Origin of the sequence: Pseudoalteromonas sp. PS1M3 (assembly GCF_016865405.1) — a bacterium.
GTDB classification, from domain to species: Bacteria; Pseudomonadota; Gammaproteobacteria; order Enterobacterales; family Alteromonadaceae; genus Pseudoalteromonas; species Pseudoalteromonas marina.
The window spans coordinates 1787814-1845484 of sequence record NZ_AP022624.1 but is presented as its reverse complement, the minus strand read 5'-3'; the positions used below and the strand labels follow the sequence as shown (position 1 = coordinate 1845484).

The window sequence follows — 57671 nt, the reverse complement described above, 5'->3', positions numbered from 1 at the left end:
TTATTTACAGCCATAGGTTTTTGCGCATGTAACCAATGACCAGCACCGTGAATGATTTTTGCTTTCGTATTCTTGAAACGCGTGACAATTGCAGTGCGGTACTCGGGTAAAATATAATCTGAATCGTTACCTTTGATAAAAAGAGTATCGCACAAACAAGAATTGTTTTCATTAACGTTTGAGAGTATATTTGAATATTTCTTATCTAGAACAGGTAAGTTGAATCGCCACGTTAATTTTCCTGCTTCATTTTTAGCTAGGCTTTTTAATAAAAACTGACGAACGCCAAGTTCGTCAATATAAGGCTGCATTAAATCGTCAGCATGCTTTCTGTCTTCTATATGCTCAGATGCAACTGCGTTGAGCGCCTGCAATATCTTAGTATGCCGCGGTGGGTAGGTAACGGGTGCTATATCAAGCACAATTAATTTTTCAATCAACTCGGGTTGAGTTAATGCAAGCTCCATAGCAACCTTGCCACCCATAGAATGACCAATTATATGTGCTTTTTTTATATTCAAGTGTCGAAGTAACTCAACAATGTCTTTTGCCATAGCAGGATAACTCATCTCATCACTGTGAGGGGAGAGGCCATGGTTTCGCAAATCTACATTGGTAACTGTAAAATGCTCACTTAACGGTTTAGCAATTACGTTCAGGTTTTCTAATGAACCAAATAGTCCATGTATTAAAATAACATCAGGACCTTGTCCCAGTTGCTTATAATTTAGCTGCATACATTGCTCCTAAAAATTTCGCCTTAGTTTGCCGAGCAATAATTAAAAAAGCAAAAAATAGTGTCTAATTAACCATTTTATTAAATGATATTCGAAAATTAGAGAAATTGATTGATTAAAAATTTACCTAACTAGTTATAGATTTTCGAAATGCCTGCGAGTGCTTGTTGTAACTCGCATTTATTATTGGATTGGGTATAATCAGGCGTGAGAAAAAAATGTGACCCGTAATGACAGGAAGACCATGAAACAAATCGACATAGACGACGAGTTATATCAATACATTGCCAGCAACACGCAAAGTATTGGTGAAAGTGCATCCACAATTTTGCGTCGTTTATTAAACATGAGCGGCGAAAAACAATTAACCGCTGACGTAGAAATAACACAAAATCAACAAACAACAACTACATCTGCGCCATCTACTGCGCCAGAATTAAAGCACGCTGTAGCAGAAGCTGAAGTTCCAAAAACTGTCACACCAGTGAAGCAAAAAAATGCTAACGTTTTTAATGTATTAAATAAAGAAGAACTAGCAATGCAAAAAGGCGTGGTGGGTCGCTTCTTATTTATTTTAAGTGCTTTTTATCGCACTCATAAATCTGATTTTTCTGCTGTGTTGGATATTAAAGGCCGTGACCGTGTTTATTTCGCAACGAGCAAAGAAGATTTAGTAAATAGTGGAAGTAGCATGAACCCTAAAAATATCACCGACAGTGAATATTGGGTAATGACTAACTCTAATACAACACGTAAAAAAATGATGCTTCATGAAGTAGCTCTTTGCCTAGGTTACAGTGCAGAGCAAGCTGAAAAAATTCGCGATTACCTGTAAGGAAATATAATGGCTATTCACTCAGGCGCAGGCAAAACTGCTCCACAATCAGCACTTGTTAATGTTCCTAAATTAGTTTCGGCTTATTATTTAAATGAGCCAGACTTAGAGCAAAACCCAGAGCATGGCGTTGCCTTTGGTACATCTGGACACCGCGGCTGCTCTTATGATGTAAAATTTAATGAATCCCATATTTTAGCAATTACACAAGCCATTTGTGATTACCGTAAACAAAACGATATTTTTGGACCATTATTTTTAGGTAAAGATACCCATGCGCTTAGTGAAGCTGCCTTTAACTCTGCAATTGAAGTGCTTGTCGCTAACGAAGTGCAAGTAATTACTCAGCAAGATGGCGACTTTACTCCAACTCCTGTTATTAGCCATGCAATTGTTTGTCACAATAAACGCAATCCTAATGAGCTTGCAGATGGCATTGTTGTTACGCCTTCACATAACCCTCCTGAAGATGGCGGCTTTAAATATAACCCACCTAACGGCGGGCCTGCTGATACAGACGTAACTAACTGGATTGAAGACAGGGCTAACAAGTTATTACTTGAAGATTTAGTCGAGGTTGAGCTTTTCCCGTTCGCTAAAGCTTCTCGCTCAGGGTTTATCCGCTACGAAGATTTAATGACTCCGTATATTAACGATTTAGAGAATATCGTTAACTTAAAAGCCATTAGTGATGCGGGCGTTAAAATAGGCATTGATCCATTAGGTGGTTCAGGTATAAATTTTTGGCCAGTCATTACGCAAAAATATAATTTAGATCTAACCGTAGTGAACGACAGCGTTGATCCGCGTTTTGCATTTATGCCACTTGATAAAGATGGCAAGATACGTATGGATTGTTCATCGCCTTACTCGATGGCTAATTTAATTAAATTAAAAGACGATTTTGATATAGCGATTGGTAACGACCCTGATTACGACCGTCATGGCATTGTTACACCCGATGGCCTGATGAATCCGAATCATTTTTTAGCTGTTGCTATTGATTACCTATTAAACCATCGCGAGTGGAATACTAACGTAGAGATTGGTAAAACGCTTGTTTCGAGTTCGATGATTGATCGTGTTGTAGCGCGCAATAAGCGAAAGGTAAAAGAAGTTCCGGTAGGCTTTAAATGGTTTGTTGAAGGGCTAAACAAAGGTAATCTTGCTTTTGGTGGCGAAGAAAGTGCAGGCGCTGCGTTTTTACGCTTTGATGGCAGCGTATGGTGTACTGACAAAGACGGCTTTATTATGGGTTTACTTGCAGCTGAAATACTAGCAGTAACGGGCAAAACACCATCAGCGCTTTATAAAGAGCTAGAACAAGAATTTGGATCGCCACTTTATAAGCGTCTAGATGCGCCAGCAAGTAGTGCACAAAAATCGCGTTTAAAAGCTTTAAGTGCTGACGATGTAAAAGCCGAAACGTTAGCTGGAGAGCCTATTTTACAAAAATTAACTCATGCTCCTGGTAACAATGCAGCGATTGGCGGCTTAAAAGTTGTTACAGAAAATGGCTGGTTTGCTGCTCGCCCATCAGGTACTGAAGATATTTATAAAATATACCTAGAATCATTTAAAGGGGAAGCACATTTAGCTCTTTTAGAAAAAGAAGCTAAACAATTAGTTGATTCAGTTATTAGCTAAACCTGCTTAAACTATTTAAAAACGGCTGAATTATTCAGCCGTTTTTTTGTATCTCTCACACTATAAAGGGCTTTTATTATGTCAGCCACACCCGATTATTTAAATTTATTGCAATCAACCGGTGATTTTCTAACCATTAGCCGAGATAATGAATGGCACCTAGCACCGAGCCAGTTTACGCTCAACAATGGAACCCAAGTTAATGTACACGATACTGGGGTTATTGAGTTTCAGCCAGCGGTTACTACCTCAAAAGATATTGTGTTATCAAGTGCTGTACACGGTAACGAAACGGCGCCTATTGAAATTTGTGATGAGCTAATAAAGCAAATTATTTCCCAAAACCTTGAGCTTAATCAGCGAGTCCTTTTTATATACGGAAACCCTAAATCAATTAATATTGGTTTGCGCTTTGTAGAAGAAAATCTTAATCGTTTATTTAATGGACACCACACGGTTGATGGTGTTGAAATGAATGACGAGCGCGTTCGAGCGGCAAAACTTGAACGCTACGTAACTGACTTTTTTGCCAGAGGGGAAAAGGGCAGTGAGCGCAGTCATTACGATTTGCACACGGCTATTCGAGGTTCAAAAAATGAAAAATTTGCTGTGTATCCATTTTTGCACGGTAAACCATGGAAAAAATCACAGCTACAATTTTTACTAAGTTGTGGAGTAAATACTGTATTAATGATGAAGTCGCCAGCGACAACGTTTAGTTATTACTCATCCTTTGTTCATGGTGCAGATTCGTTTACAGTTGAGCTTGGGCAAGTAAAACCATTTGGCCAAAACGATATGACACGTTTTGAAAAAACAAAACAAACGTTAACTGCATTAATTAGTCAAAAAGAAGTTGAGTACCCACAATTTAATGCAAGCGACTTTGAGCTGTTCGCTGTTCACCGTACAATTAATCGTACTCAAGAGGATTTTAGTTTTCCATTTTCTGATGATGCAGAGAACTTTACTGGCTTTGCAAAAGGAGAACTGCTCGCAACCGATGGTAATACTCCTTATTATGCGGACGTTGAAGGAGAATCAATCATATTCCCAAATGCAAAAGTAGCCTTAGGGCAACGTGCATTACTCACCGTTGTTCCAATGGCTATAGACAGTAACTTTGTATAATTCAACTCATTAGACCTCTTTGTCCTGCAAGTTAACTAACTGATTACTAATAATTTAAGTAGCTGTATTGTTAACTTGCCATTTATTTAACCAATATTTACTTTTGTTTCGTCACAGATTTGTTGAATAACACTTTACGTTAACGTAAAGTGTTGGCAGCTTTAATTAAATATAGTGCAGATATTGCAAAGTTTATTCAGCAATGATCACCCATAATAATAATGTAAAAGGGGCACTATGTTACTGACAACAACAGAAGGTAGGTTATGAGTAATCCAAATAACGTATCGCTGAATATTAACCATGCGCTAGAATTTATTGACGGCAATGCGCTTAATATTCCAACCCTTAGTATTTTAACTGAGGATGGCGACATTCACCCAAGTGCGACAGCACCCGCTATTTCAAAACATACCGCAATTAAACTTTATGAGACTATGCGTTTTATACGTTTATTAGATGAACGTATGCAAGGTGCTCAGCGCCAAGGCCGAGTAAGCTTTTACATGCAATGTTTAGGTGAAGAAGCTGCCGTTACGGCATCCGCTGCTGCGCTTGACCAAGAAGACATGATAATGGCGCAATACCGTGAGCAAGCTGCACTGCATTACCGTGGTTTTACGCTAGACCAATTTATGAACCAAATGTTTTCAAATGAATTAGATTTAGGCAAAGGTCGTCAAATGCCAATTCATTATGGTTCGAACGAATTAAACTATATGACTATTTCTTCTCCTCTTGGCACACAAATACCACAAGCTACAGGGTATGCATATGGACAAAAAGTAAAGCATATAGATGCGAAAACAGGCGAGCTTGCAAGCATTATTGATAACGTTACTATTTGTTACTTTGGCGAAGGCGCTGCATCTGAAGGTGACTTTCATGCAGGATTAAACATGGCTGCAGTGCATAAAGCACCCGTGATATTTTTTGCACGTAACAACGGCTATGCGATTTCGACCCCGGCAGATGAGCAATTTAAAGGAGATGGTATTGCTTCACGTGGTGTGGGTTATGGCATTAAAACAATTAGGGTCGATGGCACAGACGCACTTGCTGTGTTTGCGGCAACGCAAAAAGCACGTGAAATTGCCTCAACACAAGGCGAACCTGTTTTAATTGAATCAATAGCTTACCGCTTAGGCGCTCACTCTACGTCTGATGACCCAAGTGGTTACCGTTCAAAAGACGAAGAGGCTAATTACAAAACATGCCCAATAGAAAAATTTAAAAAGTGGCTAGTAAAACAGCAATGGCTCAACGAAGAAGACGATTTAAAAGCAAAAGAGTCTATACGTGAAGATATATTAGCGGCATTAAAGCGTGCAGAAGTAGTGCAAAAGCCTGCTTTAGAAGAGCTAGTATCAGATGTTTATGATACGCCAATCCCTTCACTTGTTCGTCAATACAATGAACTAAAAGAACATATACAAAAGCACCCAGATGCTTACCCAGTTACTGCAGGGAGAATTAAGTAATGGCTAAAATGAACATGCTACATGCAATTAATTCTGCTCTTGATATAACCATGAATGAACACCCGCAAGCGTGTATATTTGGCGAAGATGTTGGGTATTTTGGCGGTGTATTTAGAGCGACCTCAGGTTTACAAGAAAAATACGGAAAACACCGTGTATTTAATACGCCTTTAACTGAGCAAGGTATTTTAGGTTTTGCAAATGGTTTAGCAGCATTTGGTGCACCCGCGTTAGCTGAAATTCAATTTGCAGATTATATATTCCCGGCCTTTGACCAAATAGTAAATGAATCAGCAAAATTCAGATACCGTAGTGGTAATGAGTTTAATGTAGGTAACTTAACTGTACGTACACCATATGGTGGTGGTATTGCTGGTGGTTTATATCATTCGCAATCACCAGAAGCTTACTTTGCACATACGCCAGGTTTAAAAATAGTGGTGCCACGTAATCCATATCAAGCTAAAGGCTTACTGCGTGCAAGTATTAAAGATGACAATCCGGTTATATTTTTTGAGCCCAAACGTTTGTACCGCGCATCGACGGGTGAAGTACCTGAAGAAGATTATTCAATAGAGTTAGGTAAAGCTGAAGTCGTACAAGAAGGTAATGACATTACAGTGCTTGCTTGGGGCGCTCAAATGGAAATTATTGAAGATGCTGCAAAACAAGCAAGTGAGCAAGGGATACATTGTGAGGTAATAGATTTACGTAGTATTTTGCCGTGGGATATAGACACAATTGCTAAATCAGTCACTAAAACTGGCCGTTTAGTGATAAGCCATGAAGCACCTATTACAAATGGATTTGGTGCAGAAATTGCTGCCTCAATTCAACAAGCGTGTTTCCTCCATTTAGAGTCACCTATTTTACGTGTGTGTGGTTTAGATACACCTTACCCACTGGCGCTTGAGAAAGAGTATGTGCCTGATGCGCTCAAAGTATTAGCTGCAATTAAACAATCAATGGATTTTTAGGGGTTCCCATGGCTAAAGATTTTATATTACCCGATATTGGTGAAGGCATTGTTGAGTGTGAAGTGGTTGAATGGCTAGTAAAAGAAGGTGATAGCGTTTGTGAAGATCAACCCATCTGTGACGTGATGACCGACAAAGCCCTAGTACAAATACCTGCTGTGCACGATGGAGTAATTACAAAGCTCTATCATCAAAAAGGCGAAATAGCTAAAGTGCATGCACCCTTGTTTGCAATGGATGTAGCAGGCGAAGCGGCTGACGTTGAAACGCAAGAGCATAACAGTGCACCCCAAAACAACAATACAGGTGAACAATTAGAAGATTTTATTTTACCAGATATTGGCGAAGGGATTGTTGAATGCGAAATAGTCGACTGGTTAGTAGCCGAAGGCGATGAAATTGAAGAAGATCAAGCTGTTTGTGATGTAATGACTGATAAAGCCTTAGTGCAAATACCGGCAAAGTACACCGGTACCGTGCAAAAGCTGTATTACCAGAAAGGCGAAATAGCTAAAGTACATAGCCCACTGTTTCAAATGACTATTGCTGGAAGTGCACCTAAACAAAACATAGATGTAAACCAAGCTGTAGTAAAAGCGCAAACAAATGCAGCAGAGCAGGCAGCACCAGTAAAAGTTAATCAAACAGCAAAAGTGGTTAACACAAAAGCCGTTGCATCACCGGCTGTTAGACGAAAAGCACGCGAGCTTGATGTTGATTTAACACAAGTGCCAGGTAGTGGTAAAAATGGACGTATCTATAAGCAAGATATAGAAGAGTTTATTAAAGGTGAAGTACCTAACAGTATTGATACATCACCGCTTAATAGCAGTGCAGTCAACACACAAAGTAAAACGCAGAGCTCTGGCGTGCGTGTAGAGCCAATTAAAGGCATAAAAGCGGCGATGGCAAAACAAATGGTTGCCTCTGTTTCAACCATTCCACACTTTACATTTTGTGATGAAATAGATTTAACAGACCTTATTACCCTAAGAGCTTCAATGAAAGAACAATACAAAGCACAAGGCGTTAAGCTCACTATGATGCCTTTCTTTGTTAAAGCACTGTCGCTTGCGATGAAAGAATTCCCGGTTCTTAATTCTAAAGTAAATGAAGATTGCTCTGAGCTTACTTATTTTAACGATCATAATATTGGTATAGCAGTCGATTCTAAAATTGGCTTATTGGTACCAAATATTAAGTCGTGCCAAAGTAAAAATATTGTTGATGTGGCTAATGAACTTACACGCCTTACTGAGTCCGCTCGCGAAGGGCGAGTACCACCTGAAGACTTAAAAGGCGGTACTATTAGCATTTCAAACATAGGTGCAATTGGCGGCACAATTGCCACACCAATTATTAATAAACCTGAAGTTGCTATTGTAGCGCTAGGTAAATTGCAGCATTTACCACGCTTTGATGAAAACGGCCATGTTGTGAGTAAGGCCATTATGCAAGTTAGTTGGTCTGGTGATCACCGTGTTATTGATGGCGGAACAATTGCTCGCTTTAATAACTTATGGAAATCGTACTTAGAAAATCCATCGGCAATGATGATGGCCATGAGCTAAAAATTAAACTTATAAAAAACCAGCAATTTGCTGGTTTTTTGTTTTAAAGCTAGGCGTTTTTAATTAAGATACAGATGTTACTAAAAAGTAATTTAAAGAGCCCGTTAGGGAATATAAAAAATAACACTAAGGAAATTTTATGGAACATTATATGAACGCACTGCGTAGCTACGCAGATTTTTCAGGTCGTAACCGCCGCAAAGCTTATTGGATGTTTGTATTATTTAATACCATCTTCTCAATTATCTGTAATGTTATTGATGGCGCATTAGGTACTATGTTTATTGGTTCTATTTATAGTTTAGCGCTATTGATACCTGGTTTAAGTGCTGGTGCACGTCGTTTACACGACACAGGCCGCTCAGGCTGGTGGCAGCTTCTTTGGTTAGTGCCAATTATTGGTTGGATTGTTTTAATTGTATTCCTTGCACAAGATTCACACGAGGGCGAAAACGATTTTGGTCCTAATCCAAAAGAGTTAGCAGCAGAACCTGCTGCTGTATAAAGTAAAGTTTTAACCTAAAAAAGCTCAGTGTTCGCTGAGCTTTTTTATGCCTAAAATTCAATACGAAATAAAATACAAGCCATAGCCAACTCCGAGTGCAGGAAGTGCGGTATATAAAGTGGCTATTATTGCGGCTTTAGGGGCTAACGCAATTGCAGGGAATAACGCATCTCCGTCGTTTGAAATTGCATTGGCTGTTAAAGCGCTAAATGGAATAATCCCCTGTATATAAAGTGTGGTGACTATTATTTGCGGTCCACAACCGGGTAAAAAACCAATGATCACAGCAATCAGCGGTGCTAAATAAGCGTAGTGGGCAAACCATGTTTTTAAATCAAGTCCGGCTACATTCACGAGTATTTCAAATAACATAAACGACGCCACTACCCATGCAGTCACAAAGTGTGTGTATTGGAGCACTTTAATTACTTTAGAGGGTGGATTGCATTCATCCTCTTCACTGGTAATTTGTTTATATGTTTCGCCCTTAGACGAGTAAGCCCATACCGTTACGATAAATAGAGCCATGCCCGCACCAAATAAATGTATTCCAGTGCTTGTGTGCCTTCCAAATTGGTTAAACTCCACGTTAAATGCGATTAAAAACGCGATGATTAAACTTGGAAAAATCGCCAACATCCAAATAGGCTTACTGACTCTAATAATGCGGGTAGGCAATATTTTAACTTGGCGGGTTTGTTCTTTTAATGAAGGGCGTAAAAAGTCGTGTTTATGAACTGTATTTACAAAAGCACCACATATAGTTCCAACAACTAATCCTATAGCCATTATTACAGCGCCCTCAGTAGGGCGTGTAGCTAAAAGTAAAAATGCAGCATCGCCCATTGTTGCTGTTAGTACGGCAACAATAGCCCCAAAGCTTGCTTGGCCTTTGGTAAATTGTGTAACCACTATTATAGCGCCCCCGCAGCCTGGTAAGGCACCTAGTAAAGCCGCAAAAAAGACCTCTAATGCCGGTGACTTGGCACTTAGATAACTAAGCTCCAACTGAGGTAAACGCTCAATAGCGTAGTAATAAATCAGTAACGTAGCAGCAACAAATACACTGACTTGAAAAAAAGCGTCGCTTAGTGCGGTAATTGCAATATCACGAAGTGATGGCGCAGCAAAACACACCAACAAAAAAAGAGGGAGTAATAAACGTTTATTTTGGCTAACAAAGCGTTTTGAAGCGGGCGTAACTAGTCCTATTTGTGTAATTGAGTTCATACAGTGTTACCAATTTAATAAACAGAGTAACACTGTATAATTTTAGTAAATGATAATCAATATCATTTAATTGTGTTTAAATCGATTACTCACATTGAGATTTTCGATATTAAATTCTAGGCTATTTACGTTGAAATTCTGAATTTGAATTCCAAGTAGGCCATTGCTCTTGCTCAGAAATATCAAAACCTACTTTATAAAATAATTGTAAGTCTTGAACAGCGCCCGATAAATCCCACTCATCGCGGTAACGGTCACAAGGCTGGTGGTAACAACCGCGTAATACTAGGCTCATTCGCTTGCGATAATTGGCTGTTTCTTCATCCGCTGCTTGAGTACCACCACCAGCGTACATTGCAGGTATGCCCATATTGGCAAACGCAAAATGATCAGAACGGTAATAACCACCCGACGATGGTTTAGGATCGCCTGATAAAGTTCTACCTTGATCTTTTGCTGCATTAGCTAAAAACTCATCCATTTGAGATTTACCAATGCCTACCACACTCATATCTTTTACTTTGCCTAATAAATTTAAGCTATCCATATTGATATTAGCAACCGTCTTGTTAGCTGCAATAACAGGGTTTGCGGCGTAATACTTAGAGCCAAGTAACCCTTGCTCTTCAGCGGTTACTGCTAAAAATGTCATTGAGCGGCTAGGGTGCTTTGGCAATTTAGTAAATGCTTCTGCAACTTCTATTAAGCCTGCAGTACCCGTTGCGTTATCGTGAGCACCGTTATAAATTTGGTCACCTTTGCGGCTTGTATCTGTGCCTAAGTGATCCCAATGCGCTGAATATACTACATGTTCGTCAGGCGATTCGCTGCCCGGTAATGTCGCAATAAAGTTGTAAGACACTGACGTTTTAATTGTATTACTCACATTAACAGAGGCGGTTAAATCACCCATATCGACATGATAAGCACCTTTTGCGGCATTTTCTTTGACGGTATCGAAATCTAAACCAGCTTTACTGAAAAGCTCTTTAGCCACATCACTAGTAACCCAGCCTTCTACAGCAACACGGTCCATATTGTTGTTTTCTTTTTGAAAACCAAATTGCTCGCCACTCCACGAATTTTCAACAACCGACCAAGGATATGAAGCGGGTGCTGTTTCGTGAATAATAATAGCGCCTGCAGCACCTTGGCGACTTGCCTCTTCATATTTGTAGGTCCAACGACCGTAATAAGTCATTGCGTCGCCAGTAAATAAAGCAGGATCTTTAGTTGCAAAACCAGGATCGTTCACAAGCATGACCACGGTTTTACCTTTAACATCAATTCCTTCGTAGTCGTTCCAGTTATACTCTGGTGCATTAACGCCGTAGCCTACAAATACGAGCTCAGAGTTTTCAATGCCTTCTTTTTCACTAATGCGGCTACTGCCCATAACCATGTCTTTTTTGTATTGGTAATCTTTGCCACCAATTGATAAAACCATGTTTGAATCAGCTTCTAGTGATACAAGGGGGACTTCTTGTAAAAAGCTATCACCATTGCCAGGCTCAAAACCCAATGCTTTAAATTGGGTTGTTAAATAATCTAATGTTAGCTTTTCGCCAGGTGACGAAGGCGCTCGGCCACCAAATTCGTCAGATGCCAATACTTTTATGTGTTTTGCTAACTCATCGGCTTTAATACTGTTATAGCCATTAGTTACATCTGAAGGAGTAATGCTTGTTGCTGCACAGCCAGCTAAAACAGCGCTGGCAAGAAGTGTGAGAGATAAATTGCGTTTCATATTAACTCGATTATTGTTTTAAGATTAAATAAGTATATTAACTTCTATTAAGTAGGGCTAGCTTTTGCGGTAAACTGTTACAAAATTAAAGGCCTATACAAGTTAGAAATTTATAATAATGAAGCGTTTTACTCCTCCTGAACAATGGCAACCCAATTGCCTAAAAACGGGTGCATTTAATCACCTAAACAGCTTGTTTAAACTTAATGAGCAAACTCAATGGCCTTCACCAAAATGGTTTACTCCTTATTTAAATGCAACGAACGAGAATAATTTACCGATACAGTTTGTTGACGATGCACAAATAGACTTTGCTGAGCGCTATTACGAACAAGTAATTTTTGAAACGGGTGAAGTACCCACACGGACAGAAAATTGGCACGATCTATTCGGTGGTTTTATTTGGTGCTTATTTCCTAAAACAAAATCACTTATAAATCATCGGCATGTTCAGGATATTGCCGAATATGGTTTAACTAAGCGCACCAAACACAGAAACGCACTCACACTATTTGATGAATGTGGTGTTGTACTGGCCATTAGTGACAGTAAATGGCAAACCTGGCTGCGCGATCATCAATGGCACAAAGCATTTGTAGAGCACCGCCAGGAGTGGGGAGAGTCAATTCAGGCTTTTATGTTTGGTCATGCCAATTACGAAATGTTGACTCGCCCTTATATAGGGCTCACAGGAAAAGCATTATTTATAAATGTGCCCGACGAAATATTTTGTAAAGATTTAGCAATGCAATACCAGTACCTTGATCAAGTACTTTATGAGAAGATTAAAATAGAACATTGCTTAGCCGATAACTCACACCTTTCGCCTTTACCATTATTAGGTGTGCCTGGCTGGCATGAAGATAATAAAAACGACACATTTTACAATAATACGGATTACTTTAGACCCAAACGAAGGACATGCGCATGATAGAAGTTGCCGGGCTTAAAAAACGTTTTAAGCTGACGAAAGACCATAAAAAAAATAAAGTAGACGATATCGACCCGCGTGAAGATAAAGACTACTTTCATTCAGTACGAGATGTCAGTTTTCGCTGCGCTGAAGGCGAAGTATTAGGGTTGTTAGGCCCAAATGGCGCAGGTAAAACAACCACCTTAAGAATGATCTCAACAGCCTTAAAGCCTGATGAAGGCTCTATTACAATTGATGGCAACGATATTGTTAAAAAACCTCTTTTAGGGCGAAAGTCTATTGGGTTTTTATCAGGCTCTACTGGCTTGTATGGTCGTCTGACCGTTAAAGAAAACATAGAGTACTTTGCAAAACTTCACGGGATGAAAAAAAGCGATATAGCATCACGTTGTGATGAGCTTTTTACATTACTCGATATGCATAAATTTATAGATAAACGCGCTGAAAATTTATCAACTGGTATGAAGCAAAAAGCAAATATAGCCCGTGCAGTTGTACATCGCCCAAAAGTAGTTGTGCTCGATGAGCCTACAACAGGCCTTGATATCATGACCACACAAACAGTGATCGAATTTATCAAAGGTTTAAAAGCACAAGGCACACCGGTTATTTTTTCTACCCATCATTTAGATGAAGTCGCATTGTTATGTGACCGTGTAGCGGTAATTAACGAAGGCATAAGCTGCTTTGATGGCACAGTTGAAGAGTTTAAACTAGCCGGAAACAGTGAAGAGTTAAACCAAGCGTTTATGAACATATTAACGGAGAAGTATAATGTTTGAAGTATATAAAAAGGAATTAAAAGAGCTCCTTCGCGACAAAAAAACGCTTATGTTTGTTGTGGCGCTGCCAGTACTTATTTTCCCAATAATTTTTGCCGTTATGGCTTTTATTAGTTCGCAAGCGGCACTTGAAGCTGACCAAAAAGTTAATACTTACGTAATTATTAATGGTGAATACGCACCAGAATTTACCAACAAAGTGTTTTACCACAAAAGCTTTGAACTTTATAAGGGCAGTAAAACCTTTAATACGATAGAAGAGCTCAAAGCAGGTGTTACTGCCGGCGATATAGATATGGGTATTTATTTGCCAAGTAACGCAGAAGATACACTCAACAGTGGTGAACAAAGCAAATGGGAAGTGGTATTTAACGACGCAAAATCAATAAATTTTTTATTTGATCGGGTCAAAGAACTAGCTCAAGAATACAGCGACGTATTGCAAGCCAAAAAATTAAAAAGCTTTGGGATAGAAGAGTCTACGCACAAAGCTATCCTTACCCCTATTGAAGTTGTTAAAGTAGATACGGCTGATAAACGTGAAAACTTAGGTGAAAAAATAGGTGGCTTTTTACCATATTTACTTATTCCATTGGTGTTAATGGGCGCTACATATCCTGCAATTGACTTAGGGGCCGGTGAAAAAGAGCGCGGCACACTAGAAACACTCTTACTTACACCCATAACACGCACAGAGCTGGTATTAGGTAAATTTATAACATTACTGACCACCTCTATTGCATCAACCACTATTACGGTTGTGAGTATGGGGTGTTGGGTTGCTGTTGCACTGGCGTTCGCAGACTTAGACTTTATAAAAACGGCATTTAGTACTTTGGCGGTTACCGATTTGCTGATGATTTTTGTATTATTACTGCCATTGGCTGCCATATTTTCTTCTTTAGCGTTAGCTATATCTATTTATGCGCGTACGTTTAAAGAAGCACAAAACTACATGGCTCCTTTAAGTATGGGGGTGTTTTTCCCTATTATTATTTCAATAATGCCAAATATGGAATTGACTGCTAAAACCGCGTTTATTCCGGTAACCAACGTTGCATTAGCCATTAAAGACATAATTAAAGGCACTGTAGATTACACGTTTGTAGGGCTCATATTTTTAGCAACCGCTCTTATTGCAGGTGCGTTACTCGCATTTTGCGTTAAATGGTTTAACCGAGAAGATGTACTATTTAGATAGTGTGCTACTCATCTTAAAAAAGCATCACTTAAGTGATGCTTTTTTGTTTAAGACCGTCAACAAGGATTAAAATTTATGACTTGGTTTAAAGTCAGCAATTAGGCTGCCGACTTTTTAGGTTTCGCATCGTCATTACTCATTAGTGGTGATGAAATGTTAGATATGTCGGCGCTGTCTAAAACTGTGTGTGTATCTGACCAGTGAAGGAGTTCTATTTTTCCATCGGCTTGTTCCACTAAGGCGGTGCAGTTTTCTATCCAATCGCCGTCGTTACAATACACTATGCCGTCGCACACTTTTATTTTAGGGTGGTGTATATGCCCACAAATAATCCCATCTACTTTTTGTTTTTTTGCCTCATGGATAGCTGCGTCTTCAAATGCATTTATTGCTTCGCGTGCCTTATGAACTCGTGCTTTTATCCACGACGCTAACGACCAGTAATTACCCCCAAACAACTTTCTTATTTTATTGCTCCAACGATTTAAAAATAAAAGCAAATCGTAGCCTGCATCGCCAGCAATGCTAATAATTTTGTTATAACGAGTTGCGCTATCAAAGTCATCGCCGTGAACGAGCAAAAAGCGTTTATTAGCTTGAGTTACATGAATATACTGCTGGTGGACCTCTATACCAAATAGGGTTTGATTTATATAGTTTCTAAAGGTTTCGTCATGGTTTCCTGGTATATAAATTACGCGTGTTCCGTTGGCCGCTTTTTGTTGAATGCAATTAAGTATTTGATAGTGAGAGGGGTGCCAATATAATTGGCGCTTCATTGACCATAAATCAATAATGTCGCCAACTAAATATAAAACGTCAGTCTCAACAGCGCTTAGAAAATCGAGTAAATAATCAGCTCTGCAATCTTTATAGCCTAGGTGAACATCTGATATCCATATAGCAGGGTATTTAGCCTTTTGTTCAGCACTTTTCATATTGTCCCTCGTTAGTTTTGTTAGCTATAAATTACTTTAGAGAGAGAAAATGACAGTGATACGACATTTTTAGTAAAGCTATATGACACAAAATTTAGGCATAAAAAAACCGCTTAAAAAAGCGGTTTTTGCATTCACGTTATTGAATAACGAATAAGTGTTTAGGCTTGCATAGCTGCTTTAATGCTTTCAATAGCGGTATCTATGTCAATCATTAGCTTTTCACCTGTGCGACGATTTTTAAGCTCTACTTTATTTTCGTCTAGGTTACGTTCGCCAATTACAAGTGTGAAAGGCACACCTACAAGCTCCATATCATTAAACATGACACCTGGGCGCTCTTTTCTATCGTCAAATAACACATCCACACCTGCATCTTTTAAACCTTGGTAAAGGCTGTTTGCAATATCAGGAATGCGATGCGACTTGTGCATGTTCATTGGAACAATAGCAAGGTCGAACGGCGCAATAGATTGTGGCCAAATAATACCGTATTTATCGTTGTTTTGCTCAATAGCAGCAGCCACAATACGCGATACACCCACACCGTAACAACCCATGGTCATTACTTGGTTTTTGCCATCTTCGTTTAATACGCCTGCTTTCATGGCTTCTGAGTATTTTGTGCCAAGTTGGAATATATGTCCTACTTCAACACCACGTTTAATTTGTAAAGTGCCTTGGCCGCAAGGGCTAGGATCGCCTTCTACAATGTTACGAATATCAGCAACGTCGTAGTTAGTTACATCACGGTCCCAGTTTATGCCGCTAAAGTGTTCGTCGTCTTTATTAGCACCGGCTACAAAGTCAGCCATTACGTTGGCTGTGCGGTCAACAATAATTGGCATTGTTAATCCTACAGGACCTAGTGAGCCAGGTTTTGCGCCGATTGCAGCAATGATGTCTGCTTCTTTTGCCATTTCAAGCGGTGAGTCAACGAGAGGGTGCTTTTCCGCTTTCAATTCGTTTAATTCGTGATCGCCACGAATAACAAGGGCAACTAAACCACGTTGTTCGTTTTCATCTGGGGCACCATAAACGATTAACGTTTTAACACTACGGTGTGGTTTAACACCGTAATGCTTTTTAAGCTCTTCAATTGTTTTAGCATCTGGAGTCGGGAACGCTTTTAATTCTTTTGTAGCATCAGCACGAGGCTCTGTTGGGGCAAGGGCTTCGGCTTTTTCAATATTAGCGGCGTAATCACTACCATCGCTAAATGCGATAGCGTCTTCACCTGATTCGGCTAAAACATGGAATTCATGAGACACGCTACCACCAATAGAGCCTGTATCGGCAATTACTGGGCGGTAATCTAGGCCTAAACGTTCGAAAATATTACAGTATGCTTTGTGCATTGCTTGATACGTATTATTTAAACATTCTTCACTCAAATGAAATGAATAAGCGTCTTTCATGGTGAATTCACGGGCGCGCATAACACCAAAACGAGGGCGTCGTTCGTCACGTACTTTAGTTTGTACTTGATATAAAGTAAGTGGTAACTGTTTATAGCTATTCACTTCTTTGCGAACAAAATCGGTGATTACTTCTTCATGTGTTGGACCAAGTGCAAATTCACGATTATGACGGTCTGTAAAGCGCATTAGCTCTGGACCAAACTCGCTCCAACGGCCTGACTCTTCCCATAAATCAGCAGGCTGTATCACAGGCATCAGCATTTCTATTGCGCCTGCTTTGTCCATTTCTTCACGAACAATGTTTTCAACTTTACGCAAAACGCGTAAACCAGAGGGTAACCAAGTGTATAAACCCGAAGCGACGCGACGGATCATACCGGCTCTAAGCATTAACTGATGCGATACAATTTCAGCATCTGAAGGCGTTTCTTTAAGTGTTGCGAGTATATATTGGCTGGTACGCATTATTTTTCCGAAATAGAGTAATATGTTCTTTTAATAGAGCTTAAGTTTACCAGCGGTTGCTTTTACACAAAAGCGCTAAGTGAGTTATTTAGCTTTTTTCTATACTTGTTACTAGGTTGTGCTCGCCATTAACTTGCCAGCGTATATTGTAATCATACAATGTCATTCCATAGCTCTGCTCGCCGTTTTTTTGTTTTTTGTAAGCAGGACGTGGATCTTGTTTTAAAACATTACTAATAAAGTTTAATAAATCAGGGTATTGAGTTTGTTGCTCAATGAATAAAGTCACCTCTGGGGTAAACTCTACACTCATTTGTGTTTCTGGGCGTGTATCTGCAAAGCCAGCACTTGCGTCAAGCATGGCATCTGAATAAGGCAAGTAGGGTTTTATGTCAATGATGGGCGTGCCATCAAGCAGGTCGATTCCGGCAAGTAATAAACTGAGTTGGCCATTTTTATATTCTATACCCTCAAGCTTCACTGCACTCATACCAATGGCATTTGGTCTAAAAGTAGCACGAGTAGCAAATACACCTTTGCGTTCATTACCGCCTAAGCGAGGAGGGCGTACCATGGGCGAGTAGCCTTTATCTGCGGTTTCATGAAAGCGAAACAATAACCAAATGTGGGTAAATTCATCAATACCGCGTACAAATTCTTCGCGGTTAAAATCAGGCGAAAAAATAAGTTTTGCTTTGGCTTCAGGTACTAAACGAGGTTGTCTTGGTATGGCAAACTTTTGTTTATAGGGAGATTGTATGTGGCCAACGGCCGAAATGCTGTAGTCGCTCATGTTACTCAAGTACAAATAGAATAGGCGGGCATTCTACCTTTATTTGCAGGCCATCGCATCACAGCAGAGCAATTTATTTTATTAGACTAAGTGGTTTAAAATAGCTTTTAGACTGAGTGGTTTATATAAAGTAGAAAAAGGTAAGCCTAAGCTTACCTTTGTTAAACAACCTGTTTATAGTTTAAAACATGTATTGCAGTGACACTGATGCTACATCCATATCAGGATCAATATCATCGTCTAGTTTGTAACGCTCGTACTCTAAACGCATTTGCACATTGCTAGAAAAAGCAAACTCTAAACCAGCACCATAAAATGCATCACCGCCGTCTTGTGAAGTAGAAACGCTTCCAACAGGGAGTTCTTGTTTTATATCTGCATCCCATTCTAACCAACCACCTTTGGCATAAACCGAAAAGCTCTCAGTTAATGGGATACCTAAACGCGTGGCCAATGACACACCGTCAATTTCAGCTTTGCTGTCAATATCGCTAACTTCATCAAAGTTTTGATAAGCCAGCTCTACACTTAAATATTCATTAAATTGCGTACCAACATACCCTTTGAGCATTTGTGCGTCATCATCAAAATCAGTATCGTTTTCACTGTCTTCAAACTCAAAAGAGTACTGTCCGTAACCTATACCGGTATAAATACTTGGAGAATCAAAATCGGAAATATCTGCCTGCGCCGCAGAGTTAAAACCAAGTGTTGCTAGCGCTAGTGCTGAAAGTGAAAGTGATTTAATCATTAAATAGCTCCTTTAAAAAATAAAATGGTTTGATTTTTCAAACTTCAATTACTTATTTGCAGTGAACATGCCAATGATTAAATTGATTACTAAAACAGCTAAACTAGTATTTTTGGATTAGTTATTTGGGTTGTTTAGGTTTTTTATTAAACAAATCGCTAACTGCTAAGATTTAGCGATTTTAAATAAATTGTATTTTTTACAAAGCATTAGGTGATTTTTACAGTACAAAAATTAGCTAATGCGTAATTACACTTGATGAAGTAAGTTTTCGGTTTCAATCGCAATTTCTTTCATTTTAATTGCGTAGTTTTCTAATTTTATATCTTCATTGGAGACTGCTTTAAACTCTGGCACTGCAACGGGGTAACCCGTTTCATCCATGGCAACAAAGCTTATTACACAGTGATTTGTTTCAACCATGTTCTGTGTTTTAGGGTCGCCACACCGAACTTGTATAAATATTTGCATACTTGTTTTACCGGTATGTGCAATTTTAGCTTCCACTTCTACTATTTGACCAACCAGAATAGGGCGTCTAAATTTAACACCTGCCACCGATACGGTTACACAATAATGACCACTCCAGCCTGCAGCACAGGCATAGCCAGCTTGGTCAATCCACTTCATAACCACACCACCATGCACCTTCCCACCAAAATTAACGTCGGTAGGTTCTGCTAAAAAACGAAAAACAACATTTGACGACGGCATAAGCTTTACTCTTTTTATTAATTATACAATCAGCATAGCGCAAAAAAGGGGGCGAAGCCCCTGCAATTTAGGATATGTTTATAATTTATATGTAAAAGATATTACATATTGGGGTAATTAGGGCCGCCAGCGCCCTCTGGGGTAACCCACGTGATGTTTTGGCTCGGATCTTTAATGTCACAGGTTTTACAGTGAACACAGTTTTGTGCATTAATTACAAACTCGTTGTTACCTTCTATTTCTTGCACCTCATAAACACCTGCTGGGCAATAGCGCTGCGCAGGTTCATCAAATTTCACAAGATTAACTTTTATTGGTATTGCTGCGTTTTTAAGTTTTAGGTGACAAGGTTGAGACTCTTCATGGTTAGTGTTTGATAAAAACACACTTGAAAGTTTATCAAAACTCAGTGAACCATCAGGCTTAGGGTAAGCTATTTTTTCAGCAATGTTAGCATCAACCAGCGTAGAGTAATCTGGTACATCATCTTTAAAGGTAAATGGTAAAGCACCGTTGAATACATTTTGATCGAGCGTGTTATATGCACCCCCTAAAAATTTACCTAGCTTATGCATCACCGGACCAAAATTACGAGAATGATAAAGCTCTTTATAAGCCCAAGATTGTTCAAACTGCGGGTGGTAATTTACTAAATCAGTATTAGCTTGTTCATTTTCTAATGCTTCAAAAATGACTTCAGCGGCTATCATGCCCGATTTCATTGCTGTGTGATTTCCCTTAATTTTTGCAAAATTTAATGTGCCTGCATCACAGCCTACTAATAATCCGCCAGGAAAATGCATTTTAGGTAAAGAGTGTAATCCACCTTTTGCAATAGCACGCGCGCCATAAGCAATACGCTCACCGCCTTCAAGTACGTGTTTAAAAACAGGATGATGTTTCATTCGCTGGAATTCATCAAACGGGCTTAAATGCGGGTTTGTGTAATTTAAATCAACAATTAAGCCAACAACGACCTGATTATTTTCGCTATGATACATAAATGCACCACCGCTCGTATCACCACTTAACGGCCAACCTGTGCCATGAACTACTTTACCTTGTTGATGCTTAGACTCATCTACTTGCCATATTTCTTTAAAGCCTAAGCCATAATGTTGAGGCGATGAGTCAGCATCAAGTGCAAACTGGTTTATAAGTTGTTTGCCTAAATGGCCTCGGCAGCCCTCAGCAAAAATAGTATATTTAGCTCTTAGCTCCATGCCTGGCATGTAGCCATCTTTTTCATTACCCTCTTTATCAACGCCCATGTCACCCGTAACAATACCTTTTACTGCGTCGTCTTCAATAATAAGTGAATGTGCGCTAAAGCCTGGAAATATTTCTACGCCTAAACTTTCAGCTTGCTCTGCTAGCCAGCGGCATACGTTACCCATTGAAACAATGTAGTTACCATTATTATGAAATGTTTTAGGCGTAGCAAAGTGGGGGATTGATGTTGCTTTTTCTTCGTTATTAAACCAATAAATTTCATCATTTGTAACTTTCGTAGTTACTGGCGCACCTTGCTCTTGCCAATTTGGTAGTAATTCATCTAACGCTTTTGTTTCAAATACAGCGCCCGATAGAACATGCGCGCCAACTTCTGAGCCTTTTTCTACAACACAAATCATGCACTCTTGTTGTTTTTCTTGTGCAAGTTGTGCGAGTTTTATTGCACTAGCAAGTCCCGCAGGTCCAGCGCCTACAACAACTACATCAAATTCCATGGTTTCACGTTCGACCATAATAACCTCTTTATTTATGACGGACTCACTCAATACTGCCTAAGTATTTGAACAAGGTATTCAGCCTATTTATTACAATGCCAATTTTTCGTTACAGGCTGTGAATAGTTAAAGGTTATTTTAGGTTGACGTTTACGTCAACAGGAAGTAGTCTGATTTCATAAAATAAATAGGTTGACGTACACGTTAGGTTGTAGGTTTAAATAATTATGGAGTTCCTATGAAAGTTCTTGTACCAATAAAACGCGTTATAGATTACAACGTAAAAGCGCGTGTCAAAAGTGACAACAGCGATGTAGATTTAACGAACGTTAAAATGGCGATGAACCCATTTTGTGAAATTGCAATTGAAGAAGCTATTCGCTTAAAAGAAGCTGGTACAGCCACTGAAGTTGTAGCTGTTACTATTGGCGCTAAAACATCGCAAGAACAACTACGCACAGCGCTTGCACTGGGTGCAGATAAAGCAATCCACATCGAAACCGATGAAAAATTAGAGTCATTACACATTGCAAAATTACTCGCAAAAATTGTAGAGCAAGAAGCGCCAGAACTTGTTATTTTAGGAAAGCAGTCGATTGATTCAGACAATAACCAAACGGGTCAAATGCTTGCAGCATTAACTAATCGTGGGCAAGGTACGTTTGCGTCTAAAGTGGTCGTCGCTGATGGAAAAGTAAACATTACACGCGAAGTAGACGGCGGTTTGCAAACGGTCGCACTTTCATTGCCAGCCATTATCACTACAGATTTACGTTTGAACGAACCACGTTATGCATCACTACCCAATATAATGAAAGCAAAACGCAAGCCGCTTGATGTAATAGCTGCAGACTCTTTAGGTGTAGATTTAACACCTCGTATTCAGCTTGTTAGCGTAGAAGAACCGGCTAAACGTAGTGGTGGTATTATTGTAGAAGACGTTGCACAACTTGTAGAAAAATTAAAAACAGAGGCAAAGGTGATTTAAATGAAAACACTTGTAATTGCAGAGCACGACAACGGTGCCTTAAAACCAGAAACCTCAAAAACAATTAATGCGGCTATTCAAATGGGTTTTCCTGTTGATGTATTAGTGGCCGGTGAAAACATCGCCAATATGAGCGAGACTATTTCAAGTATAGAAGGCGTTGCGAGTGTGCTTGTTGCAGATAATGCAGCTTATGCACACCAACTAGCAGAAAGCATGACCGATTTAGTTATGTCGTTAACTGACAACTACAGTCATATTGTGGCAAGTGCAACTACCACAGGCAAAAATTTTATGCCACGTGTTGCGGCCCTTTTAGATGTAGCACAAATATCTGAAATTATTGATGTAATAGATGCTGATACGTTTAAACGCCCAATTTATGCCGGTAACGCTATTGCGACTGTAAAATCACTTGATGCTAAAAAGGTGATTACCGTACGCGCAAGTAGTTTTGATTTGCAAAGCGAGCAAGCCGCTGTAAGCATTAATACTTTAGATACAATATCGGACTCACAGTTAAGTACGTTTGTAAGCGTTGAGCAAACTGAGTCAGAGCGCCCAGAGCTTACCGCTGCTGAGGTGGTTATATCTGGTGGTCGTGGTATGCAAAATGGCGAAAATTTCGCTCTTTTAAACGGTATAGCCGATAAATTAGGTGCTGCTATTGGTGCATCGCGCGCTGCGGTAGACGCAGGCTTTGTACCTAATGATATGCAAGTAGGGCAAACAGGTAAAATTGTAGCGCCTAACTTATACATCGCAGTGGGTATTAGCGGTGCCATTCAACACTTAGCGGGGATGAAAGACTCAAAAGTGATTGTTGCAATTAACAAAGACCCCGATGCACCTATTTTTCAGGTTGCAGACTATGGACTCGTTGCCGATTTATTTGATGTGTTACCGCAATTAGAAAACGCACTATAACCATTTATTAAACCTTATTCTGGTTGAAAGCCGTGGTGCCTGATGGGTGCTGCGGCTTTTTTATACGCTAAGTTTTAGCCACAAAAAAACCAGCCAATTGGCTGGTTTTTAATTTTTAAACAATTTACTAAATACTAATTTAGTAAGTTGCGCTGCCTTTAGTACGAGGGAAGGCGATTACGTCACGTACATTGCCCATACCTGTTACATATGCAACTAAGCGTTCAAAACCTAAACCAAAGCCTGAATGTGGCACACTACCGTATTTACGTAGGTCGCGGTACCAGCTGTAATCTTCTTTGTTTAAGCCCATTTCTTCAAGGCGGGCATCAAGTACGTCAAGGCGCTCTTCACGTTGAGAACCACCAATGATTTCACCAATACCCGGTGCAACTACGTCCATAGCAGCAACGGTTTTGCCGTCTTCGTTTTGGCGCATGTAAAATGCTTTAATATCACGTGGGTAGTTTTTAATTACTACCGGTGCTTTAAAGTGTTCTTCTGCTAGGTAACGTTCGTGCTCAGACTGTAAATCTACACCCCATTCAACATCAAACTCAAATTTCTTACCGCAGTTTTTAAGAATTTCGACTGCGTCTGTGTAATCAACTTGTGCAAAGTCTTTTTCAACAAATTCTTCTAAACGGCTAATAGCAGTTTTTTCGATACGTTGAGCAAAAAACTCCATGTCGTCACGGCGCTCTTCAAGTACCGCTTTAAATACGTACTTAAGCATGTTTTCAGCAAGTTTTGCGATGTCTTCTAAATCTGCAAATGCTACTTCAGGTTCAACCATCCAAAACTCGGCCAAGTGGCGTGAAGTATTTGAGTTTTCTGCACGGAAAGTAGGGCCAAACGTATAAATTTTTGACATTGCAGACGCGTAAGTTTCACCGTTTAACTGGCCAGATACAGTTAAGAATGCTTCTTTTCCAAAAAAGTCTTCACTGTAATCAACGTCGCCTTTATCTGTACGCGGTAAGTTTTGCATATCAAGTGTAGATACACGGAACATTTCGCCAGCGCCTTCACAGTCACTTGCTGTGATAATAGGTGTGCTGATCCAGTAGTAACCTTGCTCGTGATAAAAACGGTGAATGGCTTGTGCTAAACAGTTACGTACACGTGTTACTGCGCCAATCATGTTAGTACGTGGGCGAAGGTGAGCGTGTTCACGTAAGTATTCAATGCTGTGGCGTTTTGCCGACATTGGGTATGAATCTGGGTTTTCTACCCAACCTAATACAGTGACCGTATTCGCTTGAATTTCAAACGATTGGCCTTTGCCCGCAGATTGAACTAAAACACCAGTAACCGATACAGAACAACCGGCTGTTAAGCTAGTAACTTCATCATAATTATTTAGTGAATTAGGAACTACCGCTTGAATAGGATCAAAACACGAACCGTCATGAACGGCTAAAAATGATATTCCTGCTTTTGAATCGCGGCGAGTACGGATCCAGCCTTTAATTGTTACTTGGCTGTCTACCGCAACATTGCCTTTTAATAGCTCTGAAATCGCTAAATGGCTCATCTTCACTCCAATGATATAAGTTGCCTAACTTTATTTATTTAAATATGTACAGTATATAAACCATATTTTATTTATAGATGGTGCTGTACTAGAACCCTGTATCTTACCTAGTAAAGTAAAATAAAAAAACTATTGCGGGCAACTCTTTATAAGTTTTTATCAATGCGGTTTATTTTTAGTCGATTTTTAGGCACAAATGACTAAGTTTGTAATTTGCTGCTCTGAAATTTAGTGATTTTGTGGCATTATATATTCTTTGATTTCTCAATACTGACCATTACTTTAGAAATGGATGCTATGAAACAAGTTTTTATTTTACGTGGACTACCGGGAAGCGGTAAGTCGTATTATGCACAAAATTTAGCAGACGAATTAGCGACTGCAGATGAAAGCCAATATTTAATTTGCTCAACAGACGATTATTTTTTAAATGAGCAGGGCGAATATCATTTTGATAAATTTAAATTACCGCAATACCATAATTTAAATTTAGCGCGTTTTATACAAGCGCTCGCACAAGATATTCCGCTCGTGATTGTAGACAACACCAATATAAAAAAATGGGAGTTTGTTGCATACACTCAAGCAGCTGTTGCATTAGGTTACCAAGTTAAAGAAGTGATAGTGGGTGAAGTAAAAGATAAATCAATGCAGCACTTATACGCTAAACGCAATTCGCATAACGTGCCGCTTAAAACCATAAGTAAAATGGCGTATATGTTTGAATGGTAGTGTTATAGTTTAGACAGTAAGTCTAAATTATTTTGAATTATAGCATCTAAATGAGCAGTGATTTTGTCATTGCTCCAATCCCACCATGCAATAGATAGCAGTGCATCAATCGTTTTATCGTCAAAACGCTGTTTGATTATTTTTGCTGGATTACCACCAACGACAGCATAAGCAGGCACATCGTTGGTCACTACCGATTTACTAGCAATAATAGCGCCATTTCCTATTTTTACCCCTGGCATAATAGTGGCGTTATAGCCTATCCACACATCATTGCCAATTTCTGTATTTCCTTTAAATGGTAAGTCACCTGGTTGAGGTGCAGACTTTTCCCATCCGTTACCAAATATAAAAAATGGGTAGGTAGAAAAACCAGCACTTTGATGATTCGCCCCATTCATTATAAACGTTACATCTTTTGCTATGGCGCAAAACTTCCCGATAATAAGTTTGTCGCCAATAAAATCGAAATGATAAAGTACGTTTTTTTCGAAGTGTTCAGGCCCATTAGGGTCGTCGTAATACGTATAATCACCGACTTCTATATTAGGCGACGTAATAAAATTTTTTAAATAACCTACTTGAGGAAACCCTTGCATTGGAGATGGGTTATTTGGATTTGGTCCGTTCATAGTTTCCTCTAAAGTAAAATATTTATTGCGCTAGTTTTTAAATGCCGCCAGCGGATGAGAGGTACTTAGCGAAACATGTACGTTGTCACCAGGGTGTACAACCAGTTCATGACTCACGCGGCTAGTGACTACTGTACCACAGGCAAGTTTTATTGCGCATAATCGACTACCGCCTTCAAAGCGTACCCAAATAACCTCGCCATTATTACCTATACTGCTTTGTACTAATAAAACATCGTCGGGGCGAAGCAATACATCAACATTGCCTTGAGCGCAGTCAACACCATGCGCGGGCACATTGCCAATATCGGTAAGTGCTTGGCCGTTATTTAATGTACCTTTTATAAAGCTAGCTTCACCTAAAAAACGCGCAACAAAGCGGTTTTTTGGGGTACTAAAGCATTTTTCGGGAGTGTCAATTTGTTGTATTTGCCCACCTTTTAAAACACCAACACGATCCCCAACCGATAGTGCCTCTTCTTGGTCGTGGGTAACCCAAATAGCAGGTACACCTGCATTTTTTAGTGCGTTTCGGATATCCCAACGCAGCATGTCTTTTAACGCCGCATCTAGATTCGACAGCGGCTCATCAAGTAATACAAAGTCAGGCTGGTGAGCAAGAGTACGTGCTAATGCAACACGTTGCTTTTGACCGCCAGACAGGGTCGCAGGTTTCTTAGTTCTAAACTCTTCAAGACCAAGTAGGTTAATCCAATGATCTGCCACGCTGTGATCTTTTAATTTAAAACAAATATTTTGCTCAACCGTTAAATGCGGAAATAACGCAAAGTCTTGAAAAACCATACCTACACTGCGCTTCTCAGGAGGCACTGATTTATTACGGGTTGCACGCCATTTATCTGCGTTTATTTCACCTTCAGAAATGGGTATTAAGCCTGCGAGTGCTTGTAATATTGTACTTTTACCGCAACCGGTGGGGCCAACAAGCATTAGGATTTCGTTTTCACCAAGTGTTAAATTCAAATCGCTCACAACGCGATTACTGCCATAATCTATAGACAACTGACTTACAGATAGCATTTACTTCAAATCCTTAATGTTCAAACTGGTTACGTTTTTCGCCAGACATCATAATAGCTAAACCACAAGCAGAGATCACCACTAATAACAGCCCAGGTATAGCGGCACGGCCAAAATAGCCAGCTTCGTAAACACGCCATAAATAAGTAGACAGGGTTTCAAACCCAGTAGGGCCTAGCAATAAAGTGGCTTCAAGTTCACGCATTGACTCTAAAAACACTAATGCACCACCAGCGACGATACCACGCATGGTTAAAGGCAAAGTAATACGTGTGAAGGCTTCGCGCGGGCTTGCACCAAGCACTCGCGCAGATTTTACTAAGCTTGGATCTAAATGTTCGGTACTAGTACGAATTGAACCAACCGCGAGAGGCAAAAAACGTAGCATGTAGGCAATAATAAGTAACCCCAAAGTTTGATACAAAAACGGTAATTGCAACCCGCCATAAACCAGCGCTGTGCCCATTACAATACCGGGTATGCCAAAGCCAAAGTAAGTAACGCGCTCCATAATTCTGCCTGCTTTGCCACTGAGTGCCGCGTGCGCAACAGGGACTGCCACAATTACTGCAACAATAGCAGCAAGTGCAGACGCATAGGTTGAATGCCATGCAATGGTAAAATCAAAATTACTTAAGCCATCTCGTGCAAGCCATATAAAAAATATTGCCAAGGGTAAGCCGATCGCTAGCAGCAGCACAGGGGCGAACAGTGCAAATAACGCACTCAATTGAAGTTTACTTGGGAATAAAATAAGGGGGCGGCCATGACGCTCACTCGCTGTTTTTATTTGCGACTCTATAAGTAATAAAAAGCCTACAATAACCATTAACTGAAGTGACAGCATCGCTGCGCGACCCAATTCAAACGCATTGTATTCAACATAAATAACACGGGTGAACGTATCAAGTCTCATCATGGCTGGGGTGCCAAAGTCAGATAAAGTATAAAGTGCCACTAATAACGACCCAGCAGCAATGCCATTTACCACGCGGGGTAGAATAACTTTGAATACACTTTGCGCCATCGACATACCCAATGTGCGAGCTGCGTTTACCATGCTGGCGTCTAAACTGAGTAAAGATGAACGGGTAGTCATCATTACAAATGGAAATGTATACAAGGTCATAACTATTGCAGCGCCGGATAGCCCATACATAGACGGTGTTTCAAATCCGAGTAAATTATTTATTTCACCCCCAGGGCCAAATGCAGCATAAAGCGTAAACGCACCAATATAACTGGGTATAGCAAGGGGAGCGGCAAATACTACAAGCCATGCTTTTTTAAATGGTAAGTGTACATAGGCGCTTATAAACGCAAGTGGTACGCCGATTAAAATTGAGCCTAAAACAGTTAAGCCCATTAAAGCCAGTGTATTACCTAATATGGTTAAATTATGGCTATCAAAATAGGAACTTGAGTCACTAGCAAGCACCATTAATATACAAATAGGGGTAAGCGTAATGAGCGCTGCAAGCAGCGCCATTGGGTAAGATGGGGGTAATCGCATTATAAAACGCCGTTGCTGCGCATTAAGTTAATAGTGGGTCGCAAATCTGCAAGCTGTGTTAAATCAATTTTAGGTGGTGAAACACTCGAAAGCGAAGGTAAACCATCAGGCTGAGCAATACCGTTTACAAGGGGGATTTCGTAGGCTTCACGTGCTAAATAGCCTTGAACTTCTTTGCTGAGTAAATAGCGCATAAAGTTAGTTGCAAGCGGGTCACTGTTAAGCGTTAATATACCCGAGGCGTTGACTAAACAGCCTGCATCGTTTTGGGTAAAGGCTAAATCAAGATTTGCATCCGGCTTGCCTGATTTTAAACGTAAAGTGTAATAATGATTAGCAAAGCCAATATCAACTTCACCCCGTTCCACACCCATTACAACGCCTAATTCACCTGCGTATGTTTTTGCACGTTTTTTAACTTTTTTGAGCCATTTAGCCGTTTTATCATCGCCTTGTAATATACGCATTGCTGTAACAAACGATTGAAAAGACGCATAAGCAGGGGCCCACCCAATACTCAAGTCGCTGTCAGCAATTTCCATAATGCTGGTTGGAATTTGATCTTTAGTTAAACGCGACGTATTAAAAGGCAGTGTACGAATACGTCCCGTTACTGGCGCCCAGTCTTTATATTTAAATTGCGGCTGCAGTTGAGCCGATAAATCGTCTGGCAGTGGCTTTGCAAGGCCTGCATCGGTTACTAAACCAATTGCACCTGAGTCCACAGCCCAAAATAAATCAGCACGTTTAACACCCGCTTTGGCTTCTGCAACAATTGTGTTGGCAAGTGCAGCTGTTGGTCCGCGGCGAATAGCTAAATTAAAATCAGGGTTATTTTTTTGGATAGCTTGTAATACGTTTTCGTATAAACCACCTTCACCTCGGCCTAAATATAAGGTTAAATCACCTTTAAGTTTAGGTAAATCGTCAACCGAGACGGGGTTGGTTACTGTATTAGCAAAAGCTTGCGATAAAGGTAATGGCAATGAGCCAACTACCCCTAATGCTGCTAACCCTTGTATAAAGGTTCTGCGTTCCACTAAAAAACGTCCTTACGGTTTTTTTCTGCTTTTTCAATTAAACGTTTGGCGCGGTCTAATTTTGTTTGCATGCTGGTAACTACATCGCGTACTTCATCAACACTTTTGTTATCTGCGATTGCTTTTGGAAGTGTTACGTTAAAATCTTTTTCAAGTGCCTCGACTAAATTTGCATCTTGCTCGATAAGTGTTCCTTCAACGCCTTCGAATAAGTGTAGGTAAGTATCGTGAACAATTTCAGTAGCTTCGTCTTGAAGGCGCTCAGCAAGTTTTGCGATGACGCGGTCTAGTTTGTGCTTTATTTCGTCTATTGTTGCACTTTGTGTCATTTCTTTACTTGCTGTAGCTGTAACAGACTCTAACAAGCCTTTTTGTTGAAATTTAGCCGCTAATTTAACAGCACCTAAACCTTGCCATAAAGCATTATTCATTGCGGTTTGTTGTACACGAACCTCAGTGGCTGCTTTACCACCGTCAATTGCCATTTTTACACCGTACAAACCCTGCCAAATAGAGGCATAAACAGGCACTAAATTAGTTTCAATTGCACTGTGAAATTTTACCGATTCCCAATATTCAATTAAATCGTCGGTATTTACGGCCTTAGCGCCTTTATCTTCGTAGGTGCTAACAAGCGTGTCTACTTTGCCTACCATCCACTCAACTTCTTCGTTATAGCTTTTAAGGTTAGCTTGAAGGTGATTTACATGTTCACCAATAGGACCGTTAGCAAATACAGGTTGCGCAATAAACGCAGACGCTATTAATAAAGAGGCACCTAATGTTTTGGCTGGTTTAAAAAATAAGTTCATGAAAGAAGTCCAAAAAGGTAATTGTAAATGATAGGTATTATCATATCCGTAAATATTACGAAGAGCAATATACTAAAACTGCTAAACACGTATTTGAAGGCATGAGGACGAATTTAATTAATACAAATGATCTATATCAAGTTAAATCCGCTTTTTGCTTAAAATTAATGAAGCTATTGACTAATTAATACCACTATTAAACTTTAAAAAATCACTATGCTTTAGCGTAATGTTTGCCTTTAATTGCACTATAAATTGCATCGCAAAGCGTTTTAATACTGTTTTCGTCACTTATATACGGTGGCATGAGGTAAATTAGTTTACCGAAAGGGCGGATCCATACACCTTGTTTTACAAAAAAGGCCTGAATAGTCGCAACATCTATATTACTAACCTCTTTATTAAGCTCTACAACACCTATCGCGCCGAGCACTCTTACATCAGCAACGTCTTCAAGCTCCGCACATTTGTGTAATTGCTGAAGTTGATTATTTATTTCTTTTACGCGTTGTTGCCAGTTTTGCTCAAGTAATAAGTCTATGCTGGCACATGCAGCTGCGCATGCTAGCGGATTACCCATAAAGGTAGGTCCGTGCATTAAAACTCCGGCTTCACCTTCACTAATGCCTGTGGCAATTTTATCGCTCGTAAGCGTTGCCGATAAAGTCATTGAGCCACCGGTAAGTGCTTTACCTATACATAAAATATCGGGTTGGATATTAGCGTGTTCAACCGCAAATAACTTACCCGTTCGGCCAAAGCCAGTGGCTATTTCGTCGCAAATTAAAAGTACATTGTATTGATTGCATAGCTGCCTTACGCAGGCTAAATAATCGGGATGATAAAAATTCATACCTCCCGCATTTTGTACTATGGGTTCAATAATAAAAGCAGCTACGTGTTGGTGGTTATTTTTAAAGTACTGTTCAAGTTCAAGCGCTTCACTTTGCTCAAAAGTGCTTGAAAACTTACTGGTAGGGGCAGGTACAAATACGTGCTCAGGTAAAAATCCCTTATATAGGCTATGCATAGAGTTAACAGGATCGCATACGCTCATTGCAGCAAACGTATCGCCATGATAACCCTTATAAGGGGTCATTAATTTTTGTTTTGTTTTAATACCTTGGCTTAACCAGTATTGCAGAGCCATTTTAATAGCTACTTCAACACTTACTGAGCCACTGTCAGCTAAAAATACTTTAGTTAAGCTTTGGGGAGTAATATCTACAAGTTTTTTACACAGCTCAACTGCACTTGAATGTGTGATACCTCCAAACATAATGTGGCTCATGTTATTAATTTGATTAACCATTGCTTTGTTAATAGCAGGGTGGTTGTAACCATGAATAGCGCTCCACCACGATGCCATGCCATCTATAAGTTGCTCGCCTGTTTCGAGGTAAATTATATTGTGTTTAGCGTGGGTTACAGGGTAAACGGGAATAGGCTTTGTCATTGATGTGTATGGATGCCAAATGTGTTCACGATCAAAATTTAAATCAATTGAGTGTATATTGTTCATATGTAAACTTTAACTGGGTGGACTTCGTTGACAATGGTACTTGAAGTTTTAGACTAATCCAACATCACCGATATGAAAAAAATAAAGAGAGAATTATGGAACTTGCACCTGTTCGCCACAATTGGACCCATAGCGAAGTTAAAGCATTATTTGAAATGCCGTTTAACGATTTACTTTTTAAGGCGGCGTCGGTACACCGTGCTAACTTCAACCCAAATGAAGTGCAAATTTCTACCCTGTTATCAATTAAAACTGGGGCATGCCCAGAAGATTGTAAGTATTGCCCACAGTCAGGGCACTATAAAACCGACTTAGAGCGCGAGCGCCTTATTGAAGTAGAAAAAGTAGTAGAGCAAGCGCGTTTAGCTAAACAAAAAGGTGCAACACGTTTTTGTATGGGCGCTGCGTGGTCAGATCCAAAAGACAGAGACATGCCTTACATTTCGAAAATGGTAAAAGAAGTAAAAGAGCTTGGCCTTGAAACCTGCATGACGCTGGGCAAACTCACAAACGAAAAAGCCCACGAACTCAGCAGTGCAGGTTTAGATTACTACAACCATAATCTTGATACATCACCTGAATACTACGAGCAAATTATATCAACCCGTACCTTTGAAGATCGATTGAACACCATAGATCATGTACGCGATGCCGGTATGAAAGTCTGTTCAGGCGGTATAGTTGGTATGGGCGAGCAAGCAGCCGACCGTTATGGGTTACTTATGCAATTGGCTAACTTGCCACAACAGCCAGAAAGTGTACCTATTAATATGCTAGTTAAAGTAAAAGGTACCCCACTTGAAAACGTTGACGATTTAGACCATTTTGAGTTTATACGCACTATTGCTACTGCACGAATAATGATGCCACACAGCTATGTACGTTTGTCGGCAGGGCGTAATGCCATGAACGAGCAAATGCAATCAATGTGTTTTTTTGCAGGTGCTAACTCTATATTTTATGGTGACAAGCTGCTTACCACAGAAAACCCAGAAGCGGATGCTGATATGAACCTAATTAAAAAGCTAGGAATGAACCCAGAAACGCGTGAAGATTATTCAGATGAAGCTGTAGCAGCGTCGCTTTCATCGCAAGTTGCAGATAAAGCAACGTCTGAATTATTTTACGAAGCCTAAGTAAGCGTTACTAATGCCATTTGAATTTATTAGCACACACCTTAATGAACGGGCAGAGCAATTGCTTTTACGCAAACGCCACGTGGTACAAAGCGCCACAGCACGAACCATTATGGTAAATGATAAAACCTACCTAAATTTTGCCAGTAATGATTACTTGGGCTTTGGTGATTTAACTATTGAGAGCGAAAATATTAATACGTTAGGTAGCCATAGCTCTGCATTAGTAACAGGTTATCAATTACAGCAACAAGCCTTAGAGCAGTACTTATGCACTCAGTTAGGTTATCAAGCTGGGTTGCTTTTTAATTCTGGGTTTAGTGCTAATAGCAGTGTAATTAAAGCGTTGTTTCAGGATAAAGGAGCAGCGCAAAACAGCGCTATTTTTCAAGATAAGTTAAACCACGCTAGCTTAATAGATGGGGCACTTCATTCAAATGCGGCTTTAATACGGTTTAACCACAACGATTTAAATCACTTACGATCTCGGCTCGAAAAGTCAAAAGCACAAAATAAGTTAATTATTAGCGAAGGTGTTTTTTCGATGGATGGTGATACGGCCCCTATCAAAGACCTATTGCTCCTTGCAAAACAACACAATGCATGGCTGATGATAGACGACGCACATGGCTTTGGCGCGTTAGGTAATACAGGGCTGGGTAGTTGCGAAACACTTATTGGCGATATTTTACCCGATATACTCGTCATCACATTTGGTAAAGCTGTTGCTAGTAGTGGCGCGTGTGTATTGGGTTCACACGCATTTATAGACTACATGCTGCAATATAACCGAGACTACACATACTCAACGGCTATGTCGCCATTATTGGCAGATAATACATTAGTTCGCTTAAAGCACATTAAAAAAGCTAACACGCAACGAGTAATGTTAAATAAAAACATTGCTACTTTTAAGCACCTTGCACAACAGCACAACATAGCGGTAATGGAGTCCGATACGGCTATTCAACCTATTGTATTAGGGTGTGCAGAGCAAACATTAAAAGCGGCTAATAAACTCAAGCAGCAAGGAATTTGGCTAACCGCTATTCGCCCACCTACGGTTGCGTACAATACTGCACGCTTAAGAGTGACGTTAACGGCAGCGCACACCCTTGATGATATTACTTATCTAGTTAAACATTTAGCAGAGGCACTATTATGATAGCCCATGCACTTGATAGTAAGCCGGTTACAAAGCCCGCAACACTGTGCCATTTAAAAAGGTTTAACCCAGCACTTAAAAAAGGAGCACAGGTTAACTTTTCAAAAGCGGCGGGTGATTACAATACGCATGCACATGTTCAAAAAAAAGCAGCGGATGATTTGTTCAAATTAATAACGCCTTCAGTATGTAATAAAAATAAGGTGTGTGTTGATTTAGGTGCAGGCCCACTTGTAAACACCCATCAGCTTAAAAGCCTTTATGGTAATGTGCTTTCCATGGATTTAAGTTTTAATATGCTCAATAGTTGTAATAAAGGCGATTACAAAGTATGCGCAGATATGGACAATTTACCATTACAATCAAACAGTGTAGATATTATTTTTAGTAACTTTGCGGTGCAATGGTCAGCTAACTTTAAGGTGCTTTTAAAGTCACTTTATGAGGTATTAAAACCGGGCGGGCAAGCTTTTATTAGCACTGTAGTTGAAGGCTCACTAAACGAAATAAAAACAGCGTTTGCTGCGGTAGATAGCCACAGCCATATTAATACATTTAATTCGGTTGATTATATAAATCAATCGGTCCAAAGTTCTGGTTTTAATGTTACAAACACTATAAGCACAATGTATACAGATACATATTCGACACCGCTGCAAGCAATTCGCTCAATAAAAGCAATTGGCGCAACCACTCAGAATACAGGAAAAACACGCCCAGGGTTATTAACAAAATCGGCGCTTAAAACGGCGTGTGCAGCGTATCCGTTAATAAACCAAAAAGCGTGTGTTTCTTATCATGTAGTATTGTTATCATTAACTAAAGCGTAAACATCGTTTGTTACAAGGCAAAGCTATGAAAGAATTTTTTATTACTGGTACCGACACCGATGCGGGAAAAACACATGTAACCAGTTTATTGTTAAAACTGCTTGCCCAACATAAAAAAAAGGCAATAGGGTATAAACCACTAGCTGCTGGGTCTGAAATGGCGTTTGACCAACTTGTTAATGCTGATGCACTTATGCTAATGGAAAGTGCAACAGTAAGCGCAAAGTATGACGTTGTAAATCCCTTTACTTTTGCACCACCCATAGCCCCCCACATAGCCGCAGAGCAGGCGGGTGTAACTATTAATGTAAACAAACTTACTGCAGCCTATAAAACGGTAAAACAGCAAGGCGCTGACTACCTGCTTACAGAAGGTGCTGGTGGTTGGGCTTTGCCAATAAATAATACCGAGTATTTATACGATTGGGTAAAAGCTGAGAAACTACCGGTTATATTAGTGGTTGGTATGAAGTTGGGCTGCTTAAATCATGCATTTTTAACCGCAGCACACATACAAAGCTTAGGTATTAACTGTATAGGTTGGATAGCCAACCAGGTTGATGAACACATGGATGAATACCAAGCAAACCTTGATAGTTTAAAGGCACGCTTACCGTTTCCCATTCTTGCTATTAGCCCGTATAGCGAACAAACACCAAAATTACAAATTTATAAAACACTTCTTGAAAATTTATCAATAAATCCATAAATAGTACTTGCGCTGTGACATAGTTTGTCACAGAATAACACTATCGCAATGACATAGTGTGTCGTTGCGGTAGTGTTGCTTACAGCCGATCAAATTTTAGTAAATCGCTCAGCAATGAATGTTATTTTTGGAGAACGCGAATGAAACGTGTATTTTTGTTTTTATTAACTAACCTTGCGGTTATGTTGGTATTAGGTGTGGTGCTTTCAATTATAATGAGCGCGCTAGGCTTAAGTCATCGTAGCCTAGGTGGTATATTACTTATTGCGGCCGTATTTGGTTTTGGTGGGTCGTTTATTTCACTTTATATGTCTAAATGGATTGCTAAAAAATCAACGGGTGCGCAGGTTATTACTCAACCAAGTAACCAAACCGAACAATGGCTTGTAAACACTGTGGCAGTACAAGCTAAAAAAGCTGGCATTGCAATGCCTGAAGTGGCAATTTACGACAGCCCTGAAATGAATGCCTTTGCAACAGGCCCAAGTAAAAACAATTCACTAGTTGCTGTAAGTACAGGCTTAATGCAAAGTATGACCCAAGATCAAGCCGAAGCAGTGCTTGCTCATGAGGTGTCACACATTGCTAGTGGCGATATGGTAACGCTTACGCTTATTCAAGGTGTGGTAAATACCTTTGTTATATTTGCTGCAAAAGTGTTGGCAAATATTGTAGATAATTTTCTTAATGGCGATGAAGAAGAGGGCGGAATAAGCTGGACCTACATTTTGTTCGATATGTTATTCCAAGTCCTGTTTGGTGTGTTGGCAAGTATAGTTGTAGCGCATTACAGCAGACAGCGTGAATTTGCAGCCGACAGCGGTGCCGCTAAATTAGTTGGTGCAGATAAAATGCGTTCTGCCCTAGAAAGGTTAAAGCAAAACCATCCTTCACAATTGCAAGGCTCAATGATGGCATTTGGTATTGCGGGTGGTAAAAGCATGGCTGAGCTGTTTTCATCTCACCCGCCGCTTGACTCTCGAATAAGTGCACTGAGTAAGTAATTTTACTTTAAAATACAAAAGCCAGCGTAACAGCTGGCTTTTTAGTATGTGGTAACCGTTTTATTAAGCGTTGAGATTATTTACCAAAAATAATATCGGTTATGCCATCTGGTGAGAGTATTTCTATCCAGTAGCCATCAGGGTCTTTTATAAAAGCTAAGCCTTTCATTGAACCATCGTCTGGTTTTTTTACAAACTCTACATCGTATTTTGCAAAGCGCTCACTGGCTGCGTACACATCGGGTACACTAATACCAATATGGCCAAACCCTTTTGGTTCGTCGTTACCGCTGTGGTAGCCTGTAAAACTATCGTCGTTTTCTGTGCCCCAGTTGTGAGTGAGCTCTATAAGAGCAGGGCGACCAAATACCCATTTCGCTTTTGTCTTATCATCACCTTCTGGCTGTGTTGGCTCGTAGCCTAAAAAGTACAGCGTAAACTTCATTTCAGGAAAGTCATACTTACCTAATAGCTTCATACCTAATACATTTTGATAAAATGCCAGCGACGGTTTTGGATCTTTTATACGTAACATAGTTTGCTGCATTACATAGCCTTCAGTGGCCTGTGCAATTTGCTCTGGGGATTCGTCATACTGAGACATGCGGTGATCCTTAATGAAATGAATGAAAAATTTAAATGAATTTATAAAAGCAGACTTTGCATCATCATAATCAACAGCCGCAAAAATTAAAACCACCTAGCTAAATTAACAGCCAGTGAGTTAAGTGTTTTATAACCGAGGAATGAAATATTTACCGGTACTGTGTATTTACACAGTTCTTGTGTTTTATCCCATAACATTATTAAAAGTCGTTTTGGTGGATTTTAATAACGGGTGTTTTAAAGCCTACGTAATTATCTGTTTACATTAAAGTTGTTTAGTGGAATTATTAAGCAACGTAATGTGATTTTTGCTGAAAACTAAAAAGGAGTTTAATAATGAAATTATTTAGAATTAAAAATGCGAGTTATATTACTAAGAAGAATATCTCATCCACTTTTATGTTATTTATAGCCTCTGTAATTCCAGTTACTTTTGTAATTCAAAGAGAGCTTTTTATTGGCTCAATGTTAATGATAATTGTCGTGGGTGTTTATTTGTCGCTATTGACTGGTAAAGGTCTGTTTAAGTCTAAAAATAAAAGCACTGGGCTTTAAATTGTAATCACATAACAATCCAATTATTCCGACCTCAATTCTCTGAGCTCGTTTCGTCGGCATATTGGGCCTTTATGTGCCAAGGGAGTATAGAAATAAATGTCATTTATTGATGTAGGATTCGCATGGTGGAATAGTAAAAGTAAATTCCATAAACGAGTAATGTTCTTTTGTGCTTTTATCATCATATTTACAATAATAATGGCTTCCGTAATAGTTAACTTTACTGACAGCCGCGCATTCAAGATGGCAGTAAGTAAACTTTCTACTAATCCTATTGTTCAAGCTAACTTTGGTCAATCCCCAGGTTTTTCATTTGATTACGCAAATGGATTTGAAATTTCCGATAGTGGAGTTAAGGGTGAAGCAAACTTTGCTATCAAAATAATAGGTAATGAAAAATCAGGACTCGCATATGTTGTAATGTACAAATCTGCAGGTATCTGGAAAATCGAAGAACTAAACTTGCTCATGGATAACGAAGAACCAATTGTGCTAATTGGCATATAACAATCATTAGAGCAGGACAATGTTCCTCACCCGTTTTAGTGCGGTAATTATTAAGGGTCTCATGAAGATAGTTATACTTTTTATTTTTCTTTTTCCCCCTTCTGTTTTTGCAGATGATTGCTCTTTTGAACACCTACGTAATGACTTTATTACTGAAAGTGCAGAGATTTGATGCAAAACAAAGTTTTGAGACTAAAGGTGTGTCTTTTATCGCCGTTGCTAATGGTTTAGGTCCTGCCCGTCCTGGGTTTGAACATATTCAAATGACAGCATGTATTATATTGAAAACTAGATGGGATGTTTTGTGGGTTGGTGCAGACAGCGGTAATTGTTCTGCACAAATTGAGCTGGAAAAACAGGCCATTGCTTATTCACGTATTTTTAACGAGGAAATGCTAGAACTCGCTAAGCATAGTAAAAACTATAATTGTGCTAATGATTTGCAAAATTTACTTTATTAGAACGAGTACGACTTTTTATATTCTATTAGACACGCACTCTTCAAAACAATTACAGGAAAGCAAATCACGTCATTCTGTTTACAATCAACGCTTTTAACCTAAGCTAGCCAAAAGAGAGCAAATAAGTCATTTGCTTTAAGCCAAGTATTAATATTAACTAATAAATAGTTACAAATTAAAGTTGGTTTTATTAGCGTAAGTCATTTAGTTTATGGATTAAAATTTTATGTAAGAAGGATTTTTATGAGTAATTTATCTACGAGAGAAAAAGTAGCGTTTACGCTATGTATTAGTTTTGCTTTTTTATTATTAATTAGCGGCATTTACGATTTTTGGATTATCGAATTTAATGCACAAGATTTATTAATGAGTATTGGGGCATTCTTATTGCTACTTAGTTTAGCGTTAATACCGAAAATATTTTTCTTACCTTTTACTGATATTTTTAAATCAAAAGAAACACCATCTATAGGTATTCCCAAAGTACAGCAATGTATTATGTTTTCAGGTGCATTGCTATGCGCATTTGGATTTGCATTGAGGTTGTTTTTTTAATAAATGTGAAACCTAAACTTACCGTATAAGTTAAAGGCTTAATGATTATATAAAGTTTATTGCTAGATATAATAGTATGTGCTTTAGCTTATGCTTGATTACTCGTTGTTAATTACTAAATAGAGGGTTTAGCTATAAACATATTACATCTAGATGGCGCGGCTGGTTTTAGCGTGGGTGTATTGTTGTTTGCTTTATTAGAGCAGGTTTCGGTTTTGTATAACCTACCAGTAAATATTGTAATTTTACTTGCCAGTGCCAATGTTATCTATGGAATTTACGCTTTAACCCTTGCTTTTTTAGTCACTAAGCCTGTTTACTCAATCACTGTATTGGCAATAGCTAACGCGGTATGGGTATGTATATGCATTTTTATTGCTTTATATTATGTACAAACAGCAAGTTTAATTGGCGTTGTGTTTATTATATTAGAAGCTGTGTTTGTGTGTATTTTGGCATATTACGAATTTAAATTTAGGTTTGTATTAACAAACGCACAATTATAAGCATTGAGTAGGAATGAAATGGACTTTCCAATATTAAACACTCCACGCATTGTGCTTGACCAAGTAACAGTAGCAGATTCTATGGCCCTGTTTGAGCTTTTTTCAAACCAGTCGGTTATAAAATATTACGATTTAGAAGCTATGACTGATTTAACCCAAGCGAGCAATTTAATCACGTTATTTAATGCTCGTTTTAGTGAAAACTTAGGAATACGCTGGGCTATTAGGTTAAAAAAATCTAATAAACTGATTGGTACTTGTGGGTTTAACTCATGGAACGCCAAAATGCAAAGTGCTGTTATTTGTTATGATTTACAGCCCGATTATTGGGGGAAAGGGTATGTAACAGAAGCAGTAAATTGTATTGTAAAAGCAGCTTTTGAAGGTAAATTACCGTGTAGCATACACCGAGTACAAGCCGATACTGTTTTAGGTAATGCCGCGTCTGAGGCGGTATTATTAAAAGTAGGTTTTAAAGAAGAGGGTATAAGGCGCCAAAGTGGCTATTGGAAAAACCAATTTCACGATCTTAAATGCTTTGGGTTGTTAAAAACAGAGTACATGTAAATGTTTAGGGGGCTCATAGAAGCTCAGTAAGGAACTCATATTAAGATTTTTTTAAAGCTATCGTTATTGCTGCTTATTGTATATTTTACGGTTATTTTAATTTCTCTTAGATTTTATTTATCTGACTTTATTTTTAAAAATATAGAGCATTCGCAAACAAGTGAAACACAAAGATACTCAATAAAACATGGAAATAATGAATTAATCATTCGCCATTATAAGCCTGAATTAGCAAAATATTGTGCGATATTTTTTCCTGGAAGGTCTGGCAATATTAGTCGATATGAAAAAGAAATATTTAAACATGCATTAGCCCGCAATATTTCAATATTTGCCATTTCATTTCCAGGTTATGACGGGGCCGAAGGTAAATCTAGTTACAAAACTGTGCTGACAACAGGTAAAACAGCCCTAGAGTATATAAACGATCGTACAAGCTGCAAAATATCAGAGTCTGTATTTATTGCTCGCTCGCTAGGGGCTATGGTTGCTGTAAAACTTGCAGAATATAATAAGCCTAAAGGTTTTTTACTTGATTCAGTCGCTGTCTCTTTGTCATCAGTGATTGGTAATCACTTTAAAAATAATCCTTATTTATGGCTTGGTTCACTATTACCATTAGCAAATATTATGGAGTACGACCCTAAGCTTTCAGAATCCATGGATTTATTAACATATGCACCTGTTGTTATATTTCAAGGAGAGCACGATGCATTAACACCCTATAAAGATATACATGTACTCTCTGAGCGTTTCAACAACATTGAATTAGTCAAAGTAATTAATGGTTCACATAGTGATGCACATAAAAAAGAAATTGATTTGTATATTAATACGTTAGAGACTTTGTTCGAGCTCAGAAACGAGTAGCCTTTTAAAATACAGGCAGCCTACATGCTAATTAATTTTTAAGTTAAATTTAAAGGAATACAAAGGAAATTTATATGAAAGACATTAAACGTATTTGGTTTTGGTTTACGCTAGTTGTGTGCCCATTATTAATAATGTTAGGTGTAGCGACTTTTGCACAGTTATTAGGGGAGTATGTGTATTCGCCTAAATATAGCTTTTCTTCGTTATCTAGCTTTCAAATTGTGTTTATGGCTGGTGGAATTTGTGCACTTTCTATATTTTTAACCACAATAAAAGAAGCCAAAATACGCTTTTTTACAAAATGAGTTCGTTAACATTAGAAATTGCGGATGTTAAGCAGACCCGGCAAAATTAATTTGGTTTAATCCTCTTTTAATTACTTGGATTAAACGCCACTTATCATTGAGGTTATTATGTTTAAAATAATAATTGGATGTGCTGTTATATTTTCATTCGTTTGCATGTTACTCGCCGTTGCACCATTTACGCCTGCGATTTTAGGTTCATTTTTTATGTTGTTGTTTGCAGGGGCTATAGGGTACAAAGGCTACCTTCAATCAAGTTTGGTATTATTGTTAATCAATACGCTGGCGGTTATTGGCAGCCCAGCTATAAACATTGGTAACAACAATACATTACTGTTTTTACCGATTTTATTTTTAATATCATTTGGTGGTGCTTTTTTGGGGGTAAGAAAGTTAACGTGTAAACACGTTTTATAAATCGAGTTTTGCCCAACGATAATAGTTAAACTATAAAATGAGGTAACTCTTATTTTTCTGTTTGAAGAGTTTTTAAATAATAAATTTTCACAAACAAAGACTCAAGAGGAAGCTCGCGTAAATATATAGCCTTACACGTTTTTACCTCCTCTATAAGCAAAGCGCTTCTAAACTCTCTTTGTGAAAAAACTTTTATAATTAAACCTAATGAGGCCTAAAATTAAAGCGCTTCAAAAATGGCTGCTATGCCTTGCCCGCCGCCAATACACATAGTAACTAGCCCATATTTACCGTCAATGCGTTTTAGTTCGTATAAGCATTTTGTTGATAAAATAGCGCCTGTTGCACCAACTGGGTGACCTAGCGCTATGGCGCCGCCATTCGGGTTCACCTTATGTGTAGGAAAGTTTAACTCGTTCGCTACGCATAAGGCTTGCGCTGCAAAGGCCTCATTAGACTCAATTATATCAATGTCGTCGATTGTTAAGCCCGTTTTTTCAAATACTTGCTGTACAGCGGGAATAGGTCCAGTTCCCATTAATGAGGGTTCAACACCAGCACGAGAATAGCCAATAAGTCGTCCAATAGGTTGAAGCCCTTGTTCGTGGGCTTTTTGTTCAGACATAAGTACAAGCATAGCTGCGCCATCGTTTATACCTGAAGATGAAGCAGCTGTTACTGTGCCATTTTCTTTAAAGTAGGGCTTAAGTGTGGCAAGTTTGTCAGTTGATGTGTCTGCACGAACATGTTCATCTGTATCAAATATTAGGCTCCCTTTACGCGTTTTAATTTCGATTGGCACTATTTGCGAATTAAAAAGACCTTTTTCAATTGCTTTAGCTGCTTTATTGTGACTTTGTGCTGCGTAATTATCTTGTTCTTCGCGGCTGATTTTATATTTTTCTGCGACATTTTCTGCGGTGATCCCCATAGGATTGTTATCCCACGGATCTTGTAATGTTGTTGTAAGCTCGTCTAACATTACGCTGTTGCCCATTTTTTGTCCCCAGCGGTTACTTTGAAGTGTATAAGCCGATGTGCTCATACTTTCTGAACCACCAGCAAGGGCTGCGTCCACATCACCCAATTGAATTTGTTGCGCTGCTTGTATTATTGCTTCTAGGCCCGAGCCACATAAGCGATTAAGTGTAACTGCATGGCTGCTGATAGGTAGCCCGGCATTTAAACCGATAACACGAGATAGGTAGGCATCTTTTGGGCCATTATGTATTACCTTACCAATTACGGATGAACCTATTTGGTTTAAGGGAATATGTGCTCTTTTAATGGCTTCTTTTGCGCAAAGTGTACCAAGCTCTGCAGGGGTAAAGTTTTTAAGGGTGCCGCCAAAACTGCCAATTGCTGTTCTTACGGCACTTAATACAACAACACCGGTATTAGATTTTGTCATTTTTTCTCTTTATTATTAATCTATTAGCGAAGTAGGGTATGCTAAATAATTAAATTTAGCTTGTATTAGCACTTTAGCATACTAATGAGGTGGGTAAAAAAGCAAAGTTATAAATAATAAATAGTGCTACCAATTTAAAGCCTACAGAAATATAGCTTTGTTTACGTGCATATTTTATTTAATAGATTCAAGGACTCTTTTACAGGCGATTTAAATAAACATGAAGGCAGTTATATTTTTTTAGTCAATTAGATAAATAGGTTTAGAGATAAACAATTTGGAATACGTTGGGCGAATGGGTTAAATGTAAAACATCGGCCCATATAAAATATTAGCCGATGTTTATAACCTATAAAATATATACCTTGCTTGTAAGATATTAGGCCTTAGTCTGCTTTGCGGTAAAGGCTTATTAAGCATATTGATAAAAGTAATGTTGCAATCATACCTGAAGCACCAGCAACGCCTGATGGTAAAAATCCATCACGGCCAAAAATAATTAATAAAGCATTGGCAAGCATTGCAACACCGCCTGTAAGGGCTGTAAGGCTACCAATGGCTTTGCCACCTTTAGCAATAAAAGATAGGCCAAATACAAGGGCTGCTAAGCCTAATAATAATTTAGCTGCATAGTAAATCATGAATGATAAAGACACTACACCACCAATTAATGGTTGTGCGCCTTCTACTGCGCCCGCTACTTTTCCAAATGTTGAAAATAAAGTTAGGCCAATACTTACTTGTATTATGTTAAGAACAGCGCTAAATGTGATTGCCGACCAGCCTAGTTGAGAATTTTTTGCTTGCAGCATAGCTGCACCTGCAAATGCAACAAGTACTGTGAACAGCACCGCTTCTAGACCCCATGCGTACTGCCTTGAAAAGCTAATTCCGCCACTGTAAAGCGCTGTAAAAATAGCCTGTGTTATCGCTAACGCCAACAATAAAGATGCTGCAATTAGGGTGGTGCGTTTATTCGTAAATTCCATTAAGAACCTCTTATAATTTATATTTGACGCTTTAAATGATGCAAAAGCTTTCGAACTTGCAGGTATAAGACAGGTGAAACTATTTAATTATTTCGTTTAAAATTATAAAAATATTTTGTATCAAATAGTGGCAACTAATTTAGCAATGTTATAACTAGTTAAAGTTAGTAACATTGCAAACTGCGCTATTACTAAACTAACTAGATAAAAACCTAAAATGAGACCAGTCACTCAAGGCCGATATAGTTTGCGCTGTAGGAGGGGCCACATAGATTAAACATGTAATAGCTATAATCGAAGCCAATGTAATTAATTTATTATCAAATTCAGCCACTTTTAGAGCCGATCCAAATGACCGTTTTATTTCCACATTACTTAAATCTACGCTGTAAATTTCATCGAGCAATAAATGAATGAAGCCGCCGAGTAAAATAAACCCACCTGTTAACCAGGCAAAAGTTGCCGAATAAAGGGTTGATTGGTCATTCAATTGCCATGTTACTTGTGTTGTTAACAACGCGCAAAGCAGTATAAATAATAAAGAGTGGCAACTGCCTCTATGTACTGTGATCCATTCAAAAATGGGCCTGACAATATATTTCATAAATCCATATACTAACAAAGGCACTACAATTAACTCGACAAAACTAATTTGAATAGTTAGCTCTGTGGTAATGTAATGCATTACTATTAATACAGTACTTAGCGCAAATAAGTTAAAAATAGTATCGAGTGATGTGGAGTTATCAGAGTCTATGTCTGGTAATAAGCCGCCAATGGAGCCTAAAAACCACAACCAAAGTGCGCCGTTTAAATCAATGTGATCTGCAGATAATAATGTGGCTGAGCTTAAGCCGGTGATGATAACAGCGGTATTTAGATGAGTATTGAAGTTTGCCATTGTATATCTTGATAGGAAAATAGGTTTGCATTTTAGCAATTGAAAACTTAATTGTTCAATATACTTAAGAGGATCTTATTTTTTTAACTCGTCATAAAAGGCAACATTTCCGCGGCCTGTTTCTTTTACCTGGTAGAGCATTTGATCTGCGTTGAACATTAATTCAAGTAGTTCATTGCCATCATTAGGGGCCACTGCAATACCTATGCTTGCTCCTACTGCGCATTTTTTAGTTTGAGAAATACTAATGTCCTGCTGTAGCTCATCGATCAGAGCTATGGCTTGGTTCTGTGTTGCTGTTTTATCGTAAGTATTAATTTGCTGCGCAATGATGAATTCGTCACCGCCTAGGCGGATACATATGTCAGTATTGTTATTAAATCGCTTTTTAAAGCGGTTTGCTATCTCTATTAATACTTTATCACCGGCTTCGTGACCATAGGTATCATTAATGGGTTTAAATTTGTCTAAATCAATCATCATAAGCACAAGATGTTGGCCGTGTTTAGCGCATTCACGCAGTGCTTTTTTTAGGCGCTTTTCGCCGGCACGGCGATTAAATAGGTCAGTGAGTGGATCGTGATCGGCTTCAAATTGGGTTTGAAATTCACGTTCTGCTCGTTCGGTCACGTCATGTAAAATCACTTCTACTAATTGTTCTTGCTGGGGACTTCGGTTGTTTTGTCTTTGGTCTGTTAACCTTACAAATAAGCAATGAAACCAAACCGTTTTGTAGCCTATTTTACACTCAACATCTAATGTTGTTTGAGGTGGATTTATATCACTGCGAATATCTAACAGTAGACTTTGTAATTTTTCAACGTTATTTAATAATTCAGGGAAGTGCAAGGTTGATAACTTTTCTTCACCGGGTAGGGTAAAGTAATGTTTAAACGCAGGGTTAAAGGTAGTGATAGTATTTTTATCATCCAGTAAACAAATGCCAGCACTGGCTTGTTCAAATATAAGTCTAAATTTTGCTTCCAGTTCTTGTGTTTTTTTTCGTAGGGTTTGTTCATTGCTAATAGTTAAATGCAGCTCGTGCATTAAAGCATTTATATTTTGTGTTAATCGACTTATTTCATCTCGTTTACCCTGTTTAAAGCTTAACATTTTAAGGGTTTCAGGTTTAGATGGATTAATTTTAGCAAAGCTATCAGTAAGGTTTTGAATAGGTTTCGTAAGCCACCTTTGTACAACAAGCGACACAAAAAAAGCAATGACGATAGATTGTATTAGCATTAATATGAATTCTTTTTTTAGTGCGGCTTGTGCTTGTTGCTGTATAAATTTATCGTCGGGGTATATTGATAAAACGCCTATAAAAGTGTCATCTAGAAAAGGGTGAACAAGCTTAACTAATACTGCTTCTTTTTGTTTATTAATAGTTCCATTTGCAATAAATAACTCAATTTCTCCTTTTGTGTTTGATTTACCCTCTATGCTTGCGCCTTGCACAATATCGTTACTTAGCAAGCCGTTAATTATTTCTTGGCTTAATTCCTGATCGTTTAAATAAGCAGCTATAGTCGCTGCTTTTTCAACTGTATGAGCTAACTGCTGGACCAGTAGATAGTTGGTGTTTTTCTTTTCTTTAAGGTCTGAGTAATACGACAGCATTGCCGACACTATTGATACAACAATAGCAACTAAAGCAATAGATAAAGCGACTCGTAAGTAGAGTTTTTGGCTAATAATTTTAATCAAACGTGTATACCACTTTTACTGTATCTGTAACGTGCGACAAGGGGATATAGCCAATTGCATATTGCGATGATGCAATTGTTTTTAATGCATCTTCTAAAGAGGCTGATGATGTGGGGGGCTTTCCTCTGCCCGAAAATAATAACCTGGCCCAATACGCATTTATTTGCTGCTCATCTTTATTGACCAATTTTAAGTAAAAATCGTTTTTGAATGCTGATTTCGCGGGCAGATCGAGTGGCTTTGATATTTCACCATCAGGGAAAGTTGAATATCGGCCCATATAAATATCTATTACTTCTCGTTTCGATAAGGCATTAATAGTATTATTTTTGTTCACCACTACAACAAATTCAGTAGACTCGGCATACATGCTAACAACTAGCAGAAACATGGAAAGTATTAAATTAAAGCCAAGATTACGAGCGATTATCATAACTAAAAAACCATGCTAGCATTTAAGCTGAGTACATGTACTTTGTGACCTTTATCGACATCTGCAGGATTACTTAAGCTCCATAATCCCGCACCAACTGGTTTTATATCAAAGCGATCTAGTTGAGCTTTTAGAGCTAACCGCTCTGATAGTTGCCATTTTACACCTACGTTTATCGAATGCTGATGTACATAGGGAATCTTAATTGAAGCTTGAGTAGCTAGAGCCAGTTGTTGTATTGGTTTTGATATTTGTTCGGGTGTACCGGGTGAAAAAACAGGGTCAATTACTTTAATTACATTGTGGCGGTTTTTTGCTGCAGAAAAGCTAGTGTAAAATATTGCATTGTTTACTCGGTAACCTGCGCTAATGTAACTGTTGAGTACTGATGGTGCAATTATCCAATCTGACTCTGAAATACCCATTTCAGATTGAATAAGCCAATTATCATAATCGTAAGTAAGCCCAAATGCAGCGTACTTTATACTATTTCCCTTGGTATTAAATTTGTTCGATATTGTTTGCGCTTGTGGCCATATACTTTGCGGCACAGAGTCTAGTGAAGATATAAACTCATCCAATGCGGTTAGTTTGTAATCGCCAAAACTGGACCTTGATAATGAAAAACGCATTGTCCATGCATCTAAAGAGTATGTTGCACTAAGGGTTGTTAAATTATCAAAATCAATAAAAAAATCGTCATTATAGGCCTGTATTTTTGCTGTAGAGCCACCATAAGCGAGTTTTAAGCGTAAGAAGCCATCGTTAATGGCTTTACTGTATTCAACGTCTATTCCATCAAAATTACCTGCAATGTTTGCAAACGAGTAATACGAATGAGGCGGGCGCACCCACAAGTAAGCGTATCCAACGTAAGGGTACTCAGACAGTAAGTAAAGGTCGCTGTTTAACCTACCTGCGCGGATGGCCCAGTTACGTGATGGGCGGTAACGTACAAAAGCAAGCTCTAAAAAATTATCAAAGCTTTTGAAGGCATGATCTTGTATTACTACTTGAACTACAGAATCCCAGTTATTTGACAAAGATATATTTGCCTGGCCACCTAAAATTGAATCACGCGTAGCTGAAAAACCAGACTTGTTTACATTTGAATAATTAGATGCAAAGCCAATATCTGAGTCGTCAGTGTAACTAAGGGCAAAAGATGCAAATCCGCTAAATTGAACATCAATGTCATTTGCATAGCTTCTATCAGTTGCAGATATTGCCATTAATACGGTGATAATGAAGCCTATGATCCGCATGTTATCCTGTGTTTATTTAATTAAACATAATAAAAAGATAGCACAATATCTTAAATTACCAACTCGCCAGAATGCTAGGGTTGATGGTCTGTGATCACGCTTTTAGTGTCATATTATTTTACACGTTCAGCTGCTTGAAATATTGATTAAAAATACAATGTTATATTGTTGCAATTAATTGTTGTTATAGTATAACATCCTCCACATTGAATTTTTCTTTAATAGAGTGTGAATGTGACAACACCTACTGCAATTAATCAAACATCACAAGTAGAACCTCAACGAGCTGAAAATACCAGCAATTCTTTATTAAATAGTACTCATAAAAATAAAGGTGAAGCCATTATTGAAGTGGACTCGCTAAGTTTTAGTATTAAAAATAACGCCATTTTAAAAAACTTAAATTTTACTGTGGGCTCAGGCGAAATTTATGCACTACTTGGCGGTAACGGTGCGGGTAAATCAACCACGTTAAAAACGTTACTGGGTTTTAATAAACCAACAAAAGGCTCGGTAAAAGTAGCGGGTAAAGAGGTGAGCAAAGCACTTGACTTTGTTCGCACTAAAACGGCGTACTTACCTGAGTCTGCAACGTTATACCCGCATTTAACAGCACGCGAAAACGTAAAATACTTTTTGTCACTTGCTGATATTAATAAAACAGATGAGCAGATTAATGCCGCGTTTAACCGTGTAGCGCTGCAACAGGCTGCATGGGAGCGTCCTATGCAAACGTATTCTAAAGGCATGAGGCAAAAAACCGCAATTGCTTTGGCTATTTTACGTGAAGCCCCGATATTTTTCCTTGATGAACCTACATCGGGCCTTGACCCTGTTGCCATAGATGAGTTTAACCATTTGGTGCGTGAGCTTGCATTAACGGGTGCCACTATTTTAATGGTTACGCATGATGTATACGGAGCCTGCCAAGTAGCTAACCGTATAGGGTTACTAAGAGCGGGCGAGCTGGTGGGCGAATTTGACGCGCCAGAAAACGGCCGCATTGATACCGAACAAGTGCATGCAGCCTTTGCGCAAAGAGGCGCGTAATGAGTATAAATAACTTTTCAAAGGTGGTTATAGTTGCCAAAGATGAATGGCGCTATTGGCTTCGCTCAAAACTAGCAATGACCGTTTTAGCCATTGGCTTACTGCTTACGCTTTCATCGGTTGTGGTGACCGCAATTACTATGCTTGAACTAAGCCATGATCGCCATGAACTTCAATCAAATGCCGAGCAAAGTTTTATTCAGCAGCCCGATCGTCACCCACACAGAATGGTGCACTATGGGCACTATGCCTTTAGAACGCCTTCACCACTGAGCACCCTCGACCCAGGTATTGACGCATACACAGGTAACTCAATATTTTTAGAAGGGCATAGGCAAAATAGTGCAATGTTTGCCGATCAACGCCAAGGTACAGCGCTTACTAAATTAGGAAGCTTAACGCCAGCTTTTATAGTGCAAACACTAGCGCCGTTACTGCTTATATTAATTGGCTACAGCTCTATTAGTCGTGAGCGTGAATCGCAAACGCTGTCGTACTTATTAGCGCAAGGCACGTCGGGTATTACGCTTATTGCCGGTAAAGGTTTAGCACTGCTTTCGGTTGTGGGCTTAATTATTGCGCCACTGGCTGTATCGGCTTTGTTTACGGTATCTGCGGGTGAAAGCTTATTAGCCGTTGCCAGTTTTGTTGTCGGTTACGCTTTATATTTAACTGTGTGGGTATTACTGATTTTACTCGCATCGAGCGTGTTTAGTAAAAACAGTGGTAGTTTTACGGCGCTTGCGTTTGTATGGATTTTACTGTGTATTGTTATGCCGCGAGTAGCAAGTACTACGGCCTCAACGGCTGTGCCATCTGCCGGTAAAATAGAAACCGATTTTGCTGTTAAAGCCGAGCTTAGAAAACTAGGCGATGGCCATAACACTAACGACCCTGCATTTAAGCAATTTAAACAATCACTCCTTAAAAAGTACAACGTAAATAGCATTGATGAGCTGCCAGTAAACTTTAGAGGTTTAGTAGCCAGTGAATCAGAGGCTAAACAAGCCAACGTACTAAACCAATTTGCTGAGCAACGTATGCAAGCCGAACTTAAGCAAACGCAGGTATCGCGTTATTTTGGTTGGGTATCCCCTATGGTGGCTATTCGCTCGCTTTCTATGATTGTGGTGGGTACAAGTATAGAAACGCATCATCGCTTTTTACGCGAAACTGAGCAACTTCGTTTTGATTTTGTGCAAGGGCTTAACAAAGTTCATATTGAAGAGCTTGATTACAAAGTTGACATGAACCGAAACGCCAATGCTGCAGCCACTAAAAAAGCACGTGTAAGCGCTCAAAACTGGCAAATACTTCAAGACTTTAATTTTAATGTAGACAGTGCAGATGTTCGCGCACAAAGAAGTGTACCTGCTTTTTTACAGTTATTACTGTGGATTGTAGTACTTGTCGGCGGTATTAAATTTGTAGGAAAACGTTTGTTATGAGCTATTTAATTACACAACTTATGCGTGAATGGGGCTTTTTACTGCGCCAAAAATACGTAGTGGTATTACTACTGTGTAGCTTTATTTTATCGGGTTTTGCTATTTACAGCGGTTTAAGTGAAGTAAGCGCACAGCAGCAAACAATAGAGCGTTTAAAAGCAGCAGATCAAAGCGACCGCGCTAAAGTACAGAAAAAGCAAAGCGATGCAGGCATGTTAGCGTATTACAGCTTTCATTTAACGTACTCGCAGCCATCTAAATTGGCATTTGCTGCCTTAGGTGAGCGCGATATATTCCCATGGAAACACCGCATTAATTTATTAGCACTTGAGGGGCAAATTTACGAAAGCGATGCACAAAATGCTGAGCTGGCTCAGGCCGGTAAAATAGATTTTGTGTTCGTAATTAGTGCGCTAGCGCCACTGGTTATTATTTTGCTGTTTCATGATTTATTTGCCAGCGAGCGTACCAGCGGTAGGCACGATTTATTAGTCACTACAGCTAAGTCTTACTTTGCTTTGTGGGGCGCTCGTATAACCGTAAGGTTTGTAGCAATAACAGTGTGTTTAATGCTGCCATTTTTTGTGGGTGCATTTATAGCTGGGGCAAGCGGGTTTGAAGTGGCGTATGTATCGCTGTTGTGTATTGCCTACCTTGCATTTTGGACTGCACTAAGCGTGTGGTGGGGTAAAAATGCAACCAGTGCGCCACGTGTTGCCTCTAGCTTAATTGGTTTGTGGGTGTTGTTTGCTTTTATTATTCCTATTTTAGGCGACCTTGCTATAAACAAGTCAGTGCATTCGCCTAAAGGTGGCGACATTATGCTTACTCAACGCGAGGCCGTAAATGATGCGTGGGATTTACCAAAATCTGCCACTATGCAGCCTTTCATTAAAGAGTACCCAGCGCTTGCACCATATATTGATATGAAAAGCGAATTTGAATGGAAGTGGTATTACGCATTTCAACAAATGGGCGATTTAAAAGCGGCAGAGCTTTCAAAGGCCTATCGCGACGCAGCCGCTAAAAAATACCAGTTAGCCGGTTTTGTATCTTGGGTTTCGCCACCGCTGTTATTGCAGCGCAGCTTAACCCGTGCTGCCAATACCGATTCAATTGCCGCGTATGCTTATGAGCAGCAAATTAGAGATTATCATCAACAATTACGAGAGTTTTACTACCCGTGGTTATTTTACCAAGGCGACCCAACTAAAGCAGCCCTTGAAAACATGCCACGCTTTGAAAACACCACACAAAGCGGCAACTAAAAATACAGCGCTAAACGTACCTGTTTAGCGCGATTAAAAATACTACATAACTATAAAATACTTACATTACTCACAAGGTTCACAATGAAAACCAATACAAAAGGGCTCAAGCTCACCTATTTAAGTACTTGCTTAGTAAGCTTATTTAGCAGCCACGTTATGGCCGCTGAGCAAAACCAGCAAAATAAAAGCGTAAAGGATGACGCAATTGAAAAAGTAACCGTTGTTGCATCTCGCCAGGCATATCAAGGTAACTTTAGCCCTTTAGAAACACCGCAGTCAGAGCTTAAAATTGATTTAGAAGCCCTTGAAAACGCAGGCGCAGTAAGCCTTGATCAAGCGCTTGATTTATCAGCCTCGGTTGCGCGACAAAACAACTTTGGTGGGCTGTGGAATAGCTTTTCGTTACGTGGCTTTGTAGGTGACGAAAACCTGCCAAGTAACTACTTAGTAAATGGCTTTAATGCAGGACGTGGCTTTGGAGGCTCACGTGATTTGTCGGGTATTGAGTCGGTAGAGGTTTTAAAAGGTCCGCGAGCGGCTTTATTTGGCCGTGGTGAACCAGGTGGCACCGTAAACTTAGTTACTAAACGTCCAACGTTTGATACACAAGGTGAAATTAAGGTCTCTATAGGGAGTTTTGATACTTACCGCGCCGATATTGATTACACTACAGCGCTTAACGACGACGTAGCGATTAGATTGGTTGGTTTTTACGAAGACGCAGAAAGCTTTAGAGATACCATCGAAACCACTAAGCAAGGCTTTAGCCCGTCAATCGTGTGGAATATTAATAATAACAGCCAACTAATATACGAGCTTGAATATAGCGACCAAGAAGTACCGTTTGATAGAGGTGTATTAGCCATAGATGGCGAACTTGGCCTTATACCTGAAAGCCGCTTTTTAGGTGAGCCGGGCGATGGCCCAATTGAAGCCGATGTACTGGGGCACCAGTTAGAATATATTCATGACTTTGATGATAGCTGGAGCATTTTATTTGGTGCCAACTACCGCGATACTTCTTTAGAAGGCTTTGCAACCGAAACCGGCTTTGGTGGTGTAGTTAATGACGAAGTAAACCGCTTTAGACGCTATCGTGATTACGATTCTACTTATCAAGTACTGAGAGCTGAAGTGAGCGGTAACGTTAACGTAGGAGGCTTTGAAAATCGTTTAATAATCGGAATAGATACCGACAAATTTGAAAATGATCAATTTGCACTGCGTGTACGTGGCGATCAATACATTAATGTATTTAACCCTGTTTACGGCGCCTACGAATTACCAACGCCAACATCAAATACTGACCGCGTAGAAATTCAAGAATCGGTAGGGTTATTCATTCAAGATCAAATAAGCCTAACCGATAAGTTAGATATACGTATTGGTGCACGTTTTGATGATTACGAGCAGCGCTTCAATAACCGCTTAACTAACACCAAAACTAAACAAACGCAGTCACGCGTGATCCCGCAGTTTGGTGTGGTTTATCAAGCAAGCGATTATGTATCTGTTTATGGTGCTTACGGTGAAAACTTCCGTCCGCTTTCGCGGGCCGATGCCAATGGCGATGGTTTTGAGCCAAACCAATCTGCATCTGCTGAGCTGGGTGTTAAATTTACATTAAACGATGGCGCACTATTTGGTACTGTTGCTGTGTTTAAAGTAGAGCAAGACAACATGCTAGTAGTAGACGATGCAACAGCGTTTACTTACGCAGCCATTGGTGAAGCACAAAGTAAAGGGATAGAAATAGACCTAACGGGTGAGCTTACCGATACGCTTGAAGTTTGGGCGTCGTATGCGTACGTTGATGCAACAATCGAAAACTCATTTTTTGATACCAACTTTGGTTACACAGTAGAAGCGGGCGCGTCACTATTAAACGTGCCAGAGCAACAACTTAGCTTACAATTAGTACAATCAACAGTTCTATACGGTAAAGCCATTAAGTTTGGTGGTGGTTTATTACATGTGGGCAAGCGTAACGGCTTTTTTGGTACCGATTTTGAACTACCAAGTTACACAACAGCGCGTGTTTTTGTAAATTACGATGTGACAAACGAAATTGGCATTGCGGCTGAGGTAAATAACCTGTTTGATGAAACGTATTACACAAACTCGTTTGCCGATGCGTGGGTACAACCTGGTACACCAAGAAACGTTAAGTTTTCTGCATCATATAAATTTTAAATTTAAGTAAGTCATACAATGAAAAGGCTGCTTTTGATAGCAGCCCTTTATACAGTTAATCTCTCTTTCAATAGTATTAAATACTAAAAGGGTACATAACCGTCAGGTATTGATTGTGGCGTTGTCCAACGCTCTTTTGCATCTATATGATTACGTTGTGCACCATGGGCTGGTAAGCGGCCTCGGTCACCAAATAACCACATTACAAAATTTGTTCTATCACCTGTTAGGATAGGTTTAGCAGCATGAGCAACATTGCCTCTGTGTATCATTGCACAACCCGGTTTAAAACTGAGCTGAGTGACTTTACCTGTTTGTTGGTCATAAAAGTCGAGTTCTGATCCTGTAAATTTTTCTTCAGGTAAATTTAAATTAATATTTAACGTGACCGCTGACGCATCGGTATGTGGGCGAATAGACGCATCTGTGTTGGGATCGTAGTAAATAGAAAACCCAAATGTTTGCGTGTCATAACCCATAATCTCAGGAAACAATAAGCGCGAAATGGGTCTCATATAATTGTTTAAGACTTCGTTATAAAATGCCTGAAAATTTGGCGCTGCTAAATAACCACTTGAACGCTTATCAAGCATTACACCACGCCTGTTTAATACAATTCCGTATGGTGGGCGCATAGGGATACCAGAGCTCCACACTTGTTCAAGGTAACCGCGTAAATCAGATAGACGCTCTGGGTTAAAAAATTGAAACTCGTACACATCTGGTGCTACTTCTTTAAGAAGCGATTTTACCAAATGTTCTTTAGTAGGATCTTGCCAAGCTTTAGTAATCGCTTCGTGTAAGTTTTTATCAAGCAAAGAATCATCGAGTGTAAAAGCTGATTGATTAAGTTCGCTTAGTTCCCATTCACTCCAAGCATTTGTTATTAATTCGTTATTGTTTGACCAAAACTGTTGAACTGAATGCTCACGGTTTAACATAGCTTGACGTGTTGGTAAATCAAGTGCTCTGGCTAGTTGTAATTGATTAGTTTTCATATTGTGTCACTCCAGTTATTGAATACAGGTTTAACAATTTAGGACTCTATTTTATTGGTGTGGATAAAATTAATAAATAGCACTTTAAAGTAAACAGTATATATAAAAAATTAATAATAGAGTGGCTTAAGTTTAAAAGGCTACACAAAATGCAGCCTGATTTAACAGCAGCTATTAATGGGTGACTCTGTCGCCCCATATATCTTCAAGACGGCTGTCGCGACCACATCGCCAACGATATGTGTTGTAGCGAATAGGATTATTTTTATAATAATCCTGATGGTAGCTTTCTTTTCCTTTAATGGGGTAAAAGGTGGAGGCGTTTAGTATAGGTGTTACTACTGTTTGATTAGGGAACTCATTCACAACGGCCTGTTTTGTTTGTTCAGCTATTTTACGTTCTTGCTCGTTAGCTACAAAAATCGCGCTTAAATAGCTAGGGCCTTTATCACAAAATTGGCCTTTGGCATCAAAGGGATCAATATTCACCCAATAGTGATCAAGTATGCCTTTGTAGCTGACTACTTGCGGGTCGTAAGTAATTTGTACTGCCTCGTAATGGCCTTTGTGGTTACCACTGTAGGTTGGGTTTTTAAGCTTACCGCCTGTGAAGCCTGATATTACATCTTTTACACCTTCAAGCTTTTCAAAGTCGCTTTCCATACACCAAAAACACCCACCGGCTAAAACCGCTTTTTCGGTTTTTGCAGCATGAGTAAAAGTGCTAAACAAAATTGCGGCAGATGTTAATGCAAGCGTAAGTGATTTTTTCATATAATAATCTACCTCTAGTATGAGTTTAAATACATATTCTTTATAGCTAGACCTGCTAACTGTTATTACTATTTCATTGCTTAGGGCCTGTTGACCTTTCAGGATTAAAATTTGTTCTAACTAGGGACGATTTAATCGTGGCGCGAGGTTTGTAACCTAGAGGGCTAAGTAAAAACCGAGCAACAAAGAGTTAATCGCCCCTAGGACGAACCTTCTGGCAGCGCGTGTTTGGTATTTATACTGCGTTATCGCCTATTTATGGGGAGTAACCACACTACATAGGCTCTGCCTTGCCTAAATCCCAAACACACTGCTGCAAATTTAACCTCGAAAGATAAACAGGCCCTAGTGTATACAGGATGCAAAGTAACGTACGTAATACTTTGTAGTTAAAGCCACATTTTGAATAAGTAACCCACATAACACTATGTTGTATTATTAAAGCGTGTTTATTAAAGTGGAAACATTGATGAATAAATTAGCAGGTGTTAAATGAACCAGTTAACCGAAAAATCGATAAACTGCCCGTATTGCGGCGAAAGCATTGAAGTATTACTTGATGCAGCTGATATTGATGAACAATATATAGAAGACTGCCAAGTATGCTGTAAGCCAATTACATTTGTCGTATTTGAACATGATGATGATTTGAACGTAAACGTTTACGATGAAGACGATACATTTTAAATTGGCGTTAA

Annotated in this window: 57 protein-coding genes (1 of these 57 only partly in view); 32 read left to right on the top strand and 25 right to left on the bottom strand. The window is 39.2% G+C overall.

The features are described from left to right. Positions 1–737, bottom strand: partial view of an alpha/beta fold hydrolase gene (locus tag PS1M3_RS08470; protein ID WP_058428843.1) — the 5' portion only. The gene continues 31 nt to the left of window position 1, outside the view; only the first 737 of its 768 coding nucleotides appear in the window; it begins with the start codon at positions 735–737; its stop codon lies beyond the left edge, outside the window. A 244-nt stretch (positions 738–981) separates the two neighbouring features. Here PS1M3_RS08470 and seqA point away from each other — a divergent pair, with 244 nt between their 5' ends. From seqA to PS1M3_RS08435, 7 genes are all read left to right on the top strand, one after another. Next, positions 982–1572, top strand: coding sequence for a replication initiation negative regulator SeqA (gene seqA / locus PS1M3_RS08465; RefSeq protein WP_006793039.1), 591 nt, complete (start codon positions 982–984; stop codon positions 1570–1572). Between the two features lie 9 nt (positions 1573–1581). Beyond that, a complete protein-coding gene (gene pgm, locus PS1M3_RS08460; RefSeq protein WP_138740983.1) occupies positions 1582–3219 on the top strand; it encodes a phosphoglucomutase (alpha-D-glucose-1,6-bisphosphate-dependent) in 1638 nt (545 codons plus the stop codon). 78 nt (positions 3220–3297) lie between these two features. Continuing rightward, positions 3298–4350 carry a succinylglutamate desuccinylase gene (gene astE / locus PS1M3_RS08455; protein WP_203983583.1) on the top strand — a complete coding sequence of 351 codons (1053 nt, stop codon included), beginning with the start codon at positions 3298–3300 and terminating at the stop codon, positions 4348–4350. A 266-nt stretch (positions 4351–4616) separates the two neighbouring features. After that, on the top strand, positions 4617–5831 hold the full coding sequence (locus PS1M3_RS08450; RefSeq protein ID WP_203983581.1) for a thiamine pyrophosphate-dependent dehydrogenase E1 component subunit alpha: 1215 nt from the start codon (positions 4617–4619) through the stop codon (positions 5829–5831). Continuing rightward, positions 5831–6808 carry an alpha-ketoacid dehydrogenase subunit beta gene (locus tag PS1M3_RS08445; protein WP_203983579.1) on the top strand — a complete coding sequence of 326 codons (978 nt, stop codon included), beginning with the start codon at positions 5831–5833 and terminating at the stop codon, positions 6806–6808. The genes PS1M3_RS08450 and PS1M3_RS08445 overlap by 1 nt, the downstream gene beginning before the upstream one ends. Before the next feature lie 8 nt (positions 6809–6816). Beyond that, positions 6817–8379 carry a dihydrolipoyllysine-residue acetyltransferase gene (locus tag PS1M3_RS08440; protein ID WP_203983577.1) on the top strand — a complete coding sequence of 521 codons (1563 nt, stop codon included), beginning with the start codon at positions 6817–6819 and terminating at the stop codon, positions 8377–8379. 139 nt (positions 8380–8518) lie between these two features. Further along, positions 8519–8884, top strand: a complete 366-nt coding sequence (locus PS1M3_RS08435) for a DUF805 domain-containing protein (RefSeq protein ID WP_203983575.1) — start codon at positions 8519–8521, stop codon at positions 8882–8884. 57 nt (positions 8885–8941) lie between these two features. Here PS1M3_RS08435 and PS1M3_RS08430 read toward each other — a convergent pair whose 3' ends face one another. Together PS1M3_RS08430 and PS1M3_RS08425 are read right to left on the bottom strand one after the other, a co-directional pair. Beyond that, positions 8942–10114, bottom strand: coding sequence for a putative manganese transporter (locus PS1M3_RS08430; RefSeq protein ID WP_203983573.1), 1173 nt, complete (start codon positions 10112–10114; stop codon positions 8942–8944). 121 nt (positions 10115–10235) lie between these two features. Beyond that, the gene (locus tag PS1M3_RS08425; protein WP_203983566.1) at positions 10236–11861 is read right to left on the bottom strand and encodes a M28 family metallopeptidase; all 1626 of its coding nucleotides are present in this window, start codon (positions 11859–11861) and stop codon (positions 10236–10238) included. 118 nt (positions 11862–11979) lie between these two features. Here PS1M3_RS08425 and PS1M3_RS08420 point away from each other — a divergent pair, with 118 nt between their 5' ends. From PS1M3_RS08420 to PS1M3_RS08410, 3 genes are read left to right on the top strand one after another with little or no spacing between them, the layout of a single operon-like run. Then, positions 11980–12792, top strand: coding sequence for a DUF3025 domain-containing protein (locus tag PS1M3_RS08420; RefSeq protein WP_203983564.1), 813 nt, complete (start codon positions 11980–11982; stop codon positions 12790–12792). Beyond that, the gene (locus PS1M3_RS08415) at positions 12789–13577 is read left to right on the top strand and encodes an ABC transporter ATP-binding protein (protein ID WP_203983562.1); all 789 of its coding nucleotides are present in this window, start codon (positions 12789–12791) and stop codon (positions 13575–13577) included. Before PS1M3_RS08420 ends, PS1M3_RS08415 begins: the two co-directional genes overlap by 4 nt. After that, positions 13570–14778 carry an ABC transporter permease gene (locus tag PS1M3_RS08410; protein WP_203983553.1) on the top strand — a complete coding sequence of 403 codons (1209 nt, stop codon included), beginning with the start codon at positions 13570–13572 and terminating at the stop codon, positions 14776–14778. Before PS1M3_RS08415 ends, PS1M3_RS08410 begins: the two co-directional genes overlap by 8 nt. A 98-nt stretch (positions 14779–14876) precedes the next feature. Here PS1M3_RS08410 and PS1M3_RS08405 read toward each other — a convergent pair whose 3' ends face one another. The 6 genes from PS1M3_RS08405 to PS1M3_RS08380 form a co-directional block, all read right to left on the bottom strand. Continuing rightward, positions 14877–15716 (bottom strand): UDP-2,3-diacylglucosamine diphosphatase, encoded by an 840-nt coding sequence (locus PS1M3_RS08405; protein ID WP_203983551.1) that lies wholly within the window; start codon positions 15714–15716, stop codon positions 14877–14879. 161 nt (positions 15717–15877) lie between these two features. Continuing rightward, entirely contained in the window at positions 15878–17602 is a 1725-nt protein-coding gene (locus PS1M3_RS08400; protein WP_008131190.1) for a proline--tRNA ligase, read from the bottom strand. A gap of 88 nt (positions 17603–17690) precedes the next feature. Then, entirely contained in the window at positions 17691–18395 is a 705-nt protein-coding gene (gene tsaA, locus PS1M3_RS08395) for a tRNA (N6-threonylcarbamoyladenosine(37)-N6)-methyltransferase TrmO (RefSeq protein ID WP_203983549.1), read from the bottom strand. A gap of 181 nt (positions 18396–18576) precedes the next feature. Then, entirely contained in the window at positions 18577–19146 is a 570-nt protein-coding gene (locus PS1M3_RS08390) for an outer membrane beta-barrel protein (protein WP_203983540.1), read from the bottom strand. 249 nt (positions 19147–19395) lie between these two features. Next, positions 19396–19860, bottom strand: coding sequence for an acyl-CoA thioesterase (locus tag PS1M3_RS08385; RefSeq protein ID WP_006793023.1), 465 nt, complete (start codon positions 19858–19860; stop codon positions 19396–19398). A gap of 101 nt (positions 19861–19961) precedes the next feature. Next, positions 19962–21608 (bottom strand): electron transfer flavoprotein-ubiquinone oxidoreductase, encoded by a 1647-nt coding sequence (locus tag PS1M3_RS08380; RefSeq protein ID WP_008131182.1) that lies wholly within the window; start codon positions 21606–21608, stop codon positions 19962–19964. Between the two features lie 220 nt (positions 21609–21828). On the opposite strand from PS1M3_RS08380, the gene PS1M3_RS08375 reads away from it, so the two are divergent. After that, the gene (locus PS1M3_RS08375; protein WP_008131180.1) at positions 21829–22578 is read left to right on the top strand and encodes an electron transfer flavoprotein subunit beta/FixA family protein; all 750 of its coding nucleotides are present in this window, start codon (positions 21829–21831) and stop codon (positions 22576–22578) included. Next, complete coding sequence (locus tag PS1M3_RS08370; protein ID WP_008131178.1) at positions 22579–23505, top strand: electron transfer flavoprotein subunit alpha/FixB family protein; 927 nt, start codon at positions 22579–22581, stop codon at positions 23503–23505. Between the two features lie 139 nt (positions 23506–23644). On the opposite strand, the gene asnS is transcribed toward PS1M3_RS08370, so the two are convergent. Continuing rightward, positions 23645–25042: an asparagine--tRNA ligase gene (gene asnS / locus PS1M3_RS08365; protein ID WP_006793019.1), complete on the bottom strand. Its 1398-nt coding sequence runs from the start codon at positions 25040–25042 to the stop codon at positions 23645–23647. Between the two features lie 297 nt (positions 25043–25339). Here asnS and PS1M3_RS08360 point away from each other — a divergent pair, with 297 nt between their 5' ends. Next, positions 25340–25774, top strand: a complete 435-nt coding sequence (locus PS1M3_RS08360; protein WP_008131176.1) for an ATP-binding protein — start codon at positions 25340–25342, stop codon at positions 25772–25774. Positions 25775–25776: 2 nt separating this feature from the next. Here the strand turns inward: PS1M3_RS08360 and PS1M3_RS08355 are convergent, their stop codons facing one another. From PS1M3_RS08355 to bioA, 6 genes are all read right to left on the bottom strand, one after another. After that, positions 25777–26406: a Vat family streptogramin A O-acetyltransferase gene (locus PS1M3_RS08355; RefSeq protein WP_203983538.1), complete on the bottom strand. Its 630-nt coding sequence runs from the start codon at positions 26404–26406 to the stop codon at positions 25777–25779. Between the two features lie 30 nt (positions 26407–26436). Continuing rightward, complete coding sequence (locus PS1M3_RS08350; protein ID WP_203983536.1) at positions 26437–27447, bottom strand: ABC transporter ATP-binding protein; 1011 nt, start codon at positions 27445–27447, stop codon at positions 26437–26439. Between the two features lie 13 nt (positions 27448–27460). After that, a complete protein-coding gene (locus PS1M3_RS08345; RefSeq protein ID WP_203983534.1) occupies positions 27461–28960 on the bottom strand; it encodes an iron ABC transporter permease in 1500 nt (499 codons plus the stop codon). Next, positions 28960–30000, bottom strand: a complete 1041-nt coding sequence (locus tag PS1M3_RS08340) for an extracellular solute-binding protein (protein WP_203983532.1) — start codon at positions 29998–30000, stop codon at positions 28960–28962. The genes PS1M3_RS08345 and PS1M3_RS08340 overlap by 1 nt, the downstream gene beginning before the upstream one ends. Then, positions 30000–30812 carry a hypothetical protein gene (locus tag PS1M3_RS08335; RefSeq protein ID WP_203983523.1) on the bottom strand — a complete coding sequence of 271 codons (813 nt, stop codon included), beginning with the start codon at positions 30810–30812 and terminating at the stop codon, positions 30000–30002. Before PS1M3_RS08335 ends, PS1M3_RS08340 begins: the two co-directional genes overlap by 1 nt. Before the next feature lie 214 nt (positions 30813–31026). Further along, positions 31027–32334, bottom strand: a complete 1308-nt coding sequence (bioA, locus tag PS1M3_RS08330; RefSeq protein ID WP_203983521.1) for an adenosylmethionine--8-amino-7-oxononanoate transaminase — start codon at positions 32332–32334, stop codon at positions 31027–31029. Between the two features lie 95 nt (positions 32335–32429). Here bioA and bioB point away from each other — a divergent pair, with 95 nt between their 5' ends. The 5 genes from bioB to htpX all read left to right on the top strand — a co-directional run bounded on the left by bioB (position 32430) and on the right by htpX (position 37178). Continuing rightward, positions 32430–33470, top strand: a complete 1041-nt coding sequence (gene bioB / locus PS1M3_RS08325) for a biotin synthase BioB (protein WP_006793000.1) — start codon at positions 32430–32432, stop codon at positions 33468–33470. Positions 33471–33483: 13 nt separating this feature from the next. Beyond that, positions 33484–34635 (top strand): 8-amino-7-oxononanoate synthase, encoded by a 1152-nt coding sequence (locus PS1M3_RS08320; protein ID WP_203983519.1) that lies wholly within the window; start codon positions 33484–33486, stop codon positions 34633–34635. Beyond that, entirely contained in the window at positions 34632–35465 is an 834-nt protein-coding gene (locus tag PS1M3_RS08315) for a methyltransferase domain-containing protein (RefSeq protein ID WP_203983517.1), read from the top strand. Before PS1M3_RS08320 ends, PS1M3_RS08315 begins: the two co-directional genes overlap by 4 nt. A gap of 25 nt (positions 35466–35490) precedes the next feature. Continuing rightward, positions 35491–36174 (top strand): dethiobiotin synthase, encoded by a 684-nt coding sequence (gene bioD, locus PS1M3_RS08310; RefSeq protein ID WP_203983515.1) that lies wholly within the window; start codon positions 35491–35493, stop codon positions 36172–36174. A gap of 140 nt (positions 36175–36314) precedes the next feature. Then, positions 36315–37178 (top strand): protease HtpX, encoded by an 864-nt coding sequence (gene htpX, locus PS1M3_RS08305; RefSeq protein ID WP_203983513.1) that lies wholly within the window; start codon positions 36315–36317, stop codon positions 37176–37178. A 76-nt stretch (positions 37179–37254) separates the two neighbouring features. Here the strand turns inward: htpX and gloA are convergent, their stop codons facing one another. Further along, positions 37255–37782, bottom strand: coding sequence for a lactoylglutathione lyase (gene gloA, locus PS1M3_RS08300; protein ID WP_008131158.1), 528 nt, complete (start codon positions 37780–37782; stop codon positions 37255–37257). 338 nt (positions 37783–38120) lie between these two features. Between gloA and PS1M3_RS08295 the strand changes: the two genes are divergently transcribed. The 9 genes from PS1M3_RS08295 (at position 38121) to PS1M3_RS08255 (ending at position 42533) form a co-directional block, all read left to right on the top strand. Continuing rightward, positions 38121–38339: a hypothetical protein gene (locus PS1M3_RS08295; protein WP_006792994.1), complete on the top strand. Its 219-nt coding sequence runs from the start codon at positions 38121–38123 to the stop codon at positions 38337–38339. Positions 38340–38438: 99 nt separating this feature from the next. Then, the gene (locus PS1M3_RS08290; protein WP_203983506.1) at positions 38439–38849 is read left to right on the top strand and encodes a cytochrome c oxidase assembly factor Coa1 family protein; all 411 of its coding nucleotides are present in this window, start codon (positions 38439–38441) and stop codon (positions 38847–38849) included. A 140-nt stretch (positions 38850–38989) separates the two neighbouring features. Then, entirely contained in the window at positions 38990–39310 is a 321-nt protein-coding gene (locus tag PS1M3_RS08285) for a hypothetical protein (protein WP_239104443.1), read from the top strand. Positions 39311–39553: 243 nt separating this feature from the next. After that, positions 39554–39865 (top strand): hypothetical protein, encoded by a 312-nt coding sequence (locus PS1M3_RS08280; protein WP_203983499.1) that lies wholly within the window; start codon positions 39554–39556, stop codon positions 39863–39865. Positions 39866–40050: 185 nt separating this feature from the next. Beyond that, positions 40051–40371 (top strand): hypothetical protein, encoded by a 321-nt coding sequence (locus PS1M3_RS08275; RefSeq protein WP_239104442.1) that lies wholly within the window; start codon positions 40051–40053, stop codon positions 40369–40371. 18 nt (positions 40372–40389) lie between these two features. Further along, positions 40390–40938 carry a GNAT family N-acetyltransferase gene (locus tag PS1M3_RS08270; RefSeq protein WP_203987223.1) on the top strand — a complete coding sequence of 183 codons (549 nt, stop codon included), beginning with the start codon at positions 40390–40392 and terminating at the stop codon, positions 40936–40938. Between the two features lie 66 nt (positions 40939–41004). Further along, the gene (locus tag PS1M3_RS08265; RefSeq protein ID WP_203987221.1) at positions 41005–41808 is read left to right on the top strand and encodes an alpha/beta hydrolase; all 804 of its coding nucleotides are present in this window, start codon (positions 41005–41007) and stop codon (positions 41806–41808) included. Between the two features lie 74 nt (positions 41809–41882). Beyond that, the gene (locus PS1M3_RS08260) at positions 41883–42116 is read left to right on the top strand and encodes a hypothetical protein (RefSeq protein WP_203987219.1); all 234 of its coding nucleotides are present in this window, start codon (positions 41883–41885) and stop codon (positions 42114–42116) included. 108 nt (positions 42117–42224) lie between these two features. Continuing rightward, on the top strand, positions 42225–42533 hold the full coding sequence (locus tag PS1M3_RS08255; RefSeq protein ID WP_010556478.1) for a DUF6419 family natural product biosynthesis protein: 309 nt from the start codon (positions 42225–42227) through the stop codon (positions 42531–42533). Positions 42534–42753: 220 nt separating this feature from the next. Here PS1M3_RS08255 and bktB read toward each other — a convergent pair whose 3' ends face one another. From bktB to PS1M3_RS08225, 6 genes are all read right to left on the bottom strand, one after another. Further along, positions 42754–43944 carry a beta-ketothiolase BktB gene (gene bktB / locus PS1M3_RS08250; RefSeq protein ID WP_203987217.1) on the bottom strand — a complete coding sequence of 397 codons (1191 nt, stop codon included), beginning with the start codon at positions 43942–43944 and terminating at the stop codon, positions 42754–42756. Positions 43945–44330: 386 nt separating this feature from the next. After that, the gene (locus PS1M3_RS08245) at positions 44331–44933 is read right to left on the bottom strand and encodes a thiamine biosynthesis protein ThiC (RefSeq protein ID WP_203987215.1); all 603 of its coding nucleotides are present in this window, start codon (positions 44931–44933) and stop codon (positions 44331–44333) included. A 196-nt stretch (positions 44934–45129) separates the two neighbouring features. Next, on the bottom strand, positions 45130–45834 hold the full coding sequence (locus PS1M3_RS08240; RefSeq protein WP_203987212.1) for a metal-dependent hydrolase: 705 nt from the start codon (positions 45832–45834) through the stop codon (positions 45130–45132). Positions 45835–45909: 75 nt separating this feature from the next. Next, a complete protein-coding gene (locus tag PS1M3_RS08235) occupies positions 45910–47541 on the bottom strand; it encodes a sensor domain-containing diguanylate cyclase (protein ID WP_203987209.1) in 1632 nt (543 codons plus the stop codon). Then, positions 47534–47974 carry a hypothetical protein gene (locus tag PS1M3_RS08230; RefSeq protein WP_239104496.1) on the bottom strand — a complete coding sequence of 147 codons (441 nt, stop codon included), beginning with the start codon at positions 47972–47974 and terminating at the stop codon, positions 47534–47536. The genes PS1M3_RS08235 and PS1M3_RS08230 overlap by 8 nt, the downstream gene beginning before the upstream one ends. Before the next feature lie 2 nt (positions 47975–47976). Next, positions 47977–49239 (bottom strand): porin, encoded by a 1263-nt coding sequence (locus PS1M3_RS08225; protein ID WP_239104495.1) that lies wholly within the window; start codon positions 49237–49239, stop codon positions 47977–47979. 234 nt (positions 49240–49473) lie between these two features. Between PS1M3_RS08225 and PS1M3_RS08220 the strand changes: the two genes are divergently transcribed. The 4 genes from PS1M3_RS08220 (at position 49474) to PS1M3_RS08205 (ending at position 55201) form a co-directional block, all read left to right on the top strand. Continuing rightward, positions 49474–50289: an ABC transporter ATP-binding protein gene (locus tag PS1M3_RS08220; protein WP_203987200.1), complete on the top strand. Its 816-nt coding sequence runs from the start codon at positions 49474–49476 to the stop codon at positions 50287–50289. Then, a complete protein-coding gene (locus PS1M3_RS08215; protein WP_203987196.1) occupies positions 50289–51737 on the top strand; it encodes a DUF3526 domain-containing protein in 1449 nt (482 codons plus the stop codon). Before PS1M3_RS08220 ends, PS1M3_RS08215 begins: the two co-directional genes overlap by 1 nt. Next, entirely contained in the window at positions 51734–53005 is a 1272-nt protein-coding gene (locus PS1M3_RS08210) for a DUF3526 domain-containing protein (RefSeq protein WP_203987194.1), read from the top strand. Before PS1M3_RS08215 ends, PS1M3_RS08210 begins: the two co-directional genes overlap by 4 nt. An 84-nt stretch (positions 53006–53089) precedes the next feature. Continuing rightward, entirely contained in the window at positions 53090–55201 is a 2112-nt protein-coding gene (locus PS1M3_RS08205; RefSeq protein WP_203987192.1) for a TonB-dependent siderophore receptor, read from the top strand. An 83-nt stretch (positions 55202–55284) separates the two neighbouring features. Here PS1M3_RS08205 and PS1M3_RS20045 read toward each other — a convergent pair whose 3' ends face one another. Together PS1M3_RS20045 and msrA are read right to left on the bottom strand one after the other, a co-directional pair. Continuing rightward, positions 55285–56199, bottom strand: coding sequence for a 2OG-Fe(II) oxygenase (locus PS1M3_RS20045; RefSeq protein WP_239104494.1), 915 nt, complete (start codon positions 56197–56199; stop codon positions 55285–55287). Between the two features lie 174 nt (positions 56200–56373). Further along, positions 56374–56973 (bottom strand): peptide-methionine (S)-S-oxide reductase MsrA, encoded by a 600-nt coding sequence (msrA, locus tag PS1M3_RS08195; RefSeq protein WP_039037031.1) that lies wholly within the window; start codon positions 56971–56973, stop codon positions 56374–56376. Between the two features lie 492 nt (positions 56974–57465). Here msrA and PS1M3_RS08190 point away from each other — a divergent pair, with 492 nt between their 5' ends. Further along, the gene (locus PS1M3_RS08190; RefSeq protein ID WP_006792974.1) at positions 57466–57660 is read left to right on the top strand and encodes a CPXCG motif-containing cysteine-rich protein; all 195 of its coding nucleotides are present in this window, start codon (positions 57466–57468) and stop codon (positions 57658–57660) included. The last annotated feature ends 11 nt before the right edge of the window (positions 57661–57671 follow it).

What these genes read in the sequence shown, in the direction of transcription:
- seqA (WP_006793039.1), top strand. Translation starts at nt 982, where the DNA reads ATGAAACAAATCGACATAGACGACGAGTTATATCAATACATTGCCAGC.
- pgm (WP_138740983.1), top strand. Translation starts at nt 1,582, where the DNA reads ATGGCTATTCACTCAGGCGCAGGCAAAACTGCTCCACAATCAGCACTT.
- astE (WP_203983583.1), top strand. Translation starts at nt 3,298, where the DNA reads ATGTCAGCCACACCCGATTATTTAAATTTATTGCAATCAACCGGTGAT.
- PS1M3_RS08450 (WP_203983581.1), top strand. Translation starts at nt 4,617, where the DNA reads ATGAGTAATCCAAATAACGTATCGCTGAATATTAACCATGCGCTAGAA.
- PS1M3_RS08445 (WP_203983579.1), top strand. Translation starts at nt 5,831, where the DNA reads ATGGCTAAAATGAACATGCTACATGCAATTAATTCTGCTCTTGATATA.
- PS1M3_RS08440 (WP_203983577.1), top strand. Translation starts at nt 6,817, where the DNA reads ATGGCTAAAGATTTTATATTACCCGATATTGGTGAAGGCATTGTTGAG.
- PS1M3_RS08435 (WP_203983575.1), top strand. Translation starts at nt 8,519, where the DNA reads ATGGAACATTATATGAACGCACTGCGTAGCTACGCAGATTTTTCAGGT.
- PS1M3_RS08430 (WP_203983573.1), bottom strand. Translation starts at nt 10,114, where the DNA reads ATGAACTCAATTACACAAATAGGACTAGTTACGCCCGCTTCAAAACGC.
- PS1M3_RS08425 (WP_203983566.1), bottom strand. Translation starts at nt 11,861, where the DNA reads ATGAAACGCAATTTATCTCTCACACTTCTTGCCAGCGCTGTTTTAGCT.
- PS1M3_RS08420 (WP_203983564.1), top strand. Translation starts at nt 11,980, where the DNA reads ATGAAGCGTTTTACTCCTCCTGAACAATGGCAACCCAATTGCCTAAAA.
- PS1M3_RS08415 (WP_203983562.1), top strand. Translation starts at nt 12,789, where the DNA reads ATGATAGAAGTTGCCGGGCTTAAAAAACGTTTTAAGCTGACGAAAGAC.
- PS1M3_RS08410 (WP_203983553.1), top strand. Translation starts at nt 13,570, where the DNA reads ATGTTTGAAGTATATAAAAAGGAATTAAAAGAGCTCCTTCGCGACAAA.
- PS1M3_RS08405 (WP_203983551.1), bottom strand. Translation starts at nt 15,716, where the DNA reads ATGAAAAGTGCTGAACAAAAGGCTAAATACCCTGCTATATGGATATCA.
- PS1M3_RS08400 (WP_008131190.1), bottom strand. Translation starts at nt 17,602, where the DNA reads ATGCGTACCAGCCAATATATACTCGCAACACTTAAAGAAACGCCTTCA.
- tsaA (WP_203983549.1), bottom strand. Translation starts at nt 18,395, where the DNA reads ATGAGCGACTACAGCATTTCGGCCGTTGGCCACATACAATCTCCCTAT.
- PS1M3_RS08390 (WP_203983540.1), bottom strand. Translation starts at nt 19,146, where the DNA reads ATGATTAAATCACTTTCACTTTCAGCACTAGCGCTAGCAACACTTGGT.
- PS1M3_RS08385 (WP_006793023.1), bottom strand. Translation starts at nt 19,860, where the DNA reads ATGCCGTCGTCAAATGTTGTTTTTCGTTTTTTAGCAGAACCTACCGAC.
- PS1M3_RS08380 (WP_008131182.1), bottom strand. Translation starts at nt 21,608, where the DNA reads ATGGTCGAACGTGAAACCATGGAATTTGATGTAGTTGTTGTAGGCGCT.
- PS1M3_RS08375 (WP_008131180.1), top strand. Translation starts at nt 21,829, where the DNA reads ATGAAAGTTCTTGTACCAATAAAACGCGTTATAGATTACAACGTAAAA.
- PS1M3_RS08370 (WP_008131178.1), top strand. Translation starts at nt 22,579, where the DNA reads ATGAAAACACTTGTAATTGCAGAGCACGACAACGGTGCCTTAAAACCA.
- asnS (WP_006793019.1), bottom strand. Translation starts at nt 25,042, where the DNA reads ATGAGCCATTTAGCGATTTCAGAGCTATTAAAAGGCAATGTTGCGGTA.
- PS1M3_RS08360 (WP_008131176.1), top strand. Translation starts at nt 25,340, where the DNA reads ATGAAACAAGTTTTTATTTTACGTGGACTACCGGGAAGCGGTAAGTCG.
- PS1M3_RS08355 (WP_203983538.1), bottom strand. Translation starts at nt 26,406, where the DNA reads ATGAACGGACCAAATCCAAATAACCCATCTCCAATGCAAGGGTTTCCT.
- PS1M3_RS08350 (WP_203983536.1), bottom strand. Translation starts at nt 27,447, where the DNA reads ATGCTATCTGTAAGTCAGTTGTCTATAGATTATGGCAGTAATCGCGTT.
- PS1M3_RS08345 (WP_203983534.1), bottom strand. Translation starts at nt 28,960, where the DNA reads ATGCGATTACCCCCATCTTACCCAATGGCGCTGCTTGCAGCGCTCATT.
- PS1M3_RS08335 (WP_203983523.1), bottom strand. Translation starts at nt 30,812, where the DNA reads ATGAACTTATTTTTTAAACCAGCCAAAACATTAGGTGCCTCTTTATTA.
- bioA (WP_203983521.1), bottom strand. Translation starts at nt 32,334, where the DNA reads ATGAACAATATACACTCAATTGATTTAAATTTTGATCGTGAACACATT.
- bioB (WP_006793000.1), top strand. Translation starts at nt 32,430, where the DNA reads ATGGAACTTGCACCTGTTCGCCACAATTGGACCCATAGCGAAGTTAAA.
- PS1M3_RS08320 (WP_203983519.1), top strand. Translation starts at nt 33,484, where the DNA reads ATGCCATTTGAATTTATTAGCACACACCTTAATGAACGGGCAGAGCAA.
- PS1M3_RS08315 (WP_203983517.1), top strand. Translation starts at nt 34,632, where the DNA reads ATGATAGCCCATGCACTTGATAGTAAGCCGGTTACAAAGCCCGCAACA.
- bioD (WP_203983515.1), top strand. Translation starts at nt 35,491, where the DNA reads ATGAAAGAATTTTTTATTACTGGTACCGACACCGATGCGGGAAAAACA.
- htpX (WP_203983513.1), top strand. Translation starts at nt 36,315, where the DNA reads ATGAAACGTGTATTTTTGTTTTTATTAACTAACCTTGCGGTTATGTTG.
- gloA (WP_008131158.1), bottom strand. Translation starts at nt 37,782, where the DNA reads ATGTCTCAGTATGACGAATCCCCAGAGCAAATTGCACAGGCCACTGAA.
- PS1M3_RS08295 (WP_006792994.1), top strand. Translation starts at nt 38,121, where the DNA reads ATGAAATTATTTAGAATTAAAAATGCGAGTTATATTACTAAGAAGAAT.
- PS1M3_RS08290 (WP_203983506.1), top strand. Translation starts at nt 38,439, where the DNA reads ATGTCATTTATTGATGTAGGATTCGCATGGTGGAATAGTAAAAGTAAA.
- PS1M3_RS08285 (WP_239104443.1), top strand. Translation starts at nt 38,990, where the DNA reads ATGACTTTATTACTGAAAGTGCAGAGATTTGATGCAAAACAAAGTTTT.
- PS1M3_RS08280 (WP_203983499.1), top strand. Translation starts at nt 39,554, where the DNA reads ATGAGTAATTTATCTACGAGAGAAAAAGTAGCGTTTACGCTATGTATT.
- PS1M3_RS08270 (WP_203987223.1), top strand. Translation starts at nt 40,390, where the DNA reads ATGGACTTTCCAATATTAAACACTCCACGCATTGTGCTTGACCAAGTA.
- PS1M3_RS08260 (WP_203987219.1), top strand. Translation starts at nt 41,883, where the DNA reads ATGAAAGACATTAAACGTATTTGGTTTTGGTTTACGCTAGTTGTGTGC.
- PS1M3_RS08255 (WP_010556478.1), top strand. Translation starts at nt 42,225, where the DNA reads ATGTTTAAAATAATAATTGGATGTGCTGTTATATTTTCATTCGTTTGC.
- bktB (WP_203987217.1), bottom strand. Translation starts at nt 43,944, where the DNA reads ATGACAAAATCTAATACCGGTGTTGTTGTATTAAGTGCCGTAAGAACA.
- PS1M3_RS08245 (WP_203987215.1), bottom strand. Translation starts at nt 44,933, where the DNA reads ATGGAATTTACGAATAAACGCACCACCCTAATTGCAGCATCTTTATTG.
- PS1M3_RS08240 (WP_203987212.1), bottom strand. Translation starts at nt 45,834, where the DNA reads ATGGCAAACTTCAATACTCATCTAAATACCGCTGTTATCATCACCGGC.
- PS1M3_RS08230 (WP_239104496.1), bottom strand. Translation starts at nt 47,974, where the DNA reads ATGATAATCGCTCGTAATCTTGGCTTTAATTTAATACTTTCCATGTTT.
- PS1M3_RS08225 (WP_239104495.1), bottom strand. Translation starts at nt 49,239, where the DNA reads ATGCGGATCATAGGCTTCATTATCACCGTATTAATGGCAATATCTGCA.
- PS1M3_RS08215 (WP_203987196.1), top strand. Translation starts at nt 50,289, where the DNA reads ATGAGTATAAATAACTTTTCAAAGGTGGTTATAGTTGCCAAAGATGAA.
- PS1M3_RS08210 (WP_203987194.1), top strand. Translation starts at nt 51,734, where the DNA reads ATGAGCTATTTAATTACACAACTTATGCGTGAATGGGGCTTTTTACTG.
- PS1M3_RS08205 (WP_203987192.1), top strand. Translation starts at nt 53,090, where the DNA reads ATGAAAACCAATACAAAAGGGCTCAAGCTCACCTATTTAAGTACTTGC.
- PS1M3_RS20045 (WP_239104494.1), bottom strand. Translation starts at nt 56,199, where the DNA reads ATGAAAACTAATCAATTACAACTAGCCAGAGCACTTGATTTACCAACA.
- msrA (WP_039037031.1), bottom strand. Translation starts at nt 56,973, where the DNA reads ATGAAAAAATCACTTACGCTTGCATTAACATCTGCCGCAATTTTGTTT.
- PS1M3_RS08190 (WP_006792974.1), top strand. Translation starts at nt 57,466, where the DNA reads ATGAACCAGTTAACCGAAAAATCGATAAACTGCCCGTATTGCGGCGAA.